The sequence below is a fragment of the Calothrix sp. NIES-3974 genome, assembly GCF_002368395.1.
GTDB lineage: Bacteria > Cyanobacteriota > Cyanobacteriia > Cyanobacteriales > Nostocaceae > NIES-3974.
This window is the reverse complement of sequence record NZ_AP018254.1, coordinates 4,959,746-5,017,416: the sequence shown is the minus strand read 5'-3', so window position 1 is coordinate 5,017,416 and position 57,671 is coordinate 4,959,746. Positions and strand designations below refer to the sequence as shown.

Sequence of the window (57,671 nt, the reverse complement as noted above, 5' to 3'; positions counted from 1 at the left end):
AATGCAGATGATAACTCAACGGTTCAGATCAGATATTTTCCCACCCATTTAAACCCATCTATGAAACCGAAGGCATGTCTGATATTTAATCCTGTAGCTGGACAAGGTGATTCTGAACAGGATTTAGAAACGATAAAATCAATATTATCTCCAGAATTTGACTTACAAATCAAACTTACAACCCCAGAAACAGATGCCGATCAATTGGCAAAAGAAGCGATCGCATCAGGAATTGACTACTTGATTGCTTCTGGAGGTGATGGGACTTTATCTGCTGCTGCAACGGCTGTAATTGGCACTGACATTCCTTTGGGGATTATCTCCAGGGGAACCGCTAATGCTTTTGCCGCAGCCTTGGGTATACCGGATACAATTACCGCAGCTTGTAAAACCATTGTCCAAGGTTATGCCAAAAAAGTCGATGTGGCAACCTGTAATGGTAGACCGATGGTGTTATTAGCAGGAATTGGTTTTGAAGCGGAAACTGTGGAAAAAGCCAGTCGAGAGGCAAAAAACCGCTTTGGTGTGTTGGCCTATGTATTTGCAGGAATTAGTCAATTAAGGGAATTTCAAACCTTTGAGGTGGAAATCGAAACCGAAGACAAAATTATCAAAACTTCAGCCAGTGCGGTGACAGTTGCCAATGCAGCACCGAGAACTTCAGTTTTAGCCCAAGGACCTGCTGGTATCATACCTGATGATGGGTTACTTGATTTAACAATAGTTGCACCCCAAAATGTTGCTGGAGCGGTAGCAGCTAGTTATCATTTATTTCAAACGGCTTCATCTTCCGTACCAGTTGAACGGGATGATATTGGTTATTTAAGGGCGAAAAAGTTTAAAGTCACCACCGAACCGCCACAAAAAGTCGTAGTTGATGGGGAAATTATCGGTACAACTCCAATTGAGGTGGAGTGTATTCCGGGGGGGTTAAATATATTGACACAAATAGTTGAGGAGGAAATTCCCACAGAAAAATTGGATGGTTTACCGAATTTAGTGGTGGAAATGAAGGAAGATTAGAGATTTTGGGTTTATGTTGTATATTTAAATAAGAATAAGAATCCTATTTAAATAGGACTTACGCGCTCATTGTGAGAAATCAGGTGTTTGGGATTGCTACTTTGCAATCGACCCGCTACGCGTCTACGTAATGACGGTGTTTAAGTTGTTATTGCGTAAGTTCTGTTAAATTAAGTATACTTTGCACGCTGATACATTTCCCTTTTGGTTTGGTGACAGGTGACAGTTAACAGGTGACCTTTAAGCATTAATCATCTAAAGGAAAAGTTCTCTTCCCATATGCCAGAACAACCACAACAGTGGATTCTCCCATCTCCAGTCGAAGTTCCCCAGGAATTTATTAAGCAGGTTAGCAAACACCTAACTCATTCTCCAGGAATATTTGCAGCTCAATTATTGTGGCAAAGGGGGATTCGCACTGCTGAGGAATTAGAAAAATTTGTCGATCCTCAAGTTTATCCAGTTACGAGTGCAGAGGAATTTGGGGAGGAGATGGATTTGGCGGTACGTCGTTTGCAAATCGCCAGGGATAACCGGGAAAAGGTGATGATTTGGGGTGATTTTGACGCGGATGGGGTGACATCCACGGCAGTATTGTGGGATGGGTTAGGGCAGTTTTTCACCAAGAATATTGATTTAGATTACTACATTCCCAATCGCTTTACCGAATCCCACGGTTTAAATTGTGCAGGGATTGAAAAAATCAGCCAAGGGGGTTATAGCCTCATCGTTACCTGTGATACTGGTAGCACCAACATTGAGGAAATTATTTACGCTAAATCCTTGGGTATAGATGTGATTGTCACAGACCATCATACCTTACTGAGCGATAAGCAGAGCTTAATGCCGAAGGCATATCGCCCACCTGTGACAGCTATTATCAATCCCCGTTATTTACCCTTGGAGCATCCTTTGTACCATTTATCGGGGGTTGCAGTAGCCTATAAGTTGGTGGAGGCTTTATACGCAAGTTTACCAGAGGTTCCTCGCCAACCCTTATCAGATTTACTGGATTTAGTTGCCGTTGGTTTGATTGCCGATTTAGTCCAACTGAGCGGAGATTGTCGCTATTTAGCCCAAATGGGAATCCGACGCTTGCAAACGGACTTTCAACAACCAGCAGCGCAACGACGTAGACCGGGAATTGGCAAGTTACTAGAATTATGCCAGAGAAGTGGCGATCGCCCTACCGATGTATCTTTTGGGTTAGGACCACGGATTAATGCGGTGAGTCGGATTCATGGGGATGCCAGATTCTGCGTAGAACTACTGACCACGCGGGATATGAATCGGGTCAATGAGTTGGCAGAAGCGGCTGAATTAGCCAATAGTCGGCGTAAATCCTTGCAAAAGGAAATCGTCCATCAGGTGGGACAGAAACTGACCCAGGTGGATCTATCGACAACTAGTGTGATTGTCCTAGAAGACCCCCAATGGAATCCGGGTGTCTTGGGTTTGGTGGCAGGGCAGGTAGCCCAGGAGACCGGAAGACCGACCATACTACTGAGTAGTGATATCCCAGAGGAAACGACGCAAGCATCCCAATTGGTTTTAGCTAGGGGTTCGGCGCGGTCAATTAATGGTGTGGATTTATACCAATTAGTAAAAGACCAGTCCCATTTATTGCATCGATTTGGTGGCCATCCCTTCGCTGCGGGATTGAGTTTGCCAGTGGAAAATTTGCCCCTATTTCGGGAAGCGATTAATCAAAGATTACGGCAAACGGTGGATGTAAATACATTAGTACCGACGGTTACAGCTGATATCGTCGTTACGGTTGGCGATTTAGGGAAGGAATTATTCGCAGAATTAAAATTATTAGAACCCTGTGGGATGGGAAATCCGGTGCCGAAATTAATGATTAAAAACTGTTGGTTTACCAAAACTCGGCATCGGAATCAGGAAGATAGTAAAGGCAAGAAAATTCAATATATAAAAACCGAATTTGAAATTTGTGATCAATCTAGTTCTAATTCCTTTCCCGGGGTTTGGTGGGGACATTATAAAGATGAATTGCCGACGGGAAAGGCAGACTGTATTGTTGAGTTGGATTTTAATCCCTCTAAAAATCGTTATGAAATCCGTTTAATTGCAGTTCGTCCGGCACAGGAACATCGAGACTATTTTCATCAGCAATTAGACTTCATTATTGACCAGCGTCAGGGGATGGGTGGGACAGAAAAAAGAGGAATTACTAGTAGTAATAATACCCTGATTATCGAAAAATGTCCCACCAGTTGGGATGACTTACAAGCTTGGTTACGACGTGCCCAATATCAGCGACAGCAACTAATCTTAGCGTGGTCAAAACCCCCATCTCGACCCTACTCAGAAACCTGGAAAATATTAGTAGGAATCGCCAAATATCTGAGTCGTACCCAACAACCAGTCACCCGTAACCAGTTATTAGAAAAACTGCAAATTAGTGACCAAACCCTATTTATTGGACTGAGGGCATTAAAACATCTTGGCTTTAAATTAACTCGCCATGACACCACCAGTAGCGGAAAAACCCGAATCCTCTTTTCTTTAACAGAAAAACCCAACCTTTCCCAAGCCAAAATAGCTGTTCAAGCCTTTTTTGCCGCTTTGCAAGAAGAACAATTTCAACAGCATTATTTTAGCCAAGTTCCCCTCGCTACCATTCAATCAATGGCAAGGCGAATTCAGTAGGGGATGGGGTAATCTCATCACCTGCGCACTGTATTTAGCTTGCAAAGAGCGCCATGTACGCAACTACGAGCAGACTCATGGGCTAAATCTCACAGGTGATTGTGCGATAATCTTCGGGGAAACTAATTAAATCTAGCTGTTCAGGATGGTTGAGTAATTCGTAGGCTAGTAGGAATCCAGCAATTGTCCAGGTTTGGTATCTGCGAGCTTCCTTGCCGATTAAACGTCCCCGTCTGCCATCATAATATTCGGGATATTCATCATGTTGCAAACGTCCGTAGGCGATCGCTAGTGCGCGTTTCCCTAAATCGATGTGTTGGGTTTTGATACAAGCTGCAACTAAAGCCCAGAGTAAAACTGGCCAACTACCACCGTTATGGTAGGACCAGGGGATATTTTTGGGGTCGAATCCGGTAATAATTTCCCAATCGCGGTTTTCTAAAGCGGGAAAGCAGATTTTCATGGGCATTTTGCCGATTAAATCGTCCCAGCGTGCAGCAATCAGGTTCATAATGCTCTCCGCTTGGTCATTCATCGCTAAGGAGGAAATAATGGCAACTAAATTTCCCAGGGAAAAGAAGCGAAAATCCATCAAACCTGGGCCAATATTCCCAGCGAAATATCCACCGACATCGGGAAGCCAATTAATAAACCAGGAAGGAATAGATGTTGCATAGATATTAAACTTGTTTTCGGCGGTAATACCAAATTCTTCGCCCTTGTAGCGATAAATTTCGTTTAAACGAGCCATATCTAGCCAGTAATAGGAGCGGATATGATAATTTAAATGGCCAATCCGTTCCTCAACCGCTTGACGCATGGGGTCAGAAGGCAGGGGTAATAATAATTCTTCCGCACAACGGAGGGCTGTGTAAAATAAAGCTTGAATTTCCAAGGGATAACCATACACACCCATGCGTCGATCAATCATAAATGCCCCATCGGGAACCAATAGGGTGGGAAACATATCAAATCGACTTTCCAAACATAGGTGTAAAATTAGACGCATACCCTGTTGGAATTCGGGTTGATGGGCAAAATCCATATCTCCCGTAGCCTTCACATAGGCACGTAGGAGGATAATCCACCAGAGGGAAGAATCGATGGGAGCAACTCGCGCGATCGCATGTTCACCAAAGTCAGCGATTATTTTTTCTTCTGTGTCCGTAGTCACGACTTTAAAACTGGCTGGCATCAATCCACAACCGGGTTTAAAGCAGTCCATTTTCGGTTCTTGACTTTGTAGAGTCAAGGTGACTTCTAGAAAATTACGGACAATATCCGTTTTGCCAGTAATTAAAAACACTAAACCTGAAGACACAAAATCCCGGATAAAACACTGGTCGTAATTCAGGGCCTCAGATTTGCGATCGCAAGCTGCCACATTTCCGACTGGTCGTCCTTGATAATAAATTAAGGAATCTGCTAACGTCTGATATGCTTTATCAATCGAGGCTTGATAATCTAGCATAGGGATAAGTATAGGTTAATCTCTGTAAGTAGGGAAAATGATTTTTGTCCATCCAGACGACGAAACACCCCGACCTATGCCACCATAAACCGGGGTACTACTGCCCAATATCTGTGGAAGTAAAAGTATTTTTTGCAACTACCCTGACCCCAATCCTACTTTATCCTGATTACGGGTTTTCGTTTGTATCAAGCCTACGATTTACTGAGATTTCACAATTGTTTTGATGTCGAGGAATCAAATTTGGTTTATGCAAGCCATTAACCTTTCACCTCAGTCTCCCTGACCGGAGGATACTGATAATTAACCACATTCCCAGGAGACTGGCAAAGGCAAATAAAATATTACTTAATAACGATAGTTGAACGGTTTGGGCTTTGGTGGAAATAATCGCTGCTCCCATAATCATGGAACCAACTAGGATGCTGAAAGACAAACGATTGGCGGAGTCATCGACGGTGCGTCTGAGGGAATCGAGTCCCCGCAGGGAAAAGTTGAATTGGAGGGTTTCTGAGGTAATGCGGTCGAGGAGTAATTCGATTTGCCGAGGAGATTGCAGGGATAGACTTTTTAAATCCAGAGCGGTTCGCAGTAGGGAGCGTAGGGGTGCATCCCCCAACAATTGACGACGAAATAGGTCTGTGAGCAAAGGTTGGATTTCATCGACAAAATTCATCTCTGGATTAAAACCCCGTGCTACTCCTTCCAGGTTGGCAATGGTTTTAGCATAGAGTCCCATGTTACTGGGTAAACGCAGATTATTGTTACGCGCAACCTGAAGTAATTCGTAGATAATTTGGGCAAAATTCAGTTGCTCAATACTCAGATTGTGGTATTTACGGAGAAGTCTGTCGTAATCGCTTTCTAATTCGGCAATTTTCACGGGTTTTTTCGCTGATGCCAATTGAAGGGTTAATTGGGCACATCTTTGAGCATCCACATCCACAATGGCTAGCAATAATTCACTTAATACCTGTTGAGTGCGGGGATCAAGTCTACCAACCATCCCGCAATCGAGGAGGGCAACCCGTCCATCCTTGAGGTAAAACAAATTACCTGGGTGGGGGTCAGCATGGAAAAAGCCATCAATATATAACTGTTGGGAAAAAGCCCGGAAAAGTAGACTGGTGATGGCGTTACGTTTTGCGATCGCCTCTTCACTATTATTCTTGACGATATCAGCTTCCAGCAGGGGAACCCCATCCAACCATTCCATCACCAGTAACTTCGATGTGGTCAACTGCCAATCGATTTGAGCGATCGCAATTTGGGTGGGATCAAACCAACGACTACTAGCTAAGTTGTGTCGTAACTGGTCGGTAAAACTAGCTTCGCGGGTGAAATCCAATTCTGCCTCTAGGGCGTTACAAAATTCATCCGCAATTGATTTTATTTCATAGGTTTGTCCAAATTCCGTCCGGTCAATTAAATCGGCAATTCCCTGAATAATCGCAATATCGGCAGCGATTTTACTATCGATCCCCGGACGTTGAATTTTCAGCGCCACTTCCCGACCATCTATAAGGGTAGCACGGTGAACTTGGGCAATTGAACCAGCCGCAACCGCTACCGGATCTATCTTGCTAAATACCTGATCCAGGGGAAGTTTCAACTCCTGACGGATTTTCACCTCAATTTCCGACCAAGGAATAGCCGGAACCTCATCCTGAAGGGTGGATAATTCATCAATATAGGCAGGAGCAAGGATATCTGGACGGGTAGATAATAATTGACCCAGTTTGACATAAACTGGACCTAAATCCACCAGAATCTTTTTTAAGACTGCGGGAGTCGGTAACTGGGGATTATCAGCTTGTCCACCAGTCAGGATATTCCGCATGTAATCCCAGCCATTGCGGAGAAGAACTTCAATAATTTCCCTTTGTCGGGGAGCTGTTTGGGTGAGAAACATTTGTTTAGCGAATACAGGATACAGAATTAATCAAATTGGCGGTGAATTTAAAACAATACCCGGATTTGGAGCCAAGAGACGCGATATATCGCGTCTGTATGGGAATAGGGAGTAGAAGGAAAATCAATCACTCCCCTACTCAAAACGCAGGATACAGATTGCCAATACCACGTAAATTTTAAGAGTAATTAATCACCATAAATATGACCGTTTACGTATTTACTGATTAGGTGCAAGTTAGAAGTGATGCTGGCAGAAGCACCCCCTGTATCAACGACTCGTAGACACCCGTAGCACGGCTTCTTTGTGAGTCGAATCTTCTCTACCCCCTACTCTCCATTTTTCAGCTTTCCATAGAGTTTGGACACAGCCCCAGGAAAATATCCTCCTGTCTCCTGTTCCCGATTTTTAAGCTACACTAGAGAAGGTGAGACAGCTTTTCGTCAGCCTGGAGGGTCTTGAGAACTTGCTTAATTTCTTGAGTACGTTCCTTTTTCACAATCAAAGTCACATTGCGATCGCGCACAATCACCACATCCTCTAACCCAATTGTCACAATCACATCTTCTTCGTCACTAGCATAAATAATCGCACCTTGGGTATCCAATCCAACATGGGTCGCCAATTCCACATTGACATCCTTCTCAGTTTTTAATAACCGTTCGATGGCATTCCAATCACCTAAATCATCCCAACCAAAATCAGCTGGTAAAACATATGCTAACTTGGTTTTTTCCATGAGTGCATAATCAATGCTCTTTTTCGGTATGTCTGGATAAATATCTGCTCCGTATTTACTCAACGGCTCAATAATTTCCGGTGCATGGGTATATAATTCATCCAAAACCACACCCGCTCGGAAAATAAACATGCCACTATTCCAACTGTAACGCCCTGTGGCCAAAAAACTTGTTGCAGTTTCTAAATTAGGCTTTTCAGTAAAGCGGGAGACATGGTAAGCTGGCAAATCGTTAAAAATACCAATTTTTTCGCCTTGTTCAATGTAGCCGTAGCCAGTGGAAGCAAAAGTCGGTTTGATCCCCAGTGTCACAATCGCTGCATTCGTTGCAGCTAGTTGGGATGCTGCTCCAATTGTCCGTTGGAAGCCATCTAAATCCGCAATCCAATGGTCAGCCGGAAAAAAACCAATCAACGCATCTTCACCGTAACGTTGTTTGACTTCTAAGCAAGTCCAAGCAACAGCAGCAGCTGTATCCCGACCCTGTGACTCTACGAGTAAATTTGATGATGGTAGTTCTGGAAGTTGTTCGCGAACCCCGTCCGCAATTTGGCTAGAAGTAATTATCCATAAATTTTCCTGACCACCAAAGGGAATTAATCTATCTGCTGTTGCTTGCAACAGACTGCGAGAACTTCCATCTAAACACAAAAACTGCTTCGGTCGATGCAACCGGCTTAAAGGCCAAAACCGCTCACCCTTCCCACCAGCAAGGATTACCGAAACAAATTTCTCAGTCATGTTGTTATACCTAATCAAAATCAGAACACTATCAGTTTACTGTGTACGTCGAAACTCGCAAGTTGAAAAGCTTGGATTAACATAGCTTGTAGAGGGATTTACGTTTATGTGTTGAAGTATCTCTGACAAACAGTGTCCATATGTCACCTGTTAATCGTGAAATATACGCAAAAGCCTTGATCCAGATTTGCTCTAACACCTGTAATCTGGACAGAACAATTAAATATAATTGGATATTTTTAAACCGTATTGCCCTGGATTGATTTTGAGATTAATTATATTTACTGGTTGAGTGAGTGGGGGAAATAGCCGTGGTCAAACAAGTTGAGTGGAAAGACGAGCAAGGTGCATCAGCAGCAAACCCAGTCCCATCGGGTACGGACTTAGTAAATTCCCAGGAACCAAACCCAAAGACAAGTTCGATTCCCACCCAGATTTATAATCGTCTGGGTTTAACCATGCCTCGTTGGTTATTTTGGATACTAACTGTAGTGGTAGGGACAACAATGTCGGGTTTATTGGTCGCTGCATTGGCTTTGTGGACACCGTTGTGGAGTACGGTAGACCGGACGGAGGAAGAATTGCAGTGGTCGGGTAAAGATGAGCAAAACGCTCCCCTTCCTGGTGATTTGTGGAGTAATCTTTCCCAGTATAAACTAAAACGACCCATGAACATTTTAGTCATGGGGATCGAACCAGTTCCAGGTGCAACGGATGGTTCACTGGAAAGTTTTTCTGGTAGTAGCGACACAATTTTACTGGTGCGCTTAAATCCAGAAACGGAGACGATTAACGTTCTGTCGATCCCCCGTGATACGATGATTGCTATCCCCGAAAAGGGTTTAACTAAAGTCTCCCAAGCCAATCTGAAGGGGGGAGGGGTATTAGCGGTACGGACAATTAGTCGCACCTTGGGAAATGTGGCGATTGACCGTTATGTGAGAATTTCCAATAGTGGTTTGCGTCAATTAGTAGATCAATTGGGGGGGGTAGAAGTGTATGTTCCCTATCCCATGCAATATCAGGATACAACTCAACGATTGGGAATTAACCTGGTGCAAGGTTGGCAAAACTTGAATGGGGAGCAAGCAGAGCAATTTGTTCGCTACCGTCAAAGCGATTTAGGTGATTTACCACGGGTTCAAAATCAACAAAGTTTACTGATGGCATTACGCGATCGCTTGGCTAGTCCCACAGTGGTTCCCCGTTTACCCCAGTTAATTCGGGTCATGCGCAAAAATGTCGATACAAATTTAAAACTAGAGGAAATGATGGCAATCGTCAATTTCTCGGCGAACACCAAGCGAGATGGTGTGCGGATGACGATTTTACCGGGGATATTTAGTCGGTTGAGTGCAGACCCCAATAGTTATTGGTTGGATTTAACTGGACAAACTCAAATTCTTCGGGAATATGCTGGTGTGAATATTGGGGGAGTTAGTTCTGCAAGTAGACCGATTACGAGTTTAAGAATTGCGGTACAAAATGCTTCCCAAAAAACAGGAAAAACGGAGCAAGTTATTAGTTACTTCAAACAAAAAGGTTTTGCGAATGCTTTTGCTAGTCGGGATTGGGAAGACACCCAACGGGAAACTCAAATTATTGTCCAAAGAGGTAATCGTCAACTAGGTGAACAGTTACGGGAAATTTTAGGTTTTGGTAATGTTGAGGTTTTATCTACGGGTGATATTCAATCTGATATCACGATTCGGGTCGGTAAGGATTGGCAATGATGTTTGTAATTAATAATTCGTAATTCGTAATAGCCTACGGCAACGCTTCGCGTCTACGTAATTCGTAATGAAATATAATTATGTAGGTGCAGGCTTTGCCGTCGGCTACTATAGCAGTCCTCGATAATACAGCAGTCCTATTTAAGTCGTGAAAGATAGCGTACTGTTGACTGATGGCTGGTGACTGTTAACCGTCAACTGTCACCCCATCAACTTTACATGTAAGATATCACAAATCCCGCTCGGACTGCTGTATGTAGGAAATATATGGGAGTTAATTACAGCTAGAATTCCTGTAAATTAAGGATTTTCAGCTCAGTGTTTTCTTATAATTTTTTAGGATTGTTATATAAATCAGGACTTGCGCAAATAGAATCAACAGGGATGTCTATCTGAATTATGTCTAACCCCATCAGCCAATTAATCGCTCCCCATGAACAAGATTTAGGGGGTTTCGTTGCTCGACGAATTTTACCCCAAGAAGAACGCATGATGGTTGGACCATTTATATTTTTTGACCACCTGGGACCTGCGGTTTTCCCTCCAGGAAAAGGGGTGGATGTGAGACCTCATCCCCATATTAATTTAGCAACGGTGACTTATTTGTTTACTGGAGGTTTGCTACACCGGGATAGTTTAGGAACTATTCAAGAAATTCGTCCCGGTGCTGTGAATTGGATGACCGCAGGTCGAGGAATCTCCCATTCGGAACGTTCTCCAGAAAGCGATCGCCAAATCGAATCCACTATCCACGGTATCCAAACTTGGGTCGCACTCCCCGATGAAGATGAAGAAACCGAACCTTGGTTCCGTCACCACCCCCCGGAGGATATACCAACTTGGGAAGCTAATAATACCCAAATTAAATTAATTGCTGGAAAATCAAATGGTTATACCTCCCCAGTAAAAGTATTTTCACCGATGCTCTACTTAGATGTGGTTTTTAATGGTGATGGCAAATATACCTTAGCAGCCGATTATTCGGAACGAGCTGTCTACACTGTCACCCCAGGAATTCACATTAATGGAAAAGCGATCGCTCAACATCGTTTAGCAATAATTAATCTGGGAGAAGTTGTAGAAATTACTGCTAGTACTTCTGCTCGCTGTATCATTATCGGTGGTGAACCTGTTGGTCCACGTCAAAAATGGTGGAATTTTGTTTCTAGCCGTCCTGAAAGAATTGCACAAGCCAAAATAGACTGGAAAAATCATCGTTTTGGTCAAGTTCCTCAAGAAACGGAGTTTATCCCTTTACCGGAATAATTCTCAAAGTTAGCTAACTGTCTAGTAGCATTTACAGCGAATAAAACCCTTTTGACTTCGAGAAATCTGTCTTAATTTATTGCCTTTCCCCATTCCCTACTCCCTTCATATCAAATTCAAATTCATTTCGGAATATCGCTCCAAGCCTTTGTATTTAAATTTGCACGCAAATAACTCGATTTTTAGATCGAAGCGGGCATTGCGTAATGCAGAAAGCGTTTTTTATACAGCGTTTTCTGCTTCTTTCCCAATTGTTTTTTTAATGATTAATAACTAGATTAATATCTTTCACAAAAATTCTTGATTTTGTCCCGATATTTATCTTTAATTTTATAATTGTTCCTCTGTATTCTATCTCTTGTTTCCTATATTATTTCTCCTGTATTCTACATTATGTATCCTCAAATATGCGATTAGAAAATATTACTTCCCCCTTAACGGAAGCACAAGTCAAGGCTGATAGGGAATTAGTCACCCAAATACAAGCTAACTTACGGGGATTAGGATTATATCCCGGTGGTAAGTTTATCGATGGTGATTTTGGTTCTCGTAGTCGCAGTGCAGTTAAACAATTTTGTGATTTTTTGGGATTACCTTTTCCTGTATATGATAGAATTTTTGCGCAAAATCTTTTGAATTGTAAATGCTTACCAGAGGTACTTAGTAATAGCAATAATGAGCAAGTTTATCAAAAATTACTAGCTATTGGAAGGGCGACTCGCTTAAGTAGTAATGAAGATGCAGCATTTTTACATCGGGGAATTCAAAACTCTAAATACCTAGCGGAAATCAATCAATATCCTCAGTGTTTAGCTGTTAAACACGAGATAAGTTTCCTTCCTAGTAACTATGTCGCCTATCCTAATGTTGGCGTGATTCCCCATATTGATACCCAAAGTCTGGGTTTTTTAGATAATCAAATTACTGAGGCTTGTGTCTGTTTAGGTAAATTAGTTAATGGACAAATGCAAACCCGTTGGTTAGGGAAAAATGCCAGGAGTAAACGTCAATTTTGGAGTGTGACAAAAATTATTCCCCTGGTGAATACGGTTTGTGAGGCGAATCGGAAATTTCCTGATATTGATATTGAAACCTGTTATATCACTAATTCTAATTACCTATTTATTGATTTAGCTTTAGATGTAGTCACCTATCGCCACAAAATTGCTTCCTCTAACGGAGTTGCGGCGATGTTGAAAATGTTTCAAACACCTTACAATCTGGAAAATTGGTTGAAAAAAATTACTGGGAATCAAAACTTGGAATTTCGCAGTGGCTATGGTGAATCTCCCTTTTTAACTCAACCTAAATTAATCGATCGCAACACGGGAAGGGTTCTCCTCACAGCAGCAGGAACTAGTTTAGAAGTGGACAAAAATTATGTTTCCGCTTACGATTTAACCCGATTGATGTCCATGTTAGCTTGGCATTTACATCTTCATCAAAATGCTCGTCTTCCTGGTGGACAATGGCATAGTTTGAGTAACCTAGTCCAGGTTTTAGGTCATGACCGAGCTAGATATATAGAAGTCGCAATCGAAACCCTCGGTTTAGAAAAAGCAGTGACTTCACCTGTAATTATTTCCAAACTTGGCAATGGTTACAGTCAAACCCGTAATCAAAACGAAATCACCTACGTTGGATACGTCCAATTTTTGGACACGCGATCGCCAACTCACAATCCAGGTGATCAATGGCGTTCCCTTGCGATAACATTACGGGGAGTTACTAATCCCGGTAGTTGGGTAGAATTGGATGCACGTATGGCTGCAAGTGTCACCGAAATTATCCGTCGCGTCGTTACGGAAAATATTGTCTGAAAATAGATATCTGTTGAATTTTGACTGGTAATCTAAAATCCAAAATCCAAAATCACCGTCGGTGAAACTCAACCACCTTCTCCAAAATTTTCACATCGTAATCACCAAAAAAATCATGACCTAGTAAACCGATTTCCGCTTGAGGAGCGATCGCAACTTCTATATTTCTCGCAACTGCACCCCCCACTGCAACTGAACGAACAATCCCGGTTTTCAGTTCAATTTGGCTACCGTCGGCTATCCGTGCTTGAATTGTACTGGTTGGTTTTAATGATAGAGCATTTGCCATTCTCTGATTAATTAGTGTTGCGCTTGCACCTGTATCCACTATCATTTCAAATACCTGATTACCGTTAAATGTCACCTCGACCACCGGAGTACGATGGATTCGACGTTTGATCGGAATCCGAAAAACTCTCGTATTTTGCGCTGGTGTCGAAATGCCACACAAACTTCCCAGACTAATGATTCTTCCTGAAGAGTCCACCATAAAGCAACCACCAGGGTCTAGAGCTGCTACCTTTCCTGTCCCAGTTAAGATTGCAATTGTTGGTAATATCAGTAAGATTATTCGCCCAATTACGTTCATTGTAGCATTCCTCCTAAATAACCACGGGTTGCCTATTTACCTAAGTTACCCATTTAGGAGAGAAAAATTTCTGGAGACAGAATATAGGAGACAGGAAGAATTCATTTCTATAACCTGCTATTTGCAAACCTATTGAAACAGCGATCGCAAATATTACCTGGATGGAAAAAATTATAGGGAATCAATATGTGGTTCAACCATCACCTGTCAACTGTCAACAAACTAAAAGGGAAATATATCAGCGTGCGAAGTATAATTCTGATTTTTCAGGTCTATTCTCCCGATTATAGAGGGCGATATATTAGATGTTGAAACTAATCAATGTTTTTATGTGTCTTAATTATCGACGATACCATTTATTGGTCATCCAGTTGAGTAAGATGCAAAAATGTTGAGAACTTTACCCCTGTAAGCTTTCTGCTGGCTTTACAGTTGCATTTGTCACACCTGTTGTCAATTCATCCAGATGACTTTCTTCATAAAAGTTAATATTTAGACAAAGCGGGAAGAATATGGACTTTTCTGTAGGGAGAGCAAAGATGGAATTGGGGAAAGGACGAAAAATTTTTGTCCTAGCTGAGTTAAAGACTGCATAAGTGGTGTTAGTCAAGACGTATTAAACCTGTGTGGATGTCGAAAGTGACAGGAAATCGGGTCGGGTGCAATTGCCAATGTAAACAACAATAGTGGAAAAACAGGGGGTTGTAATGCAAGCTTTAACACAGGGTTTCCAGGAGCGCAATCTCGTAATGGTATCGGAAGGAAAAAGAATTGTCGAATATTGGCGATCGCGACTTGCGAGCGAGTGTCCGCAGTACAGTGTTGTCAATCGTGAAAGTATTGTCAGTTGGTTGGTGGGTGATGATTGGAAGCGGTTTGAAGAATTAGCTCCCCGGGATTTGCAAATTGCCAAGCAAGCGATGGAATATCGGTTTCGGATTTTGCAACAGCGATATTTAGGTAAAGGTCGAGAAGTTGCTTACAATAACTTAACCCAACGTTTAGGTAGTTTAGTCACCCTGCGGAATAAAATTAAAACGTGGGTAGCCCTCAGTCGCGATCGCCAACGGACAGTATTGGATGTTTTGCAAGAAGTGATTCAAGAATTGCTGCACAGTGATAAATACATGCAGCAGCAAATGATATACATTGCCAAGTTGACCACCGAACCACGCTTACAAAACGCCCTATTGTTCGCAAGTGTAGAAGAATACTGTTTGCGTCCGATTCGTAACCAACCCCTATTGGTGTACAGATTTGTCAACTATTTGCGACGCACCCAACGCGGTGGTTTGACCCAAGTACCCAGTAACGACCTGATTAAGCTGGTATCCGAAGAAATTGGAGGAGATGACGGGGAAAACAGCATTAGTTTGATCGATAATCAAGCGATTGATGACTATCAAGAGCAACAGGAACTCGAAGAACAGCAAAATCTGCGCAGACAAGTGCAAAGCGAATTCGAGGAATACCTCCAGGAAAACCTGGGAGCAGAAGCTGTCGAATGGTTACGTATGTACCTCCAAGGTAAAACCCAAGAGGCGATCGCCAAAAAATTAGGTAAACCAATTCGGGACATCTATCGTCTTCGGGAAAAAATTAGTTACCATGCAGTACGCGTTTTTGCACTCAAAGGTCAAACCGAACTCGTAAATGCTTGGTTAGGTACTTCCCTGGAAGAACACAATTTAGGTTTAACCCCCAACCAGTGGGAAAAACTGCGTCAACAGCTTACCCCCACCCAAGCGCAAATTCTGGAAATGCGCAAACAGGGGATTGAATTTGAAGCGATCGCCCCACAACTCAAATTAAAACACCACCAAGTCATGGGTGAATGGACAAAAATCTACCTCGCTGCTCAATCTATCCGTACCCAATCATAAAACTTATAGGGATTAGGGAGTAGGGAGTAGAGGAAAAACCAATCTGTCACCCAAGGTCTATAAATTACTCGCTCAAAATCCAGGAACGAGCGATCGCATGATTCATTTCCCCAAACACTAATACCAATTTCAATGATGATGAGGTATAGATGGAAATATAAAAAGCTTACACAGCAGATGTTTTAACATCCATAGCTACCCATAGTAACCCGGATTTCTCACAAACCTCTAAAACTTTCAGGTAATAGGGAGTAGTAGGAAAAACAACCCATGACTCAACGCTTATCACTTGTGAGAAATGCAGGGTAAAGCTCCTTAAGGAGAAATCCAAAATCTCAAAACCACAATCTAAAATTCAAAATAGTGTACTTTGAAGTCAATGAAACTACAATAACTAATAGTTATAGCCCCCCATCTGTAGCAACAATTGGCGTAAACAATGTAACTCAGTATACTGAAAAATTGATAAAAATTTCACCAATAAACAAAAAAGCTTGGCAAATGTTTAATATCCAGTCACAGGTGGGCACAATAGGATAGAAAGATACATCCGAGCGAAAAAATGGCTATGCTGTCTTCTCAGGACAATTCAGCGTATATACAAAACCAGGGACAGAACTCATCTCCGTTGAATTCCGAATTTGATTGGAACTCGCAAGAAAGGCGAGCGGAGATATTTCGCTTGATTGAAGTATACTTGTGTTTTGAAGCTTGTCTATACCATCAGATTTTACCTTTAACCGTTGAAGATGAAACCCTAATATTAGGAATGGTAAATCCCCAAGATGGAGCAGCTTTGGAGTATGCTAGCCGTATTCTCGCTTATGTTAATCGCACGGTGTCTATCTACGTTATCACTGCTGAACAACATCGAGAACTGCTTTCTGCCTACTTAAATTTTAAGAATTCGGTTCAAGTTCCACCGACATCCACGGAAGTATCCCCCCAAAACGAGTTAGAACCAGAACAGTCACCACCAACCACTCCTAGTACACTAATAGCAGAATACGAATTTCCCCAGCAACTTCCCGAACCATCACCCACAGCTGTAAATACCAATCCTTCCCTCAACACCCATATACCCCTGCAAACACTGACTAATTTAGAAGCAGCAATTAACCCCAAAAAAATCGAAGATTTGCCGATTTTATGTATTCCCCATCCAGATGACCTCAATCCCCTAGGTCTGTTACCCACCCTTCCCCCCAAACAATTCTTAGCAGAATTAATCGCTCGTGTCATTAATCGGGGAATTGGTCGTCTTTATTTTGAACGTTTACCCTACAAGGGTCGAATCCTCTGGAGTGAAAATGGTGTTCTACAATCAGTGTTAGAAAAATTACCCCTATCCGTGTTCCAGGGTGGATTGAATGAATTGAAACGGTTTGCCAAATTACCGCTACAAACGATTGCAGAGCCGAAGCAAGTTGAACGAGAATACCTGTATCAACAACAACGTTTAATGGTAAGAATTAGAGTTATGCCAGGAATGTATGGAGAAGAGGCAACCCTACAGGTATTACGTGGTGCGGCTTTGAAGTTTTATCAGCAACAACAACTGGCGAAATTAAGTAATAATGCTTTAGGTATTTCTCAACAATTAAGTCATAAATTACACGAACTCCAAGCCCGCATGTTAAAGAATCCGAATGTTAGTCCAGACCAGATTGAAGCTTTGAGTGTGTTAAATCGCTTGTTGTATAACCTGGATAATCAAATCGAAAATTTTACTGACGAAGCGAAAAAATAGCACGAAAACCAGAGGAATATATGTGTATCCAGGAGAAATTTCATTTACCCTCGAATGTACTCAAAATATCTTCCGGTAAAGGTGCATCAAAATCATCAGGGATAGTAAACTCACCAGCACACAAGCCAAATGGTCGTAGTTCAGCGATTGGTTTATCTACTTCAACAATCACAACTGTTTCACCTGCTTCTGCTTGACGTAAATACTTTACAATTATTGGAGCAGAAAGCCCACCAGCAACAGACTAAAAATCCAAAAAATTTTTAGTCTGTTGAGTCATGCGCGGGGTGGGACGGACAGTTTGCTCAAGCCGGGAAACCCGTCCATGCAACTGCCCTCATGAATGGGAAGCACCTTTAGGTGCAGTCCCATTGTTAGCGAGTTTTTTGATTAGCAATATACTTTTTAATTATCTCACTTGAAGCATCACCCGCAGTTCCACAAAAATAACTTCTTGTCCACATTGAAGGCATTCTCAATAAATGTGGAAATTCTTGTCTTAATACCCTAGAAGTATATCCTTTTAACCTAAACATAATTTGGTCTGGGGCTAATGTTGGAGAACTGCTCACAAAAAGATGTACATGGTCTTCCATGATTTCAAGAGCTAGAATCTCGCACCCTAGTTATGAATGTTTTTTCATAAAGCAATTCCTCAAGCCTGATAGCAACATTTCCAACTAACACCTTTTTTCGTCTTTTCGATATCCAGACGAAGTGGTAATTAATCATAGTGACTGATGTTGTCTTGTGCCTGTAATTTTCTAGCATATGTAAAGTTTTTGTCAAACTGCGGTCAATAGCTTGTATCTATCAACCATAATATACTATATTATTTTTGTCATCTCAGGGTCGAGCGATGTTAGTCTTAGAAGCGAAATTGAAGGGCAAAGAAAGTCAGTACGGCTTATTAGATGAAGCTATTAGAACGGCTTTGTTTATCCGCAACAAAGCTCTAAGACATTGGATAGATAACAAGGATGTTAGCAAGAATGACCTTCAAAAACTTTGCGCTGTTTTAGCCAAAGAATTTGATTTTGCTGGCAAACTCAACTCTATGGCTCGTCAGGCTTCTGCCGATAGAGCTTGGTGCGCTATTAAGCGTTTCTATGACAACTGTAAAGCTAAAAAGCCAGGTAAAAAGGGTTATCCGCGATTTAAAAAGCGTGGACATTCCGTAGAATATAAAACTTCAGGATGGGCTATTTCTGCCGACAAGAAGTACATCACTTTTACTGATGGTTTTAAAGCAGGGAAATTTCAGCTAGTTGGAACTCGTGATTTCAGCTTTTATTCTACTAAGCAAATTCAGCGAGTTAGAGTAGTTAAACGAGCAGATGGTTATTACTGCCAATTTTGTGTTGATGCGGAACGCAAAGAACAGCATCAGCACAATGGTAAACAAGTAGGAATTGATGTCGGACTTGAGTTTTTCTACACTGATTCTGATGGCAAGACAGTCGAAAATCCCAGATTTTTGCGTAAGTCTGAGAAGTCTTTGAAACGCAAACAACGCAAAGTTTCTAGATGTAAAAAAGGCTCTTCTAATCGCCGCAAAGCTGTGAAAAAGTTGGCGAAAAAGCATCTCAAGGTAAGTAGACAGAGGAAAGATTTTGCTGTGAAGACAGCAAGAACTCTAGTCCAGTCAAACGACTTGGTAGTTTATGAGGACTTGCAGGTGCGAAATATGGTTAAGAACCATCATTTAGCTAAATCTATCAGTGACGCTTCGTGGTCACTGTTTACTGATTGGGTAGACTACTATGGCAAAGTTTTTGGCATTTGGGTGATAGCAGTTGCACCTCACTACACATCGCAAGATTGTTCTGTTTGTGGGACACGAGTTCAGAAATCTTTGTCCACTCGTACCCACAAATGTCATTGTTGTGGGACAGTGATGCACCGTGACCATAACGCGGCGACTATGATTTTGAACAAAGGATTAAAAAGTACTGTGGGGCGCACAGAATCTAAAGCTTGTGGACAGAACGACCTCTGCTTAAGTGGGGAAACTCCTTTAAGTAAGTCGGCTGAATGAAACAAGAATCCCACGGCTTTAAGTCGTGGGAACGTCAATTTGAAGGGTTATGCTGCATTTCATCAACTGTCACACTAAACATAAAAAGTCTCAGTATAAAGGTTAAAGTCAAAGAATTATAGGTTTATCGCAGTAAACACCACAATTACATACATCTAAAATCTGTCGTATGTCCGAACTAAAGCTTAAATTAACCTTTGCAACACTTGGGTTTTGTATGCAATTTTTTGAGTGAGGACTGAAGTCCCCACTGCAAACCCAGGTAAATCACCTATAATTTAGTGCCGCATTCTGGACAGAAGTTATTGTGAGGAGAATTTTTGGCACCACAATTACTGCAATAAATCGGCTCGTTGATGGTTTTCGGTGCTTGCTTGGGTAAACCCAACATATTGGCGTTGCTCTTACCTGGTGCAACCATTGGATAACAGTTTTCATCCTTAGTGACACGCACATCAACCACAACTGGTCCATTAAAAGCGAGAACTTGAGCGATCGCATCTTTTAATTCTTCCCGCTTACTGACCACCATACCCTTAATTCCATAGGCTTGACAAAGCAATTCCACGTCTGGCATTCCCACTTCCATATTAGAATTAGAATAGCGCTCTCCGTAAAATGCTTGCTGCCATTGTCGCACCATCCCTTGCCAACCATTATTTAAAATAAATGTCTTGACATTAATTCCATATTGTGCAAGTGTGCCCAATTCCTGTAAACACATTTGGAAACTGGCATCACCGCTAATACAGATAACCTCTTCGTCGGGGAAAGCGACCTTTGCACCCATTGCTGCGGGGACACCAAAACCCATCGTTCCTAATCCCGCACTGGAAATCCAGCGTCGCGGGCCATTTTTCAAGAATTGGGCTGCCCACATTTGGTGTTGACCGACATCAGTGGTGTAATAGGCATGGGGAGCTTGGTTTGCTAACTCCACAATTACTTCTTGGGGGGAAATACTATCGGGGTATCGGGGAACAATTAGGGGGTACTCTTCCTTCCAGCGTCCGATGAGGCGCAACCATTCTTCCGTTTGGTGGGGTATGGGTTTAAGTTCCATATCCTGGATACGCCGTAACATATCCTGTAAAACCGTGCGGACATCCCCAACAATGGGCACATCTGGAATGCGGTTTTTACCGACTTCTGCGGGGTCGATATCAATATGGATCACCTTCGCGCGGGAGGCAAACTCATCCAATTTACCAGTTACCCGGTCATCAAATCTGGCACCCACACAAATAAGTAAATCACAATCAGTGACAGCAAAGTTAGCATAGGCAGTACCATGCATCCCCAGCATACCCACAGACAGGGGATGGTGTTCATCGAAAGCGCCAATTCCCATCAAAGTCGTAGTGACGGGGATATTAAACATCTCTGCCAACTGACGCACTTCTGAATGGGCATTAGATGCGATCGCGCCACCACCAACATATAGTAAAGGACGACGGCTATCACGAATTAATTGAATTGCGGCGTTAATTTGTCGAGGATTACCTTTGACGGTGGGTCGATAACCAGGAAGTTTCACCGAACCCGGTTCTACAGGGACATAATCAAACTCTTCTAGAGCTACATCCTTGGGAACATCAATCAAAACAGGTCCAGGTCTACCTGTACTAGCAATATAAAAAGCCTCCGCAACAATTCGGGCAATATCTTTCGGGTCACGCACCACATAGGAATGTTTAACAATTGGTAAGGTGATACCATAGATATCAGTTTCCTGAAATGCATCCGTACCAATTGCCGGACGGGGAACCTGTCCCGTGACAACTATCATTGGCACTGAATCCATATAAGCAGTGGCAATCCCCGTCACCAAATTCGTTGCACCTGGACCAGAAGTTCCAAAGCAAACACCGACCTTCCCTGTAGCCCTTGCATAACCATCAGCCGCATGGGATGCACCTTGTTCATGTCGGACTAAAATATGCTTAATTCCAGCACCAGTCGCATCGACCTTGTAGAGATCATCGTAAATCGGTAGAATTGCTCCACCGGGATAGCCGAAAATATACTCTACACCATGTCGCTGCAAACTATCAAGCAGAGCAAATCCACCCGAAACACGCTGAGGCTTGGAATTTGTACCAATCGGCACAACATTCGACGCGGAAGAGTTTTGAGTTTGGGGGGAAGGAACTTGAGAAGGCGAATGCACTAGCAAACCTCGGTTGATAGCTAAAGTAATGATTAAATTCTGTAGTTAATATTTCATTTTAGTAGAAAAGTTTAATTCAACCTAGATTTTTTGACAGAAATTTGAGGATATATTGACATTTGGATAGCAATGGGGTGTCGGGAAAAAATAAATTTGACAAATTCCGTAGAGACGACCCGTCGGGTCGTCTCTACACATCCCGTCGGGTCGTCTCCACACATCTCTACACATTCCCCTCCCAAACCTCTACAAACCGCCGATATAACCACATATTTTGGTGTTGAGGAAACTGATTTTCCTGGAATAACCTCTGCACTTGACGTTGTTGGAGGGATTTGAGGTAGGATAGGTCCTCAAATAGGGTGAGACAAGCAGCAAAGTGGAGGATAATTTGCAAAAAAGGTCGGAACCATTGTAAATCGCTATAGATGTCAATGAAAAAGTAATGTTCTTCTTCCGTTAGGGGAAGAACGTTAAACATGACGGTGATGCGTTTGCGGTTGTAAACGGGGATGCTTAATTCAACTGTGTAGGGATTGTGTAGGGTTAAATCAACTTCCACAAGTGGTTGTCTCCAGATCCGCAGGGGATTCCAGGGAGAATTCAAGGCTGTGGTGAACTTGATTTTGCCACCCTGTCGGGTGGGTTGGGTATGGGTGACACTGACGATTTGCAGATGGTTTAAGCTGAATCGATGGATTGTTTCTAGATGTTTGAGGTTGAGTAAGTGGTAAATTTGGCAAAGATAGGAAAAGGGTAATATGTATTCTTGGCTGATTAAATGGTATTTTTTCAGTTTGAGGGGAAAGGGTGAATCATCCGAGCTAAGTTGCTGACTTTCATTGGTATGAATCAGGGGGAAATAAGTAGGAATTGGGGTTGGAGTTACTTCCGGTTTGAGGAATAGCCAAGTTAATAAAAATAATATTGGTGGGAATAATTGGGTAAGACTAGCAAGATGTAAATAGGAAGTAGAAAAAATTGCGATCGCTCGTTCTAAACTAGCAAATATCCAAGCCGCAACCCCTAAGCACCATACTCCTCGCTTCATTTGATTAGTAAATATCTCTATTTCTAATGCTCGGTTAGCGGCGATTTGGCTGTTATCTATAGATTTGTACATAGTTATTTGTTTGCAATGTTGTTTGGCAAACGGAAGTTATCCCAAGATTGACTCACCCTCGTAGAAAAAAATAATTATTTGCATTCCTCCAGACATTTCTCGATGATGAATAAATGCAAATGTCAAGAAAATATGTTCAAATTTTCAACATAGGTTGCTAGACAATCAAGCCTCAAGATATACAATTAGATAATTTATGATTTTCGCCTGCTAACAACATGTCCATCCTCAGTCAGTTATTCCGAAAACCATTGCGCCATCAGATATTCTCGGTTTCCATTACAGGCATATTTTTGCTCACAGCTTGCTCACCCCCCCAACCGGGTGCATCGAATAATCCACAACCTGCAAATACGACTGCAAATAATACCCTTTTAAAGCTATTGTATTGGCAAGCACCAACTATCCTAAATCCCCATTTGTCTCCCGGTAGTAAGGATTTTGAAGGTAGTCGGATTACCTATGAACCATTAGCTAGTTTTGACGAGAATGCTCAATTAATTCCATTTTTAGCCGCAGAAATTCCTAGCATTGAAAACGGAGGATTAGCTAAAGATGGTAGATCTGTCACCTGGAAGTTAAAACAAGATGTGAAATGGTCGGATGGAACTCCTTTTACAGCTGATGATGTGGTGTTTACCTATCAATATCTTTCTAATCCAGCCGTTGCTGCAACCACCACTGGTAATTATGAAGCCGTCAAAAGTGTCGAAGCAGTCGATAAATATACAGTTAAAATCAATTTTCACGATAAAAATCCCGCTTGGTCCCTACCTTTTGTCGGTTTAAATGGGATGATTTTACCCCGTCATATTTTTGCTAAATATAATGGAGCCAATGCAAGGGAAGCACCAGCAAATCTCCAACCCATCGGAACAGGTCCCTATCGTGTTGTGCAATTTAAGCCCGGTGATATTATTATTTATGAGCCAAATCCCTTCTTTCGTGAAGCTGGTAAACCCTTCTTTAAACGGGTAGAACTCAAGGGTGGTGGAGATGCAACCTCCGCAGCAAGAGCAGTTTTGCAAACTCAAGATGCAGACTTTGCTTGGAATTTGTTGGTGGAAGCACCAATTCTCAAACAGTTAGAATCGGCTGGAAAAGGACAAGTCAGGATAAGTAAGGGAAGTTTTGTCGAGCGAATTTTACTGAATCAAACTGACCCGAATCAACAAACAAGTGATGGTGAACGTTCAAGTTTAAAATTTCCCCACCCGTTTTTCCGGGATAAAAAAGTACGTCAAGCCTTTAATTATGCCATTGACCGCGAAACCATTGTCAAACAATTATATGGGGTGACAGCCACTCCCACAGCAAATATTTTAGTTGCACCAGAAAGTTACGCTTCACCGAATAATAAATTGGAATTTAATTTAGAAAAGGCTGCTGCTTTATTGCAGGAAGCTGGATGGAAAGATAGTAATGGCAATGGTATTCTTGATAAAGATGGTGTGGAATTAAGTGTTTTGTTTCAGACTTCGGTGAATCCATTGAGACAAAAAATCCAGGAAATTGTCAAACAAAATTTAACTTCTTTAGGGGTGAAGGTGGAATTAAAAAGTATTGACCCCAGTATCTTATTTTCCGGCGACCCAGCTAATCCAGATACAATTAACCGCTTTCAAGCTGATATGCAAATGTTTTCTAGCGGTAATAGTAATCCCGACCCCGGTGCATACATGAAAAATTGGACTTGTGACGAAATTCCCACCAAGCAAAATAATTGGTCGAAACAGAACTATGCCCGTTATTGTAATCCGGAATACGATAAACTCTGGAAACAGTCAACCACAGAATTAGATACCCAGAAACGACAGCAGTTGTTTATCAAAATGAATGATTTATTAATTCAAGATGCGGTTGTAATTCCTTTGGTTGCTCGTGCAGAAGTAGATGGCATTAGTAATCGTTTAGCTGGAGTGGAATTGACCCCCTGGGATACAAAAACTTGGAATATTAAAGAGTGGAAACGGAAATAGGAAATGGGTGATATTGCTGATTATATTTTGTGTTAATACCAAAATTATCGTCGATATATGTAGAGACGTAGCAATTCTACGTCTCTACATAATGTAAAATTTTCAATTCAAACCCGAATTTGAGGATATCCATCCCCCCATTTCTCACAAAACCCTAAAACTTAAAGGGAGTAGGGAGTAGAAGAAAAGTTAATCCGTCACCCAAGACTCATAACTTACTCGTGAGAAATCCAGGAATCGAATTCAGGTTGAATCATGATAATCTTGGGTCTAGGGCATCCCTCAAAGCATCACCAATATAATTAATACTTAAGACTGTGAGAAATATGGCAGTACCGGGAAAAATTACCATGTGGGGAGCAATTTCTAAAAAATTTTGTGCGTCATAGAGCATTCTTCCCCAAGTGGGGATATCTGGAGGAAAACCTAAACCGAGGAAACTCAAAGTCGATTCGGTGATAATTGCAGCACTCACAGAAAGGGTTGCAGAGACCAAAACCGGACTGATGACATTCGGGAGAATATGAATCCAGATTAAACGACTCGGTGAAGCTCCAATTGCACGAGCTGCAATTACAAACTCCATTTCCCGTACCGTTAAAAAACCCGCTCGAACCAACCTCGCAACAGACATCCAGTTTAGTCCCCCAATTAGAAGAACAATTAAGATAAATATACCTAACTCCGCTCCTGCGATCGCTTTGAGGGAATCACGAAACAAAAATATAATTAATAATAGCAGGGGTAGTCGGGGAAGGGCTAAACACAAATCGGTAAACCGCATTAATATCATATCTATCCAACCACCATAAAATCCCGACATCGCACCAATTAATATCCCTAAAGATATGGCCACCAACATGGAAAAAATCCCCACAGCAATGGAGATTCTGCCACCATATAATATCCTTGCTAAAATATCTTGACCCAAATCATTAGTTCCAAAGGGATGTTGCCAAGTGGGAGGAAGGGTTGATTTGGCAAAGTCAATTTGATTGACAGAATTACCATAAACCAGTGGCCCAAAAATTACACCCAAGACAATAATCACTAGGATAACTGTACCGAATATGGCTTGGGGATTGCGTCGAAATTTCCTCCATCCATCTTTACCTCTGTTTCCTAAATTATCAGATTTATTGGCGGTAGTTAATCCAGATACGGGTTGGGAGTTGGCGATTTTTTTCAGTATTGTTTTGACCATATTACGTTTAAGTTTAATAATTGAAAATTTCTAGTTCAGAAATCACATACTGTTACCAATTCCCGTAGAGACGTAACATTTTATTCCTGTAGAGACCTAACATGTTATTCCTGTAGAGACCTAACATGTTACGTCTTGGTATAATTAACACGAGGGTCGAGAAAACTGTAAAGAACATCCGCCACCAAATTAAATAAAACAATGAGAATCGCATAGATAAAGGTAATGGACATAATTACAGGCGTATCATTATGGTAAATTGAATCAATTAATAAGGCCCCAATTCCCGGAACTCGAAACACCTTTTCTGTCACTAAAGCTCCAGTAAATACACTGGGAACATCTAAAGCAACTAAAGTGACAACTGGAATCAAGGCATTGCGTAAAATATGATAAATAATTACTCGAAAATTAGATAAACCCTTAGCATAGGCGGTACGCACATAGTCTTGGTGAATATTTTCTAATACCTCCGACCGCACAAAACGCATTAACATCGCAATTTGCCACAGGGCTAATACAGAGATTGGCATAATTGATTGTTTGATTTGTTCTACCAAACTGCTCCAATCTTTTATCTCTAAAGTACTGTTATAAATAAAAGGAAACCACTTTAATTGCACGCTAAAAATAATGATAAATAGTAAGCCTGTAAAAAAAGTCGGCAAAGAAAAACCAATAAATACTAACGTCGTCAAAATCGTATCAAAGATAGAATTGCGTTTGAGAGCAGAAATTACCCCCAAGGGAACAGCTAATAATGCACCAAAAAAGTAGGCAGAACCAACAACCCACAGCGTTGTTGGTAGACGCTGAAGAATTAACTCACTCACTGGACTACGACTAGTAAATGAATAGCCCATATCGCCAGTAACAAAGGCTACAATCCATTTGAAATAGCGAATATATATTGGTTGATCTAAACCAAAAGACTTTCTAATATTTTCTCTGACTTCTGCTGTAATCGATGGATTAAGGGCAAACTCACCCATTGGGTCTCCGGGAGCTAATGCCAAAATTGTAAAAATCACCAGACTGATGGCGATTAATATGGGAATGGAGGTTAATAGACGCTGAAGCAGATATTTATTCATGGGTAGATGACATTATGATGGTTGGGAATGGTTAGGAAACTTAAGTGATGAAATATACTGATTTTTGTTGAGTATTTGACTTGTGAGTGTTAAGTGTTGACGGTTGACCGCTAATTGGATTTAAGTAATAAAATATACTATTTTTTCTGGGGTTTGGAGAGGGGGGGGAGGTATTATACCGTTTGACTTTGGAGTTGATAGCTAAGGGGGAGCAGGGAAGAAAATGTATGTGTCAAAATTTTAGTGAAATGGTACTACAAAAAAAGCCAGCGATCGCATCCACCAACAGGAAAATACAGGGAGACACAAATAGGTCAAGAATCATGGTTTATTAAAGCCTCAATCTGCATTTTGAGCCAGGTAGTGAGAAAACCTTGAGTAATGCTTGATTTTCCCACCACTCCCTACTCCCTGTACAGACGACCCCACGGGTCAGACGACCCCACGGGTCGTCTCTACTCCCTACTCCCCACTCCCTCTAAAGTTTTCCCCTGTTTCCTCAAATCATCAATAAATTTTAACTAAATCGATACATTACCACCGTTTCCTCACCTATACTGATTGCAAAATGTTAAGAATTAAGTAGTCGCGTTCGGAGAAGATTATTTGTGGTTATCTATGCACCTCGTCCGCAGTCAACGCTTGCATCGACTACAGATAAAGGAGTTGAGGATAGGTTAGGGGGTTTTGTCAACCGCCATATTGGTCCATCCCCAGACCAAGTGGAAAAAATGCTGGAGGTTTTGGGGATTTCCAGTTTGGATGAATTAATTGCACTCACGGTTCCAGCTAATATCCGTCGGGAACAGGCTTTAAATCTACCGGAGGCTCTCAGTGAAACTGCTGCATTAGCGACCCTGAAGCAAATTGCCGCCCAAAATCAGGTTTACCGTTCCTATATTGGTATGGGATATTATAACTGCATTACACCCCCTGTAATTTTACGGAACATTTTGGAAAATCCGGGTTGGTATACAGCCTATACTCCCTATCAACCGGAAATTGCCCAGGGTCGTTTGCAGGCTTTACTGAACTTCCAAACGATGGTAATTGATTTAACAGGGTTGGAAATTGCCAATGCATCCCTGTTAGACGAAGCAACCGCCGCCGCAGAGGCGATGAGTATGAGTTTTGCGGTTTCCAAAACGAAAGCTAATAGTTTTTTTGTGGCTCAAGATTGCCATCCCCAAACAATCGACGTGTTACGGACACGGGCTGAAGCGTTAGGGATTGAGGTAATTGTTGGCGACCATCAAGGGTTTGATTTTCAAGCACCGATTTTTGGGGCGATTCTCCAATATCCAGCGACGGACGGGACGGTGTATGATTACCGGGAATTTATCGCCAGAGCGCATGGGGTCGGGGCGCTGGTGACGGTTGCAGCTGACCCGTTGAGTTTGTGTTTATTAACACCACCGGGAGAGTTGGGTGCGGATATTGCCGTTGGTAGTACCCAGCGTTTCGGTATTCCCCTAGGTTACGGTGGTCCCCATGCGGCATATTTCGCGACCAGGGAGGAATATAAGCGTTTGGTTCCGGGGCGGATTGTTGGTGTATCGAAGGATGTACATGGTAAAACTGCCCTGAGATTGGCTTTACAAACCCGCGAACAGCATATCCGTCGGGAAAAGGCGACGAGTAATATTTGCACTGCCCAGGTGTTGTTGGCGGTGATGGCGAGTATGTATGCGGTATATCATGGTCCCCAGGGTTTACGGAAAATTGCGGAACGGGTACACAGATATACAAATCTATTGGCAGCAGGTTTAAAACGTCTGGGTTATGGTTTGGGGTCTGCAAGGTTCTTTGATACTTTGCGGGTGGAATTAGGCGATCGCAAGTTGGCTGATGTTCTCGATCGATGCGAAGCCAAGAAAATTAATTTGAGGGTGTTCCCATCGGATGGGGTGGGAATTTCTCTGGATGAAACCACGACGGAGGCGGATATAATTGACCTGTTGACTATTTTTGCTGGTACGGATCAATTACCCTTTAATTTGGATGAGTTACAGGATGAAATTTCCCCAGCCATAGTCACTCGTCAAAGTCCCTATCTCACCCACCCAGTATTTAATAGTTACCATTCGGAAACGGAATTATTAAGGTATTTATCACGGTTGGAACGGCAGGATTTATCCCTAACTACTTCCATGATACCCCTGGGTTCCTGCACGATGAAACTGAACGCTACTGCCGAAATGATTCCGGTAACTTGGGCAGAATTTGGTCAGATTCACCCCTTCGCACCCCCCAGCCAAACCAAAGGGTATCAAATACTATTTCAGCAGTTGGAAACCTGGTTAGCAGAAATCACCGGATTTGCAGGTATATCCCTACAGCCTAACGCTGGTTCCCAGGGAGAATACACGGGATTACTGGTAATTAGAGAATACCATCGCAGTCGGGGAGAAGGGAATCGCCATATTTGTTTAATTCCCACCTCCGCTCACGGAACTAACCCCGCAAGTGCGGTCATGTGTGGCATGAAAGTAGTGGCTGTAAATTGCGATCGCGATGGTAATATCGATGTGGCAGACTTGAAGGCGAAGGCAGCTAAATATGCCGATCAGTTAGCCGCGTTGATGGTTACCTATCCTTCCACCCACGGTGTGTTTGAAGCGGCAATCCAAGAAATTTGTGCCATTGTCCATGAGTACGGTGGTCAGGTATACATGGATGGGGCAAACATGAATGCTCAGGTTGGTTTGTGTCGTCCCGGTGACATCGGTGCAGATGTCTGCCATTTGAACCTGCATAAAACCTTCTGTATCCCCCACGGTGGCGGTGGTCCAGGAATGGGACCCATTGGAGTAGCGGCTCACTTAGTGCCGTTTTTACCTGGTCATCCGGTTGTGGCCACGGGAGGAAGTCAGGGAATTGGGGCAGTTTCCGCCGCACCCTGGGGAAGTGCTAGTATTTTAGTGATTTCCTGGATGTATATTGCGATGATGGGTGCAGCCGGGTTAACAGAGGCAACAAAAATTGCCATCCTCAATGCCAACTACATCGCCAAACGTTTAGAAAATTATTACCCAGTTCTGTATAAGGGTAGTAATGGCTACGTAGCCCACGAATGTATTTTGGATTTACGTAATCTGAAAAAAACCGCCAATATCGAAATTGATGATGTTGCCAAACGTTTGATGGACTACGGCTTCCATGCCCCCACTGTATCATGGCCCGTGGCGGGAACAATTATGGTGGAACCCACAGAAAGTGAGTCGCAACCAGAACTCGACCGTTTTTGTGATGCCTTAATCGCCATTCGCGCGGAAATTGCTGCCATAGAAACCGGAGAAATGGACATCACCGACAATCCCCTCAAAAATGCTCCCCATACAGCCGCAAGCTTGATTACTGGGGAATGGAACCATCCCTACAGTCGCGAACAAGCAGCTTACCCTGCACCCTGGACACGGGATAGTAAGTTTTGGGTCAGCGTCGGTCGGATTGATGCTGCATTCGGCGATCGCAATTTTGTCTGTTCCTGTACACCGATGGAGGATTATACGGATTAAATAGGGAGAAGTCTAGACCCGTAGCGGCTTGTAATAAAAAGTACGTAGTTGCACTTTAGCGCTTTCCTAATAATATCATTTCACTGAACTTATGTGCTGGACTATTAGATAGACTAAGACGTACAAGCAAGCAGTTTCTCATCTCCAAGAGAAACTGTGCTACCTGCATCTACGAGATGGCTACTCCCTATTCCCTGTAGAGACGACCCGACGAGTCGTCTCTTCCTATTCCCTATTCACATTTAATAAAATATTTTCATCAAAATTGACAAGTTAAAAATTCATATTGGCTGTGTATTAATTAGATGAAGATACTGTTTGGTAAAGTTATCTGCACTTTGAGCAGAGAATTTCCGGATATAATCAAGATATGGGTGCATGAGTGAATATTCAGTTTATTTATTTATGTTTAAGATTCGGTGTGATAGGAGCCGGGTGTAATAATTCGTTAATGAGGAGCAAGGCTAATGCGGGAAAGACTTTTACAAGCTATAATTATAACTTTTTTGCTCCATTTGGTGTTTGTAATTAGTGCGAAAACAGGTGCATCTGGTAGCAGATATCCGGTGGCGGTAAATGAGGTAAATCCAATTGCATGGTTATTTGATTCTTCCGCATTACCAAAATAATTGTTTGGCAATACAGAATCAAGTATTTCGGAACGGCTGAAACAGATAAATTAGTAGATAGGAAAAATTATCATTTATTCCTGTTCCTTGAGGAGTAGCCTACATAAGCGAAAACTTGTATAAATCACATAACTAGGGTCTGCGGAAAAAGTTTTTTCGTGAGGTTAGTTAGGGAACAGGGAGAGACGCGACATGTCGCGTCTCTACAGGGAATAGTTTGGCTCTAAAAAATTACAAATTACAAATGCAAGCTTTTTGAACTCCATAGGTCTATTTGGAAAGAGCTTTTTGCGACTAAAATCCCCTCTAATTCTTGTAATATATAGAGACACGTTAGCGTTCAGCTCCTCTGAAAGAGGCTATATCGCGTCTTTACTATTGTCTTTACTTGCTTAAATGCATAACCGATTATACTGCCTACACCAGAACTGTAGATGCGCGTAGCACAGCTTCTCTTGGGATTTCTCCACTCCCTACTCCCTAATCCCTACCCTTTCAAGCTAGTGTAGACATATAGCAGCCATAATTCGTTAAACTGAGCGGTAAAGGACGTAGCTATGGCTAATGGGGAATCATGACAAACCGTCTTGCTCAGGCTGAAAGTTTATATTTGCGCAAACATGCGGAAAATCCGATTGATTGGTGGATGTGGTGCGATGAAGCCTTAACCACTGCAAAGGTTGAAGATAAACCGATTTTTTTATCGATTGGATATTCTAGCTGTCATTGGTGTACAGTGATGGAGGGAGAAGCTTTTTCAGATCCTGCGATCGCGGAGTATCTGAATGCAAATTTTTTGCCGATCAAAGTGGATCGAGAAGAACGCCCAGATATTGATAGTATCTATATGCAGGCGTTACAAATGATGAGCGGTCAGGGGGGTTGGCCGTTAAATGTGTTTTTATCACCGGATGATTTAGTACCTTTCTATGCGGGAACCTATTTTCCTTTAGAACCTCGCTACGGTAGACCAGGTTTTTTACAGGTTTTACAAGCTCTGCGGAATTATTATGACCAGGAAAAGGCTGACTTGGCAAAGCGTAAGGGGATAATTCTGGAATCCCTGTTAAGTGCAGCAATGTTGGAAGTCGATGGTGTCAGCGAAACGGAAGACCGGGATTTGTTATCACGGGGTTGGTTGACTAGTGTGGGAATTATTACACCGAATCAGTATGGTAACAGTTTTCCCATGATGCCCTATGGGGAATTGGCTCTGTCAGGATTACGCTTTGGTTGGGAAAGCCAGTACGATGCTGAAGAAGTTTGTAGACAACGGGGTTTAGATTTGGCATTAGGTGGTATTTTTGACCATGTAGCGGGGGGATTCCACCGTTATACGGTTGATCCAACTTGGACTGTACCCCATTTTGAAAAGATGCTCTACGACAATGGACAAATTGTGGAGTATTTGGCAAATTTGTGGAGTGCGGGATTTTCCGAACCTGCTTTTGTTCGAGCTATTAGCAAAACAGTAACCTGGTTAGCAAGGGAAATGACTGCACCCCAGGGCTATTTCTATGCAGCTCAGGATGCGGATAGCTTTGTGAGCAAGGAGGAACGGGAACCAGAGGAAGGAGCTTTTTATGTGTGGAGTTGGGAGGAACTGCGATCGCTGCTTTCTCCGGACGAATTAACGGAATTACAACAGCATTTTCATGTTAGCGTTAATGGTAATTTTGAAGGTAAAAACGTTTTGCAACGCCGACAAGCGGGGGAGTTGAGTCCGAGTTTGGAAGTCACCCTGGAAAAATTATTTGCTGGACGCTACGGTGATACTGCTGATAATTTACCCACATTTTCCCCAGCACGAAATAATCAGGAGGCAAAAACCGTCAATTGGTCAGGACGAATCCCCCCCGTCACCGACACCAAAATGATTGTGGCTTGGAATAGTTTGATGATTTCCGGTTTAGCACGAGCTTTTGCTGTGTTTGGAGAGAGGAAATATCTCGAATTGGCCACAAAGGCAGCTAACTTTATTCTAGAATACCAATTTGTCGATGGTAGATTTTATCGCCTCAACTACGACGGTAAACCCCATGTATTAGCCCAATCCGAGGATTACGCACTTTTCATCAAAGCCCTACTCGACTTACACCAAGCCGCATTAGCTGAGGAAAATAGCAGTAGCGACGAATGGTTACAAAACGCGATCGCACTACAAGCCGAATTCGATCAATACCTCTGGAGCCAGGAGTTATCTGGATATTTTAACGCAGCCAGCGACAACAGCCAAGACCTAATTATCCGCGAACGCAACTACCAAGATAATGCCACACCATCAGCCAATGGAATTGCGATCGCTAATTTAGTCCGTTTAGCTTTGTTAACGGATGATTTACAGTATTTAGACCGAGCTGCTGCGGGTTTAAAAGCCTTTCGCAGTGTCATGCAACAAACACCCCAAGCATGTCCCAGCTTATTTACAGCCCTAGATTGGTATCGCAATTGTACCTTAGTTCGCGTTGACACACCTCAAATTTCCCCTCTCCTCAGTAAATATTTACCCTGCACAGTTATAGCCAAAGTATCTCCACCCCCCGTGGATAGCATCGGTTTAGTTTGTCAGGGGTTAAAATGTTTACCCGCAGCCACTAATTTACAAGAATTAATCCAACAAGTTGAAACCAGTTATCTTCGCATTGAGAATACAGGACACAACATTAAAAGGTAAAAATAAATGATGAATACCTTTTAAATTTTGCTTTTAACTTGTTGGGTGAAAGCATGTTATCATAAATCTTGATCTCACAAGCTTTGAAAATTTCAACAACGTACCTCCGAAAAACTGCAATCTGCTGTATATCGGAATACTGTGATTTTTGTTGGTATAACGCAATAGAGATGACCGACAGGTCGTCTCTAGATCGGATTCCAAAAATCCGCAATACAGTCATAGTCTAGTCAAGACTGTACCAAAATCATTGCAAACTAAGTATATGCACCTCCGTTTCCTACCTACTCAAGTTACTTCAGTATTCAAATAGGATTCCTAAAATAAATAATTTTATTTTATCTATAATCTTGAGGATAGACTATAAAGAATCATGAAGTTTATTGATATCGTTATTTATCTAACAAATAGCTATAGGTAGATGGGAATATGATAATTAACATACTACATGAACAAATTATAGTAGTTCCCGGTCTAGTGAGATACGATTTTAAATCTGCTTGTATTTTTGATAATCCCTAAAGCAATTTAGGTATACTTCGGGTGCTTGGGAAAGGCTGTATATGCCTAATGATTTTGAGAAAAATTTTCTCATCTGTGGAATTTTGTGATTAACAGGCAATGATTACCTTCAAGAAACACAGAGGGTTGGAAATTTAGTGTGTGTTTCTTTTAACTCTTGGGTTGTTCTGTTCTATTGAAAGAGGTTTTTAAAAACTTATTAATTATATTCTCCGTGCATAGCACGGAAAAATCTGAGCAAAGAGAAATATTGGTAATGGTAATTAATTTGTTCATAGATATTATTCATCTGTTCACAGCAAGACTAAGATTACTATCGAAATCTCACAGCAAAAATCAACTAGAACTATTAATACAATTACTACAATTTACAGCTGATAATCAAGGCCGTTCGGAGCAATTTTACTCATTACTACAAGCTCATCAATATTTATTTGACCATAATTTTCCTAGCTTATTAAGGAATTGGGTCAAAAGTAGATTACTGGAACTAGGGTCAGAAAAAGCCAAAAATCTTGCCATCAATATTGTTAGGTTTAGTAATTTAATTCAGAGGTGTCCCCTGGGTCTTCAAAAAAGCCATCTAGAAGTTGCTATTACTGGATATAACTTGGCTTTAGAAGTTTTAACTCGTGATGTATTTCCTCGATATCATGCAGATATACTGTATCATTTAGGTTTGATATATAAACAACAACATCTTCTAGATTTTGGATATAAATCTTTTAAGGAAGCAATTGATATTATCGAATTCATGGTGGTTGAAACTGTTGAAAAAGATGATATCCAATGGCAAAGGCTTTATCAAGAAATGGTAGATACTTGTCTGGAACTAAAGCTGTATAACCAGGCTGTAGAATATATTGAACGTAGTAAAACCCGCAGTTTATTAGAATTACTTGTGCTTCAGGATTTATCCTTGAAGATGAATTCGGAAGTGGATAATCAAGAAAAATTGCGACAAATCAGGGAAGAAATAGAACAGGAAAATCAAAGATTATTACTAGAAAGGAAAAAACTGGATCCAAACATTTATCATCAATCAGCATCTCAATTATCCATAACTGATAATACTCGGAATTTATTCTCTCAAAACCTTGACTACGCTAGAATTAATCAACTCCGTCAAAGTTATCGAGACAATCATGCTGAACAGCCAATTAAGTACAAGGATATTCAACATCTGTTAAACGATAATACTGCAATCATTGAACTATATATCCTCCAAGATTATTTTTGTTTATTTATTATCACTCATCAGCAAGGAGAACCAATCAAGTGGAAGTCAAGCAAGCAAGATTTAAGACAATTACAAAATTGGTATACCAGACATATTCAACTTTATAATCAAGATAAACAAAGATGGAAAAATAATTTAGCAGAAAGTCTCCAAGGATTAGCAGAAATTATACACATCGATGAAATTATCTCCCTGATACCACATCATATCCAACAACTTATTTTTATTCCCCATCTTTTGTTACACTTATTACCCCTTCATGTTTTACCATTAAAAAATGGGGATTACATAATTGATAGATTTAGCCAAGGGGTAGGTTATGTACCAAATTGCCAACTCTTAAAAATTGCTCAACAAAAATTTCAGCAACAGCAAAAAACGAATAATACTAACTCAGATAATAATTTGTTTGCAATTCAAAATCCCACTGAAGACCTAGCTTATACAGATGTAGAAGTCGAAGCGATCGCATCCACATTTACAGGTAATTATTCTGTTTTAGCCAAGAAAAAAGCCACAAAAATTGCTCTAACTAAATCACCTTACAAAAAGAAAATATATAATGTTAAGTGGTTGCATTTTTCCTGTCATGGCTACTTTGATTTTCAATGTCCATTGCAATCAGGTTTACTGTTAGCGAATTCTTTCCTAAAGGTAATTCCTTCCCATGCAGATCCATCACGATATATATCCGTAAAATCAGGAAAAATTGATTTAGAGCAATGTCTCACCATGTCAGATATCTTGACATGGAAATTACCCAATTGCCGTCTTGTCACCCTTTCTGCTTGTGAAACTGGTTTAACTGATTTTGATGATATCAACAAGGAATATATCGGCTTTCCTAGTGGATTTATCTACGCTGGTAGTCCAAATGTTGTTGGTAGTTTGTGGTCTGTGGATGATTTTTCTACTGCTTTATTGATGATACGATTTTATGAGAATTTGCAATTAAATCATCATCAATCCTCTGGTGTTTGTGGTGTATACTTAGCCCTTAATGAAGCTCAAAAATGGCTACGTACTCAAACCAAAGCAGAATTATTGAAATTCATCTTGATTAAGTTTCCTGATGTCCATCACCGTATTCAAGTCAGGGTGTTTTTAAAAACCTATCCCAATGATAGTCAACCCTTTGCTTCACCCTATTTTTGGGCTGGTTTTTGTCCGTTTGGCAGTTATCAATAATGTCCGATTATACATTTCTGTAATTTTATCATAGAAAATACATCAACACGTCAATGTCATTTGATTACGACCAAAATATCGCTATTTTTATTTCTTTCTTGGAGCATCAACCATCTTTATTTTCTCCTGCTGATTATGGAGAATTAGAGAAATTAATTGATTCCCTACCGGATGACAACGAGGTGATTTCGCGGGAAATCTCAACTTGGTATGAAAATAAACCTGAGATTCTGGATGTTCAAATAAAACTTATGTCTATAGAGAGTTATGAAAGAACTCCTGGAAGTAAAAAAGGTAATGTCCCTCCATCTAATCCGAACATCAATAAAAAAGCTTTAGAGAACGCAATTAAAAGAAGTAATCTGAAACATTACAATCAGAATCCATCTGTAGAAACTTAGGAATGCACGACAAAATTTATCAAAGATGAACCAACCATATGAAATTAATCAATCCCAAACTGACCCTATATGCTTTTCATCTACGAAATGATTTGTCTGAAGGTTCCAAAAAAATGGTCGAGAATGCTGACCATCTCTGGAATCAATGTAAAAAACTGGGTGAGAAGCTGCAAGTTCCTGAGCTACAAGACTTAAAAGCAAAACTTTTCAAAACGAAAAATAAACGAAATGAAGATAACCTAGAAGTCGGTGTACCAGCAAGTCCCGATTACCCAGAAAAAGATTATCTGGAACTATTAGGAAATACCAATGGAACAGAGAAATTATTACATTTCTCTGTTCCTAAAACTAATTCTCAAACTAAACATCAAATCACTGGTGAGGTCTATCCTCTACAATTGAATGATTCCTTTGCGATTGATATTACCTTACGTTTCTGTCATGGAAATATAGATGACGGAGAAAATAATGAAAGTGATGATAGGGATACAATTGTTGACCTTCAAGATATAGCTAAATTAAATCCAGATGGATTCTTTTTTCCTGAGAATTTTCAAGCATCCCTAGGACAAACATTAGTCTTATTTACAAAGCTACATATAGAAGAAAATGACAAGGAAAAAACTGATACTGATTTAGCTTTAGAGTGTCTTGAGTGTTTACTAAGTCAACAAAAAAAATCTATATCAAAAAAACAAATCCAAAAATCTCTAAATTTCGGTACATTTCTTGGTAGTCCTATTTTTGAATACGATAATGGGATAGAAGAACCAGGAGAAAATGTACATATTATTATCTGGTTTAATGCACTTCCAAGGACAGAGACAGAAGAAGCAGAGGGTAAATATTATCAGCTTTTAATCAATCTTTTACATTGTCGTAGTCGCATCTATTTTGCTTTTTCTGAATCTATCTACTGTGCAGTGAGTGCAAGGGAACTCTATCGGAATTTAAAAGAAAAAGTGGAATTTTTTGAGAAGCATTCCCAAGATGAGACAGATAAAAAACTACAAGGATTAAAAGACTTACTGATTGAAACTAGTAAAAATAATTTTGACTATACCCGTCACCTGCGAGATTTAGAAATTCATCATGCAACGATTTTGACTAATATTCGTAACTATGAGTATTTTTTGCGAAAATTAAAGGAGACTTACTATCCAGAAAATCCTGACGACGATTTAGGTTTCCTCAGACAAGTTTTGATTCATAGTCGTCAGAACTTACTTACCCAAATCAAAGTTTACCAGGATTATTTCAACCCCAGCAAAAACTTGTATCGTGAAACCATAGATACGATTAAAGCATTAATTGCTATTATCCAAACAGAGAGCGATCGCGCACATCAAAAAGAACTATGGGAACACGACCACCATTTTCATGAAGAATTAAGGGAACGCGATCGCAAGTTTCATGAAGAAGCAAGGGAACGCGATCGCAATGAGGACATTTTACTTGGTTCCCTGGGTTTAGGTTTAGGTGTCAGTGGTGTCACCTCTGAAGTTATCCCCCAACCTATTTCCATAATTTTAAGTCCAGATTCGACCCCTAGTAACAATTCCCAAACCAAAATAACACCCTATCTACCCTTTGATATACTTGCTCACCTTATACTGGGAACTATCTTTTTCGCGATTGCATACTTCTTGTTTACATGCTTATTCTTTATTCGACGTAAAAGTAAAAATCAACAAAATCAAGAAGGAAAAAACAAAAATAATTCTTCCTCCCCCACCGACTCTAATCCCCCTAATTCTTCAGAAACAACAAAAACAACCACAAATTCCGATTAAAATCTTGTGATTCAGTAAATCAGTGTAAATAATTATCACTTTTTTGCTCGTAGTTGCGCAAAGAGCGCTGTATACGCAGCGTTTTCCTAAAGTAGCGCAAATATGAGCATATCATTCTTCGAGAAAATGCTGCACATCTATGGTTTTTCTCGCTGACTTACTTACCGACATCGATATAATTTGTATTCATAGCCATCAACATCGGGTAATCGACTTTGGTATAACTGACAGGTTTGGAGGTTATCTGGTAAATCTGCAAAAAAGTTGACGACCCATACATCTAGAGGACGAGATAGTTGTTCGAGTGCTGTTTGCAGAGCTATGGTGGAGGTCTGGGGATTGGTGTCTTGATGGGTTAATAAAAATTGGGTTTGGGGGGAATTGGGGTATTTCAGCTTGAATTCCCTTGCGATTCCCATCATTTCCCCAATGTGGACGTGGGTTTTTTGGGTGGTGGTAATTAGGACGGGAACTTGGGAGGTTTGGTTGATGATATCAGCAAATAAATCGGGACGGTAATATTTTTGATAGCCAAGATTGCCAATAACAGTAATTGCACTGAGGTTGGCAACTAGTAGGATGAGGACAACGGCCATTTTACCTGTGATTTTCCAGTTATAGATATTAACCTGGGGTTTCGACCAACATACAGCTAAACTTGCTCCCACTAGGACAATAACTGCGGGAAAGTAGACAAAGTTATATCTAGCACCACGGGTTAAATCAATGCCAAAAACATAGGTAAAGATGAAAAATTGAGCGATCGCAATGCCAACTATCCCTGATAATATCCATGTACTTAAATGGGTTTGACTGGATGTGAGGTTTTCTTGCCAACCTCGATATAAAATGGGTACAGCCCAGATGATATAAATAAACATGGCGATTCCGGCTAGGATTACGATTGTTAGTGCCGGAGATTCGATGGGAAGTAGAACAATCATGGTGATCCAAGCTGCTAAGGCTTGGAAAATGGGACTAATCCAAGCGATACCTGTACGCTCCCCTTGAATCCACTCGGTTAATTTGCCTCCATAACTATTCTGTAAAAATACGGGAATCCAGACTAGACCAGATATGGCCGTACCCATCCCCACAGCTAAAATGCGTCGCCAATAACTGGGGTTAAGGTAATGATTGCGCCAAGCTAAAAGGACTAATATCAGGACTTCTGGCAGTAAAATTAAGACAAAGAAATAATGGGAAGCAATCCCTAATCCGTTGACGATAATCCAACTGACAGCTATTGACCAGGGGATTTTTGTTTGTGATATTTGTGACTTAGCTGCCACTAACGTACAAGCAAGGGAAGCAATCACCCAGAGAATAGCCAAAGTATAATGGCGTGCCTCCTGTCCGAGAAAAATTGCGTAGGCGGAAGTTGCCATCATTGCTGCTCCCATCTCAGCGACAAGGGATGTATTAAAAGCCAAACGACCTAACCCATAAATAGCTGGGACTGATAACCCTCCGAGAATTGCAGCTAGCGATCGCGCTCCAAAAACTGAAACTAAACCGCTTTCTAGGGGAAATAATTTTACCCAGAGATGGGTTAACAAAAAGTACAACGGTGGGTGGTTACTTTCGGTAAAGAGATTTTTTAAAACATCGCCTAATTGAGCATCCGGACGGGGTTGTAAAGGTTTTAAGAGGGTATCAATATCGATGGGAATATCTAGGGGTACACGGAGGAAACTGTTACCTAAACTAAATACCAAGGTGGAAAATTCATCCGTCCAAGGAGGTTTAGAATCTAACCAGCTTAATCTCAAGATTAAGGCTATGAGAGTCCAAAATAAAATTAATAATAAACCACGATTAATCTTCAAAATCACCCTTTGACCAATTGCAAACTGCTGTAAGTAGGTAAGCTAAAACTTACACAAATCACATAAATACTTGATCAGGTGTTGACGGTTAACAGTTGACAGTCATTCATTCAAATTTGTGATTATACAACTTGATGGTGCAACAGCTGATCAATTAAGTACTTGGACAGAAATAATTACATAATAGTTTCTGGACTGAGTTAGATATAGATACGGATTTCAAATTTAAATCTGGTGTAATCAATTTTGTCTAACTAATGAAATATCAAATCCAGATATGGTTATACCAATTCAAAAAATATTTGCAACACATCCAGAATAACATACGCCATATATGTAGGTAGAAACGCGATATACGTAGAGACGCGATATATCGCGTCTCTACAAAACCATTATCCTATTCACAATTTTTTCCATTAATTAATAATAGATTCAACAGAAATATCTAAATCAGGAAATGCAACAGGTTGAATCACTCCCCCGGTCAAAGTAAATTTGGTTGCGTATTCCCCATCTACAGGGTCTCTAAACACAACTAAATGTCCCTTTTTGAGATTCACAACCCAATATTCAGCGATTCCCACCTCTCCATAGATTTTGCTTTTTACATCTAAATCCTTTTCCAAACTCGAATTTGCATACTCAATCAGCCAAAAAATATTTTCCGGATAGGGGTGATGTTGACGATATTCCTGTCCTAAGCGTTGGACAACTGCAATATCTGGTTCCGGTTCCGAATTATTAGGTAAGGTAATCGGTTTCCCTTGACGAATTTTCGCACGCATACCTAACAACTGTGCTAAATACTCACCCGCTTCATCATTCGCATAGGCATGAACTTCCCCTTCCGGTGACATTTCAACGATTTCCCCTTTTAACAATTCAACACGGCGATCGCATAATATCCCAGCATCTACCATCCGGTGATATTCATCAATCGTCCATTTGGCAGTCACCACAGTCATAATCGTCACCTTTCACTCATATCTGTTTCCTTCCCTATTCCTACTTTACATCGGTAACTCGCCAACTTAACTTGAGATTGATCCAGAAATTCCACAGCGTCACAACTGCGATCGCCAATAATTTTGCCAGATAGTCATTCAAACCCAATTTATCAAATCCAAATACCAACAAAGCTTGTAAAACCACTCCCCCTAAACAAACCAAATTAAACTTCAAAAATCGCCTTAAACGCTGTCTTTTCCCCCGTTGATAGCGAGATGCATCACCAAAAGTCCAGATATCATTCCACAAAAAATTATTAATAATTGCCACTTCTGCCGATAAAATCGTACTGCGGGTTAATCCTAACTCCAATTCTCGCCGTAGGAAGTGAAACACAGCTAAATCAACAAAGACACCGCTAAAACCCACCACCCCGAAGCGGAAAAACCTCTGCCAAGGAAAATTAAATTTATTCCACCACCCCAACTTTCCTTCTGTAGAATTACGTAAACGCCAAAGATGGCGCAGATAATCCAAATAATGCCTCCATGTTACCTTACTTTCACCCTCACACCGTTCGCAAAACACATAACCAACCTCCGATATTTCCCTGATTTTCCCCCTCCCCAAAACTTCCAGCAGAATTTTATAGCCAACTGGATGCATCGTAGTTCCAGCGATCGCACACCGGGAAACCACAAAATATCCGCTCATGGGGTCGGAAACTCGTCCTAACACCCCCGGTAACATCACCAAACCCAATAACTGCGCTCCTCGCGACAAAAAGCGACGAATAAAGCTCCAACGACTAACACCACCCCCATCAACATGACGACTAGCAACCGCTAAATCCGCCCCTTCTTCCACTGCCCGCAATAACTGTAGTAATATTTCTGGGGGATGCTGCAAATCTCCATCAATTACCCCTAAAAAATCACCACCCGCAACTTGCCAACCCCTAACAACAGCCGAAGATAAACCCCGTTCCTGCTGTCGTCGCATCACCCGTAATTGCGGATAATTGGGTATCAAAGCCGCAGCAACCTCCCAAGTCCCATCCGGACTATCATCATCAACCACAATTAATTCATAATCACCAGGTAAAGATTTATCTAAAATTCGTGTCAATACCTCCACGATTTTACCAATGTTGCGACGCTCATTATAGGTAGGAATCACTAGGGAAAAACGGCAAGGAGAAAAATGAGAAACATGGGATACAAATAAAGGACCAGTGGGTGGATTTACAAGAGGTTGTGGTTCAATGATACTCATGGGCAACTTTCTGAACTTTGGTCGTGGTTTGGTTAAGATGGGAGTCCATCAGGAAATTATAGTATTGATAAACCATGTCCCTGAATTGAGAACTGTAGTTTTCACTCGTAATTATTGAGATTACTACTTTACAATAAGCCTCTGCGCGTCTATCTTACGACCTTACGGTCGATCTGTTACGCGAAGAAGTGCAATGACGAAAACTCCAGTTTTGATTATGGACGAGGTTTTGTATTGCGGCTTTCAAAGCAAAAATCCACCTTTAGGGGTAGGATTACTACATCTGTTCAACAAAGTATTTATATCCTGTACTTTTCACCCAGGATTGAGGGATCAGCGTTGAGTAATGGGTTGATTTTCCTACTACTCCCTATTCCCTATTCCCTACTCCCTGAAAGTTTGAGAGGTTTGTGAGAAATCCAGAATATCTAGACTCCGCAACAGCACAAATACAAATGCCAATTTTAACGGTAATTCTTCTGTGAAAATAGTCATCACCCATAATTATTTCCAATCCAACCCGTCCATCCTTTAAACTAATTAAGCAGATATATTTTGCAAATCATGAAGTGTTGCCAAAATTGTAACGACATTCATGATATGATTTAGGGATAGAAGCGATATAATGGGAAATCTGTGACCAAAATAGCGACGATAGATGAAATATTAGCAGCAGCAAAAGCCGGTGAAGATATTACCACAGAAGACGCGATCGCATTACTAACCCAAACTGATGCTGACACAATTGCCGCAATTCGCAGCACCGCTAATTATCTACGTCAACAACAAGCCGGTGAAACTGTCACCTACGTCATCAATCGCAACATCAACTACACCAACATCTGCGAACAACACTGTAGTTTCTGTGCCTTCCGTCGCGACCAAAATCAACCAGGTGCATACTGGTTAGACTGGCAAACCATCAGCGCCAAAGTTGAAGATGCAGTGGCAAAAGGTGCAACGGAAATCTGTATGCAGGGAGGACTCAATCCCAACGCCAAAATCAACGGCAAATCCTTACCCTACTACCTCAAACTAATCCACACTATCAAATCCGCCTATCCCCACCTCCACCTCCACGCCTTTTCCCCCCAAGAAATCCAATTTATTGCCCGCTCAGATCAACTCAGCTACACCCAAGTCATGGTAGCATTACAAGAAGCCGGAGTCGATTCCCTCCCCGGAACCGCAGCCGAAATCCTCGACGATAACGTCCGCAAAATCCTCTGTCCCGAAAAAATCAATAGTCAAACCTGGTTAGAAATCATTAGCACAGCCCACCAACTCGGCATTCCCACCACCAGTACCATCCTTTCCGGACACATCGAAACCCCCAGTCAACAGGCATGGCATCTAGAACAATTACGCAGATTACAACAAACTGCGATCGCCAATAACTATCCAGCCCGCATCACTGAATTTATCATCCTTCCCTTCGTCGGACAAGAAGCCCCCAAACCCCTGCGTCACCGCGTCGGACGCGACCAACCCGTATTAGCAGACACCCTACTCCTGACTGCGGTTGCTCGTATTTACCTGGGAAACTATATCCCCAATCACCAACCCAGTTGGGTCAAACTCGGTTTAGCAGGTGCGACAACAGCACTCACCTGGGGATGTAACGACATTGGTGGAACCCTCATGGAAGAACATATTACCACAATGGCAGGAGCAATTGGCGGAACCAGCATGACCCCAACCCAGTTACAGCAAGCCATTATTTCCTTGAATCGACCCTACCGACAACGGGACACACTGTATCGAATTTTAGAAACGCAGTAAGTAGGGAGTGGGGAGTAGGGAGGTGAAGTGTATAATTTGCAAGACCACTTAACTTAGGACTTGCGGAAAAATAGTAAAGACGCGATATATCGCACCTCTATATCTTGTAAGCTTGAGAGGGTATTTTAGTTCCTGAAAGCGCAAATAAATAAGTGCATAGAAGCTCAAAAACCTGACATCTCACATCTTACACCAAGAAAAGCTGATGGAAATAAGATACTCAGTATAAAGCTAAAATTACTATTTTAGCGTTAAAAACAAACAAGAGTACTGTAGCCATATCGCGTATATTTTGAAATTCAACGTATGTATACGTAAAGGTGCAAGATATAAATCAAGCAAAAGTGGAATTCGCAGGGTTAAAACTACTCCCTGTACAGACGCTACATGTCGCGTCTCTACCTGTTCTCAACCCTCACAAAAGACTTTTACAGCTAGCGCTTCGCGAACAGCAGACCCTACTTATCTTTTCTTGATAAATCCGTGAGTAATTTCGTCGGACGGAAATCCCTAACCGCAGCATACCGATGGGGATAACGGGTCAAAATATACCGTTCATACTCAAACCAATGCATTTCACCCTTTTCTTGGTTACACATCCAGCAAATTACCCATAAATTGCGAAAATCCATCGATAACCAAGGATATTGCGCTCTTGGTAACTTGTGATCTATACTTCTGCCCTGCCTATCTTTATACATTTCCCCACAGATAGGACAATAATAATCAGAGTGATTTTTCACCCATTCTTGACTTTCTGGAGTCGTTCCACACTCGCTATTTCCATTGATATAACGCCATTGTTCAAACTTTTTATATTCATCCCAATCCTCACTAGTTAGTTTGTGATAACGCTTTTTCCCAATTTCATCTGCTAGCTGAAATAATTCCCCTAGTCCTTTATTATCTAAATTACCTAAATCCATAATCTTTTCCTTATAAGTAAATATTTCTTCTATAGTTATTTTTGCGGGATTTTTTTCTGGTTTGATAATAATTTGTCCTAGCTCCTTGCTGACTAAAATCAATCACTTCCATTTCCCTATCAGGATATAGACTATCTATTTTTTGATTGATTAAATCAGCCTCCTGGACTAACTGTTGATTAAATTCATTTATTTCGTCAGCACTTTGATATTTATTACCAATTCTTTCCGCCTCTAAAAATAGTTCTTCTAAGCTTAAATCTTCCAGTGTATTTCTCTCAAAAATATCTTCGAGCTTTCGATAAAGATTAATCACATTGTTCCAGCCAACATTGATATAGCCATCCTGCTTTAATTGCTGATTCTCTCTTGCAGAAAGTTGACTGCGCCTCTCTGAATTACAACGTTGAACTTGTCTATAAGTCATTCCCTGAAACGTTCGACGTTCTTGTCGTGTTTTGTTCATCTTTTCATCTCAATTTCATGCATAAATATATTTCAAGATAAGTAGTAGTGCAAAATTAGTTTTACGTTCCGAAACCCTGAAATCCTTGCTTTGGCGAAGCCTATTTGCAGTAATTATATACTTATACTTTATTCTACACTACGGTAATTAAACTACGCTGCGGACAATATATATTTAATTTTGTAGAAGCACTTAGTTTCCAAATAATATCACCAAGCCCTAACCTAAAGTCCAGCGCAAAATCCGAATCAAAGCCTTACGAATCTCGCTGTCTTCATACTCAAGTAATAATTTCGTATCCCTTGCCAATCTCAATCTGATTTGATCAACTATATTTTTCAAATTCTTATTATCTTTCTTTAATTCTTCATTTGCAATTGTCAGTTCATCGTTTTTAGAAGTTAAATCCTGAACCTTGAGCGCCAAACTATTATTCTGAGCAGAGATTTCTTCTAACTCAACTTCCAATCTCCGCCTTTCTGCTTCTAAAGTGTATTTTTTCTGCTCTAAAGCTTGCTTTGAACGCTCAATTTCGTGAATAGATTTTTCTAAATCATAATATTCCCTTTGGAGATTTTCTAGCTTTTTCTCAGCTTGACTGCGCATTCTCGAAAAATACGCGTTATTTTGTCCCAAACTAGAATTTTTTTGAGCAAAAGACTCCACCAGTCTTACCGTACTTGGTTCTCGACTGAGAATCTCTAATAACCGCTCACACTCTTCCTTGGTTAAAGGTTGACTAATATTTTTGTTGATGCCATACCGCTCTTTCAATACAGTCTGAAACTCATTTTTGGAACTCATTCTCTGTACACCAAATACCAATAACTGACTTGCAAAAAATGATGCAACTAAAAAATGGCTGGTAATCCTTCCATCCCCGATGTTTCATGAGTGCATCACCAACTCACCTTCAGGAGATAATCCCCATCCCGGTTTACTCTGTTGTCGATGATTACTCATGTTTGATACATAATCAGTATGCAAACCTGTCGGTATATACAGCCATCTAGCCGACCCTCTGAACTCCCCCAAGTTGTCAAATTTGAATTGAACAACAGCGAGAAAATCACTTGTATTTAGTATAAAATAGAATACGTAGAGTGTGTTACAGCTCCAAAAATTAACGTCAGGGAAATTGCGTATCGCCAAATCGGGAACACGAAAATACTGTCAACAGGTATAGGGAGTAGAATTAAATACATTTGCTACCTATTACTTACAGCTGACTCTTGAGATATTCAGGATAATTACCCATCAATATCTATGGGGGATTTTTTATACCCTCAATCGAAAAAACCTAACTATCAGCACTTGCAGTCGAATTCAGAACTTCTTGCAGACGACTTCTAAACTCACCCTTGGGATGTCCACCCTTAACTTCACCAATAATCACAAACTCCCCATCGGGTTGGTCGCAAATAATATAGGTAGGCCATCCCATTTGACTTTTATCAGGATACTGAGCTAATAAAACTTTACGATACTGACGGTACATCTGGGTATCTTGCATCTTCACGTCAATAAATTCTAGTCCCAATTCCTCGACCACCTTACGGTCATAATGGGACATTTTGTGGCAAATTCCACAATCTTCGCTAGAAAACTTAATTACAGACCGCGACATATGCCTGGTAAAAATTGTGATATTTTTGATTTCTTCATCAGCAATTTTATCATAATTAGGTTCTGCTGTTTTTCTGGGGCTAGGTTGTCAAAGCAGTGGGTGGGGAATAAGGGAGTGGGGAACCCTTATTTTTGCTGCTGTTATCTAGTGACTATGCTCTGCGTGGTCACTTAGTCAGCGAGGGCTACTGCCTTCATTCACGAGGTAGGAGCTTCCTAGATTCCGCATCTACGCGGAGCATGAGTACGAGGGAAAAGGTAGGCGTATTTACACCGCGTGGTACTAGGTTGTAAAAGGAGTGAGTGGGGAACCCTTATTTTTGCTGCTGTTGGAATTTCCACAGACATAAACACCAGGATTAAAGGGTGAGTACAACAGAAATAATATGCAGGTGATTTGGGATAATCTGAGGTAAGTATATTTACGTTTTTTCTCCCTCATCCCTAATACCTTAAATAGGCTTCTAAGTCTTGAATAACTGGATCGGGCATTTGATGTAATACTCGCCAAATTACTGTATAACTGCCGTCACGACGCTGTCTAACTGGTCTCAATGCCAGGATAGTGTCACTGGCTTGAGTGTTTTTGAGGATGGTGTCGATGTGTAATCGTTGTTGGGGGGTAAGGAAAATATTTTCAGTGATTTCTCGTGGTAGTTGATATTGAATTATTCTAGCTAGATAGGTACGTTCCAGGTTGGCAGGAAGACTGGGTTGAAAGATGGGATTAGGGTTTTTACGGGAAAGGATGCGTCGTCGTTCTGTTTGAATTTGGGAAAATAGTTGGGGGGGTTGGTAGGTTAAAAATGCTTCCCGGATGGGAGTGGGTATATTTTGTAGTTGGGGATCAAGTTTTTCAATGGGTATATTTCCCAGGTCTACCATAAAGCTGTAATCAAGACCTTGGGGAATGATTTGCAAATGGGTTTGCTCTGGGTTGATGGGGGGATTTACCAACTTGAGAGGGAGGGTAGGGGTGAAATTTGTGCGAGTTTGACCAATTACAGGAAAAGGATGGCGATCGCCTACTGATGGTTGTAAGCGATTTTGCAAAACATTTTGGGGGCGTTGGTAAGCTGTGACTGGTAAAACTCGGAATATACCTGTGTTGGGTTGTTGGAGAATTTTGGCGTAGGTTTGCTCTTCCTGGGGGTCTAAAGCAAAGGCAAATTGATCCAATATCCGATTGGTTTCCCTGGGGTCATGGAATCGCTCTGGATTGGGAAATAGGGCTTTAGCTTGATTGATGTGTTGTTGGGCGATCGCGAGAATTTTCATTCCATCATCCGGTGGAGCGATCGCTGGTTTTAAGGGAGGAGTGTAGTTCGCGATCGCTGTTTTTGTCCGGCGACCAATTACGTTAGAATGGGAAAGACGTAAATTGGGTTCATTAGTAATAAATGGTATTGCCCGTTGTCCTAATTGGGGACGCTGCATTGGTGCTAGGGATAATACCGGGTCAGAATGATGTTCACCGGAAACCAAAGGTAATCTGCGGACTATCGCACTTTCACCTCTTCGCGATAAAATTCTGTCAAGAATAGGTGCAAGATTTAGCATCTCTCGGCTAGCCGCATAGACGGAACAGTATATTTGTGATTGTGGATTCCCCGTTAATGAATTTTGGCTGTGACAAACACTGCCATACTCTGGATACTCCCGTCGTAACATCCTTTCGATGTTCGTCGCGTTAATCAGTACCTGTCCGCGCACCGCTCGGACTTGATTCGCGTCTACACCCGTTAAGGCGCGTTCAATTCGTGTTGCTAAATTGATTTGGTTTTGGACAATTGGCTTGACAGACGTATAAAAGCTTGCATCCAGTCTTGACGAATCATTCTCGATTGGCTTAGATTGCGATTTAGCTTTTTCTGGCAGCATCAAACTTGACAGGAAGCCCAGACAAACAGGGACAAATAAGTAACAGAGTATATTTCGCATCTTAAAAAACCCGGATTAAATAGGAGTAGGAAAAATCTAAAATAGATATTAAATTTGATATTAAATGCAAAAACTAGGAACAACCAGCCTATTCATACTGAACCAAACCTGCATTTGCAGCAAATACCGGAAATTTGCAGGGATAGTCCGTAGAGATAACCCGTCAGGTCGTCTCCAGGGGAGTAGTGGGAGAATTAACTTTCCCAAAATCACGCTATTTGCGACAAGTCAGGAAACCGTGATAGCGCAGTGGTTCAACTTTCCGCAAAATCCAGAGACGCGTAGCAACTAGTCTACGAATCCAAAATCCAAAATAATTTGACCTATCCAGTCAGATGATAATTTACTTAGAGTTGTCGGTTTGTTACTTTTGCGAAAACACGATTACATGTTAGCTTCCTCGGATCGGCCAGTTTATTCAGAGGCTCCTCTTCAACTTTTATTTTTTGTCGATGAACGTCCCCAGTCCCGACAACAGGTTCAACGTGTCAAGGCATATTTACGGGAACTGCAATCAGAGTATAAGTTTGAAATGCAAGTAATCGATGTTGGACAGCAACCCTACTTAGCTGAACACTTCAAATTGGTGGCAACTCCAGCTTTAATCAAAATTCATCCAGAACCAAGGCAGATTTTGGCTGGTAGCAATATTATCATCCAACTTAAAACATGGTGGCCACGTTGGCAAAGTGCGGTGGATTCCTATCTCAAACTCAAATCAGAATTACAATCTGAATTAATCGACGACAGAGGACGGAATAGTATTAACAACAATAATAATCAAACTGCAATCAGTTCAGTGGCCAATTCGGCGGAAATGATCCGTTTATCCGACGAAATTTTTCGCCTGCAACAGGAAAACCGGAAATTGCAAGAACAGTTACAATTTAAAGACAGGGTAATTTCCATGTTGGCCCATGATTTGCGTAATCCCTTAACTGCGGCTTCCATTGCCATTGAAACCCTGCAATCGAACTTTAACAGCGAGCAAGGCACATTTGAACGCCTCACCAGTGTATTGGTTAACCATTTATTTAAACAAGCTCGTTCCCAAACCCGCACCATTGATCGGATGATTACCGACTTACTCCAAGTTGGTCGAGGGAGCGATCGCGAATTTCCCATCCAACCCCAAAAACTTGACCTGGGAGAGATGTGTGAAGACGCGTTAGCCGAATTTAGCGATCGCTATCGCTCGAAAAATCTCAAAGTAGAGACGGATATCCCCCAAGACCTACCCTATGTCTATGCCGACCCGGATCGCATTCGTCAAGTTCTGAATAACCTACTCGACAATGCCATCAAATATACCCCGGAAAATGGCATCATCACTCTGTCCGGTCTCCATCGCACCACCCAAAAAGTCCAAATCAGCATCGGTGACAGTGGACCAGGTATACCGGAAGAAAACCGCGATCGCATTTTTGAAAATCGCTACCGTCTGGAACGGGATGAAAGTAAAGATGGATACGGTATTGGTTTATCCGTATGTCAACGTATCATCCGCGCCCATTACGGACAAATCTGGGTAGACACTTCCCCCCAAAATGGAGCTTGGTTCCATTTCACCCTACCGGTGTATCCTAATTAGGGGAGAGACGCGACATGTCCCGTCTGTACGGGAGTAGGCTATTGAAATTTTCCCCTGTTCCGTCTTGAATATTTGCAGGATAATCGAAAACGACAACACTCTCCCCAAGTCTAAATATCCTATATTTGAAAGTGTTCATAATCAAGATACACAAAACTATGTTTGGATTGGGATGGACAGAAGTAGCCGTAATCGGACTTGTAGCTTTACTAGTTTTTGGTCCCAAAAAAATCCCGGAACTGGGTACTGCCTTGGGAAAAACTTTACGGGGATTCAAGGAAGAATTAAACAAACCTGACGAGGATGAAAACGAGCAAAATCCCCAAAATGATGAACTTTAAGGATTTATAGTCAAAAAATATACCCAAAAGATGGAGAGTATTTATGAGTCAGCCACATTAGCAATTTTGATGGGTGGAGAAAGGCACATAGTAGCGCTTTAGCGCCTTAGATTACAGGACTTACGCAAAGAAGATTTGTCCGCAGCGACCGAAACGCAGTTTCAGGAAGTAATCGCAGGATTATTGTGTAGACGCGCGTAGTATGGCTTCTCGTAAGAGATTACTTCGCGATCGCACCCTGCGGGAAGCAAACTACGTCATGACGCAGTGGCGTTACTTTTGCATAAGTCCTAGTATTAAAACTTTTTCCGCAATTTTGTTGCCAGCCTTGATCGGTTGTTGTTCAGGTTAAAATCAGATTTAGATAATGCTCCAGTTGATTGCTGGTTCCACTACTGACATCCATCATCATTATTAATGGAGTTCCATTTCTCTACCAATTGCCATTTCTGCGCTAGGTTATATAAAGACTTCAATTTAATCAAGTATCTTGTCGTGTTTTACAGCAAACGTCCAGCGATTATTCTCTGTCTAGTCAGTTTCTTAAGTGCCTGTGCTAATAGCCCTAATGCCAAGAATCTGGAGCAGTTGTTGGCTGCTGACCCGCGTTTGCAAACTAACCCTCCAACTTTCGGTAGAAATACTACTACACCGTCACCCACTCCGACATCAGGGGTAGAAGAGGTAAATAAGCAATTGCCCAAAGACTTTCCCACTAATTTACCTATCTATCCCGGTGCAACGCTACAAGAGGTAATCACCGGGGATGGTTCCCCAAGCACGACCATCCGTTGGCAAACATCCGACCCCAGTAATGCCATTGTCAGTTTTTACCAACGGGAATTAAAAGCCAATAATTGGGAAATTACCACAGCACCTAACGATGATGGTGAAGGTGTATTTACAGTGAAGCGGGATAATCAACAGGCGAAAATCTCGATTCAACCTCAACCCGTAACCAATCCCACACCCAACCAACCCCAAACCACAACCGAAATAAAAATCGAGTATACACCAACTGGCACACCCCTGGCCAGTACCACACCTGAGAATAATAACCAAACCACGGGTACAGGAGACTTTATTAGTCCGCTTGTACCCCAACCTAGCCCCACTGCCACTGCAAATGTGGCAATAAATAATACACCTCAACAATTCACAGATATTAGTACCATACCCCAACCAACTCAAGGGTATATCCAGGATTTAGCCAGATTAGGTGTAATTCCGGTACGGGATAGTCAAAATAAAACCAATCAAAGTAGCACCTTTCAACCAAGTAAAATTATCACCCGGTCAGAATATGCCCATTGGTTAGTTTTAGCCAATAATGCCCTCCATGCCAATCGTCCCGATAAACAGATTCGCCTTGCAGATACCGGAAAACAACCTGTATTTAAAGACGTACCCCAAACCCACCCAGATTTTCCCTTTATTCAAGGATTAGCAGAAGCCGGATTAATCCCCAGTCCCCTCTCCGGAGATACAAGCGCCGTCCTATTCCGTCCGGACGCTCCCCTAGTCCGCGAAACTTTGCTACAGTGGAAAGTCCCCCTAGACCACCGTCAAGCCCTACCCAGTGCCAATTTAAACGCTATTCAGCAAACCTGGGGATTCCAAGATGCTACCAGAATTGATCCGAAAGTGCTGAGTGCAGTTCTAGCTGATTACCAAAGTGGCGAAAAATCGAATATCCGTAGGGTGTTTGGTTATACAACAATATTGCAACCGAAACAGTCAGTCACCCGTGCTGAAGCCGCGATCGCATTATGGTATTTTGGTACGCAAACCGAGGGTATTTCCGCCAGGGAGGCTAGCAAATTACGAGACTGATATGGGTATAATGTGTTATTAAATTAACATCATATAATTTTGTTGGTTTACCGTGGAATAATTTAAAGTGAACATTGAACCATGATGGAGCCTAACGAAAATAACTTCAGACGCAGTGCAGATCAAGAATTTATTGAGTCTCTGCACCAATTGGAAAATATTCTCCACGAAACTGATAATCAACCAGAACAAAAGCTAGAGACACAACCAACTCCAGACACCACTAAAGACCCAGAAAATCAAGGGGATAGTAGTGAAATTGATTTAGCCGCTTGGGAAGATGCAGTTGCAGACATTGAACAGTATCTCGAACAACAAGCTCAAGCAGAATCGTAGAATTAATTGCCGAAAATTCTGCAAATCAGACATAACAAAAATTTACAATTATTGGAGCAGAAAGCCCACCAGCAACAGACTAAAAATCCAAAAAATTTTTAGTCTGTTGAGTCATGCGCGGGGTGGGACGGGCAGTTTGCTCAAGCCGGGAAACCCGTCCATGCAACTGCCCTCATGAATGGGAAGCACCTTTAGGTGCAGTCCCATTGTTAGCGAGTTTTTTGATTAGCAATATACTTTTTAATTATCTCACTTGAAGCATCACCCGCAGTTCCACAAAAATAACTTCTTGTCCACATTGAAGGCATTCTCAATAAATGTGGAAATTCTTGTCTTAATACCCTAGAAGTATATCCTTTTAATCTAAACATAATTTGGTCTGGGGCTAATGTTGGAGGACTGCTAACAAAAAGATGTACATGGTCTTCCATGATTTCAAGAGCTAGAATCTCACACTCTAGTTCTTTTGTCTTTTCATAAAGCAATTCCTCAAGCCTGATAGCGACATTTCCAACTAACACCTTTTTTCGTCTTTTCGATATCCAGACGAAGTGGTAATTAATCATAGTGACTGATGTTGTCTTGTGCCTGTAATTTTCTAGCATATGTAAAGTTTTTGTCAAACTGCGGTCAATAGCTTGTATCTATCAACCATAATATACTATATTATTTTTGTCATCTCAGGGTCGAGCGATGTTAGTCTTAGAAGCGAAATTGAAGGGCAAAGAAAGTCAGTACGGCTTATTAGATGAAGCTATTAGAACGGCTTTGTTTCTCCGCAACAAAGCTCTAAGACATTGGATGGATAACAAGGATGTTAGCAAGAATGACCTTCAAAAACTTTGCGCTGTTTTAGCCAAAGAATTTGATTTTGCTGGCAAACTCAACTCTATGGCTCGTCAGGCTTCTGCCGATAGAGCTTGGTGTGCTATTAAGCGTTTCTATGACAACTGTAAAGCTAAAAAGCCAGGAAAAAAGGGTTATCCGCGATTTAAAAAGCGTGGACATTCCGTAGAATATAAAACTTCAGGATGGGCTATTTCTGCTGACAAGAAGTACATCACTTTTACTGATGGTTTTAAAGCAGGGAAATTTCAGCTAGTTGGAACTCGTGATTTCAGCTTTTATTCTACTAAGCAAATTCAGCGAGTTAGAGTAGTTAAACGAGCAGATGGTTATTACTGCCAATTTTGTGTCGATGCGGAACGCAAAGAACAGCATCAGCACAATGGTAAACAAGTAGGAATTGATGTCGGACTTGAGTTTTTCTACACTGATTCTGATGGCAAGACAGTCGAAAATCCCAGATTTTTGCGTAAGTCTGAGAAGTCTTTGAAACGCAAACAACGCAAAGTTTCTAGATGTAAAAAAGGCTCTTCTAATCGCCGCAAAGCTGTTAAAAAGTTGGCGAAAAAGCATCTCAAGGTAAGTAGACAGAGGAAAGATTTTGCTGTGAAGACAGCAAGAACTCTAGTCCAGTCAAACGACTTGGTAGTTTATGAGGACTTGCAGGTGCGAAATATGGTTAAAAACCATCATTTAGCTAAATCTATCAGTGACGCTTCGTGGTCACTGTTTACTGATTGGGTAGACTACTATGGCAAAGTTTTTGATACTTGGGTGATAGCAGTTGCACCTCACTACACATCGCAAGATTGTTCTGTTTGTGGGACACGAGTTCAGAAATCTTTATCTACTCGTACCCACAAATGTCATTGTTGTGGGACAGTGATGCACCGTGACCATAACGCGGCGACTATGATTTTGAACAAAGGATTAAAAAGTACTGTGGGGCGCACAGAATCTAAAGCTTGTGGACAGAACGACCTCTGCTTAAGTGGGGAAACTCCTTTGAGTAAGTCGGCTGAATGAAACAAGAATCCCACGGCTTTAAGTCGTGGGAGCGTCAACTGTGCTGTGGTTTTTAGATAGTAGGGTGTTGCATAATCAAGGGATGATTTTAATATATGCGAAGAAATTTTTCTTGATTTAACAACAAAAGATGAATCATATCGCTCTTATTTGATTCAGTGCGCCTCCAACGCCACTTACTTCAACGCGGGGAACCTGCGCAACGAAACCCATGACGTGGCTTAAAGTTGGTGGGTGACAATGAATTATTTATTAGTAATATCAGTTCGACAATTGGTTCACCGAATCCCTCTATTGGACAAATTAACCCTAATCAGGCTTTAGGAAGTTCTGGGAATGTTACCATTCGTACACCGATACTCCAAGTTAGCGATCGCGCTGGTGTGAGTGTGGGGAACTATGGTCGTGTTGGTGCTGCTGGTACACTCACAATTGATGCTGATGTAATCAAGTTAAATCGAAGTCAGATTACAGCTTCTGCAACCTCTGGAGAAGGAGGCAATATTAACTTAAATTTGCAAAAGTTTGTGATATTACGTAATCAAAGCAAAATTTCCACTGAAGCTGGAGGTGTTGGTAATGGTGGTGATATCACTATTGTTTCCCCGGTGATTGTTGGCTTAGAAAACAGCGACATTACAGCCAATGCAGTCCGAGGTAATGGTGGTAATATTCAGATTACGACCCAAGGTATATTTGGACCAAAATACCGCGACCAGATAACCAATGAAAGCGACATTACTGCTAGCTCTGAATTTGGTGTTAGCGGTACGGTTGATATTAATAATTTTGGTGTTGATCCTAGTTCCGGTTTAGTTGAGTTACCAGTAAATACCACAGACCCATCACAACAAATTGCTACAGGTTGTGTTGATACTAATGGTAATAGCTTTATCGCCACTGGACGGGGAGGAATACCCCAAAATCCCAGTCAAAGTATGATTAATTATCGTACCTGGTCTGATATTCGTGATATTTCTGCATATCGGCAAAATCAGCCAATTACAGCCCAAATTCCCCAGTCAACGGAAAAGCTTGTGCAAGCAACGGGTTGGCGACGAACTCCCCAAGGAACAATTGAGTTGGTTGCCGATAATTCTCCCACCCAGGTGCAACAACTGTTAGCTTGTGCCGAGATTTATAGATAACATAATACTGTATGCAATATAAATCTCCAAAACTGAGTGGGAGTTTTATGTCCTACAGCGAATTTACTTTAGCAAAAGCCAAACAAGATTTTGGTTTAACAACATTAGAAAAACGCGATATTTTTGCTTCCATTCCCGAATTAGCTGCTAGTAATCTACTGACGGAAACACTCAGTTATAACCTTGCGATCGCCTTTGGTAGTAATAGTGAAAAAGCCCGTTCTGAATTCATTATTGCGCCCATTCTCGTGGATTTACGTCGGCAATTGCATGAGCGAATTAGTTTATTTTCTGGAGTAGATTTTACAGTTGATGAAAGTAAAGGATTAAATGGTACTTGCGATTTTATTATTACCCAATCTCCAGAAATCTTGATTGTAACAGCACCAGTAATTACAGTGGTAGAGGCAAAAAAGGAGAATATTAATGCGGGTTTGGGTCAATGTGCAGCAGAAATGGTCGCTGCTCAAATTTATAATCAGCAAGCAGCTATCGAAATTCAGACAATTTATGGTGTTGTGACAACGGGTAGTATTTGGCAATTTCTCAAGCTGGAAGGTCAATTATTAACAATTGACTTGAGT

41 protein-coding genes and 1 pseudogene (1 of these 42 cut by a window edge) are annotated in these 57,671 nt (G+C 41.3%); 23 read left to right on the top strand and 19 right to left on the bottom strand.

The genetic code is table 11. From position 1 onward, the window contains the following. Positions 1–60: 60 nt before the first annotated feature. Together CDC37_RS20120 and recJ are read left to right on the top strand one after the other, a co-directional pair. Positions 61–1,023, top strand: coding sequence for a YegS/Rv2252/BmrU family lipid kinase (locus tag CDC37_RS20120; protein WP_096626457.1), 963 nt, complete (start codon positions 61–63; stop codon positions 1,021–1,023). 279 nt (positions 1,024–1,302) lie between these two features. Further along, on the top strand, positions 1,303–3,696 hold the full coding sequence (gene recJ / locus CDC37_RS20115; RefSeq protein WP_096624505.1) for a single-stranded-DNA-specific exonuclease RecJ: 2,394 nt from the start codon (positions 1,303–1,305) through the stop codon (positions 3,694–3,696). 82 nt (positions 3,697–3,778) lie between these two features. On the opposite strand, the gene CDC37_RS20110 is transcribed toward recJ, so the two are convergent. The 3 genes from CDC37_RS20110 to CDC37_RS20100 all read right to left on the bottom strand — a co-directional run bounded on the left by CDC37_RS20110 (position 3,779) and on the right by CDC37_RS20100 (position 8,559). Then, the gene (locus tag CDC37_RS20110) at positions 3,779–5,167 is read right to left on the bottom strand and encodes a glycoside hydrolase 100 family protein (RefSeq protein ID WP_096624503.1); all 1,389 of its coding nucleotides are present in this window, start codon (positions 5,165–5,167) and stop codon (positions 3,779–3,781) included. 268 nt (positions 5,168–5,435) lie between these two features. Then, positions 5,436–7,079 (bottom strand): ABC1 kinase family protein, encoded by a 1,644-nt coding sequence (locus tag CDC37_RS20105; protein ID WP_096624501.1) that lies wholly within the window; start codon positions 7,077–7,079, stop codon positions 5,436–5,438. A gap of 418 nt (positions 7,080–7,497) precedes the next feature. Continuing rightward, the gene (locus tag CDC37_RS20100; protein WP_096624499.1) at positions 7,498–8,559 is read right to left on the bottom strand and encodes a mannose-1-phosphate guanylyltransferase; all 1,062 of its coding nucleotides are present in this window, start codon (positions 8,557–8,559) and stop codon (positions 7,498–7,500) included. Between the two features lie 311 nt (positions 8,560–8,870). Between CDC37_RS20100 and CDC37_RS20095 the strand changes: the two genes are divergently transcribed. The 3 genes from CDC37_RS20095 (at position 8,871) to CDC37_RS20085 (ending at position 13,378) form a co-directional block, all read left to right on the top strand. After that, positions 8,871–10,292: an LCP family protein gene (locus CDC37_RS20095; protein ID WP_231943124.1), complete on the top strand. Its 1,422-nt coding sequence runs from the start codon at positions 8,871–8,873 to the stop codon at positions 10,290–10,292. Positions 10,293–10,691: 399 nt separating this feature from the next. Further along, positions 10,692–11,558, top strand: coding sequence for a pirin family protein (locus CDC37_RS20090; protein WP_096624497.1), 867 nt, complete (start codon positions 10,692–10,694; stop codon positions 11,556–11,558). A 407-nt stretch (positions 11,559–11,965) separates the two neighbouring features. Next, positions 11,966–13,378: a peptidoglycan-binding domain-containing protein gene (locus CDC37_RS20085; protein ID WP_096624495.1), complete on the top strand. Its 1,413-nt coding sequence runs from the start codon at positions 11,966–11,968 to the stop codon at positions 13,376–13,378. 52 nt (positions 13,379–13,430) lie between these two features. Here CDC37_RS20085 and CDC37_RS20080 read toward each other — a convergent pair whose 3' ends face one another. Then, positions 13,431–13,967 carry a retropepsin-like aspartic protease family protein gene (locus tag CDC37_RS20080; RefSeq protein ID WP_096624493.1) on the bottom strand — a complete coding sequence of 179 codons (537 nt, stop codon included), beginning with the start codon at positions 13,965–13,967 and terminating at the stop codon, positions 13,431–13,433. 707 nt (positions 13,968–14,674) lie between these two features. Here CDC37_RS20080 and CDC37_RS20075 point away from each other — a divergent pair. Next, the gene (locus tag CDC37_RS20075; protein ID WP_096624491.1) at positions 14,675–15,850 is read left to right on the top strand and encodes a HetZ-related protein 2; all 1,176 of its coding nucleotides are present in this window, start codon (positions 14,675–14,677) and stop codon (positions 15,848–15,850) included. A gap of 568 nt (positions 15,851–16,418) precedes the next feature. Next, entirely contained in the window at positions 16,419–17,600 is a 1,182-nt protein-coding gene (locus tag CDC37_RS20070) for a pilus assembly protein PilB (RefSeq protein ID WP_096624489.1), read from the top strand. Between the two features lie 40 nt (positions 17,601–17,640). Here CDC37_RS20070 and CDC37_RS20065 read toward each other — a convergent pair whose 3' ends face one another. Then, on the bottom strand, positions 17,641–17,817 hold the full coding sequence (locus tag CDC37_RS20065; protein ID WP_096624487.1) for a type II toxin-antitoxin system Phd/YefM family antitoxin: 177 nt from the start codon (positions 17,815–17,817) through the stop codon (positions 17,641–17,643). Between the two features lie 157 nt (positions 17,818–17,974). After that, a pseudogene (gene tnpA / locus CDC37_RS20060) lies at positions 17,975–18,371 on the bottom strand (IS200/IS605 family transposase). Between the two features lie 88 nt (positions 18,372–18,459). Between tnpA (CDC37_RS20060) and CDC37_RS20055 the strand changes: the two are divergent. Then, positions 18,460–19,638, top strand: a complete 1,179-nt coding sequence (locus CDC37_RS20055) for an RNA-guided endonuclease InsQ/TnpB family protein (protein WP_096623085.1) — start codon at positions 18,460–18,462, stop codon at positions 19,636–19,638. 271 nt (positions 19,639–19,909) lie between these two features. On the opposite strand, the gene ilvB is transcribed toward CDC37_RS20055, so the two are convergent. Beyond that, positions 19,910–21,808: a biosynthetic-type acetolactate synthase large subunit gene (gene ilvB, locus CDC37_RS20050; RefSeq protein WP_096624485.1), complete on the bottom strand. Its 1,899-nt coding sequence runs from the start codon at positions 21,806–21,808 to the stop codon at positions 19,910–19,912. 223 nt (positions 21,809–22,031) lie between these two features. Continuing rightward, positions 22,032–22,931, bottom strand: a complete 900-nt coding sequence (locus CDC37_RS20045; protein ID WP_096624483.1) for a hypothetical protein — start codon at positions 22,929–22,931, stop codon at positions 22,032–22,034. A gap of 218 nt (positions 22,932–23,149) precedes the next feature. Between CDC37_RS20045 and CDC37_RS20040 the strand changes: the two genes are divergently transcribed. Continuing rightward, the gene (locus CDC37_RS20040; RefSeq protein WP_096624481.1) at positions 23,150–24,910 is read left to right on the top strand and encodes a peptide ABC transporter substrate-binding protein; all 1,761 of its coding nucleotides are present in this window, start codon (positions 23,150–23,152) and stop codon (positions 24,908–24,910) included. Between the two features lie 253 nt (positions 24,911–25,163). On the opposite strand, the gene CDC37_RS20035 is transcribed toward CDC37_RS20040, so the two are convergent. Together CDC37_RS20035 and CDC37_RS20030 are read right to left on the bottom strand one after the other, a co-directional pair. Further along, positions 25,164–26,114 carry an ABC transporter permease gene (locus CDC37_RS20035; RefSeq protein ID WP_096624479.1) on the bottom strand — a complete coding sequence of 317 codons (951 nt, stop codon included), beginning with the start codon at positions 26,112–26,114 and terminating at the stop codon, positions 25,164–25,166. A gap of 128 nt (positions 26,115–26,242) precedes the next feature. Next, a complete protein-coding gene (locus CDC37_RS20030) occupies positions 26,243–27,208 on the bottom strand; it encodes an ABC transporter permease (protein WP_096624477.1) in 966 nt (321 codons plus the stop codon). Positions 27,209–27,816: 608 nt separating this feature from the next. Here CDC37_RS20030 and gcvP point away from each other — a divergent pair. From gcvP to CDC37_RS20000, 6 genes are all read left to right on the top strand, one after another. Then, positions 27,817–30,726: an aminomethyl-transferring glycine dehydrogenase gene (gcvP, locus tag CDC37_RS20025; RefSeq protein ID WP_172892806.1), complete on the top strand. Its 2,910-nt coding sequence runs from the start codon at positions 27,817–27,819 to the stop codon at positions 30,724–30,726. A gap of 467 nt (positions 30,727–31,193) precedes the next feature. Further along, positions 31,194–31,355, top strand: coding sequence for a hypothetical protein (locus tag CDC37_RS24535; protein ID WP_157780798.1), 162 nt, complete (start codon positions 31,194–31,196; stop codon positions 31,353–31,355). 574 nt (positions 31,356–31,929) lie between these two features. Beyond that, positions 31,930–34,029 carry a thioredoxin domain-containing protein gene (locus CDC37_RS20020; protein WP_096624475.1) on the top strand — a complete coding sequence of 700 codons (2,100 nt, stop codon included), beginning with the start codon at positions 31,930–31,932 and terminating at the stop codon, positions 34,027–34,029. Between the two features lie 778 nt (positions 34,030–34,807). Continuing rightward, the gene (locus CDC37_RS20010) at positions 34,808–36,979 is read left to right on the top strand and encodes a CHAT domain-containing protein (RefSeq protein ID WP_096624471.1); all 2,172 of its coding nucleotides are present in this window, start codon (positions 34,808–34,810) and stop codon (positions 36,977–36,979) included. Between the two features lie 53 nt (positions 36,980–37,032). After that, positions 37,033–37,380 (top strand): hypothetical protein, encoded by a 348-nt coding sequence (locus CDC37_RS20005; protein ID WP_096624469.1) that lies wholly within the window; start codon positions 37,033–37,035, stop codon positions 37,378–37,380. A 113-nt stretch (positions 37,381–37,493) separates the two neighbouring features. Further along, positions 37,494–39,173, top strand: coding sequence for a hypothetical protein (locus CDC37_RS20000; protein ID WP_157780797.1), 1,680 nt, complete (start codon positions 37,494–37,496; stop codon positions 39,171–39,173). A gap of 161 nt (positions 39,174–39,334) precedes the next feature. Here the strand turns inward: CDC37_RS20000 and CDC37_RS19995 are convergent, their stop codons facing one another. The 3 genes from CDC37_RS19995 to CDC37_RS19985 form a co-directional block, all read right to left on the bottom strand. Beyond that, a complete protein-coding gene (locus CDC37_RS19995) occupies positions 39,335–41,002 on the bottom strand; it encodes a glycosyltransferase family 39 protein (protein ID WP_231943123.1) in 1,668 nt (555 codons plus the stop codon). Between the two features lie 416 nt (positions 41,003–41,418). After that, positions 41,419–41,967 carry a Uma2 family endonuclease gene (locus CDC37_RS19990; protein WP_096624463.1) on the bottom strand — a complete coding sequence of 183 codons (549 nt, stop codon included), beginning with the start codon at positions 41,965–41,967 and terminating at the stop codon, positions 41,419–41,421. Between the two features lie 40 nt (positions 41,968–42,007). Continuing rightward, positions 42,008–43,225, bottom strand: coding sequence for a glycosyltransferase (locus CDC37_RS19985; protein WP_096624460.1), 1,218 nt, complete (start codon positions 43,223–43,225; stop codon positions 42,008–42,010). Between the two features lie 636 nt (positions 43,226–43,861). On the opposite strand from CDC37_RS19985, the gene cofH reads away from it, so the two are divergent. Further along, entirely contained in the window at positions 43,862–45,007 is a 1,146-nt protein-coding gene (cofH, locus tag CDC37_RS19980; protein ID WP_096624458.1) for a 7,8-didemethyl-8-hydroxy-5-deazariboflavin synthase subunit CofH, read from the top strand. Positions 45,008–45,465: 458 nt separating this feature from the next. Here cofH and CDC37_RS19975 read toward each other — a convergent pair whose 3' ends face one another. The 5 genes from CDC37_RS19975 to CDC37_RS19955 all read right to left on the bottom strand — a co-directional run bounded on the left by CDC37_RS19975 (position 45,466) and on the right by CDC37_RS19955 (position 49,906). Beyond that, positions 45,466–45,933 carry an HNH endonuclease signature motif containing protein gene (locus CDC37_RS19975; RefSeq protein WP_172892805.1) on the bottom strand — a complete coding sequence of 156 codons (468 nt, stop codon included), beginning with the start codon at positions 45,931–45,933 and terminating at the stop codon, positions 45,466–45,468. Between the two features lie 10 nt (positions 45,934–45,943). After that, positions 45,944–46,399 (bottom strand): hypothetical protein, encoded by a 456-nt coding sequence (locus CDC37_RS25020; RefSeq protein ID WP_197707024.1) that lies wholly within the window; start codon positions 46,397–46,399, stop codon positions 45,944–45,946. 219 nt (positions 46,400–46,618) lie between these two features. Continuing rightward, positions 46,619–47,203: a hypothetical protein gene (locus tag CDC37_RS19965; protein ID WP_096624456.1), complete on the bottom strand. Its 585-nt coding sequence runs from the start codon at positions 47,201–47,203 to the stop codon at positions 46,619–46,621. Positions 47,204–47,699: 496 nt separating this feature from the next. Next, a complete protein-coding gene (locus CDC37_RS19960; RefSeq protein WP_096624454.1) occupies positions 47,700–48,026 on the bottom strand; it encodes a thioredoxin family protein in 327 nt (108 codons plus the stop codon). Between the two features lie 443 nt (positions 48,027–48,469). Further along, positions 48,470–49,906, bottom strand: a complete 1,437-nt coding sequence (locus tag CDC37_RS19955) for a hypothetical protein (protein ID WP_096624452.1) — start codon at positions 49,904–49,906, stop codon at positions 48,470–48,472. Between the two features lie 430 nt (positions 49,907–50,336). Here CDC37_RS19955 and CDC37_RS19950 point away from each other — a divergent pair, with 430 nt between their 5' ends. The 4 genes from CDC37_RS19950 (at position 50,337) to CDC37_RS19935 (ending at position 54,067) form a co-directional block, all read left to right on the top strand. Continuing rightward, positions 50,337–51,557, top strand: a complete 1,221-nt coding sequence (locus CDC37_RS19950; RefSeq protein ID WP_172892804.1) for a histidine kinase — start codon at positions 50,337–50,339, stop codon at positions 51,555–51,557. A 158-nt stretch (positions 51,558–51,715) separates the two neighbouring features. Next, the gene (gene tatA / locus CDC37_RS19945) at positions 51,716–51,898 is read left to right on the top strand and encodes a twin-arginine translocase TatA/TatE family subunit (protein WP_096624448.1); all 183 of its coding nucleotides are present in this window, start codon (positions 51,716–51,718) and stop codon (positions 51,896–51,898) included. A gap of 495 nt (positions 51,899–52,393) precedes the next feature. Beyond that, positions 52,394–53,731, top strand: a complete 1,338-nt coding sequence (locus tag CDC37_RS19940; RefSeq protein ID WP_096624446.1) for an S-layer homology domain-containing protein — start codon at positions 52,394–52,396, stop codon at positions 53,729–53,731. Between the two features lie 81 nt (positions 53,732–53,812). Then, positions 53,813–54,067, top strand: a complete 255-nt coding sequence (locus CDC37_RS19935) for a hypothetical protein (protein ID WP_231943122.1) — start codon at positions 53,813–53,815, stop codon at positions 54,065–54,067. Between the two features lie 209 nt (positions 54,068–54,276). Here CDC37_RS19935 and tnpA (CDC37_RS19930) read toward each other — a convergent pair whose 3' ends face one another. Next, positions 54,277–54,672 (bottom strand): IS200/IS605 family transposase, encoded by a 396-nt coding sequence (gene tnpA, locus CDC37_RS19930; protein WP_096624444.1) that lies wholly within the window; start codon positions 54,670–54,672, stop codon positions 54,277–54,279. Between the two features lie 88 nt (positions 54,673–54,760). Between tnpA (CDC37_RS19930) and CDC37_RS19925 the strand changes: the two genes are divergently transcribed. The 3 genes from CDC37_RS19925 to CDC37_RS19915 form a co-directional block, all read left to right on the top strand. Beyond that, positions 54,761–55,939 carry an RNA-guided endonuclease InsQ/TnpB family protein gene (locus CDC37_RS19925; protein WP_096624442.1) on the top strand — a complete coding sequence of 393 codons (1,179 nt, stop codon included), beginning with the start codon at positions 54,761–54,763 and terminating at the stop codon, positions 55,937–55,939. A gap of 230 nt (positions 55,940–56,169) precedes the next feature. Further along, on the top strand, positions 56,170–57,087 hold the full coding sequence (locus CDC37_RS19920; protein WP_157780795.1) for an S-layer family protein: 918 nt from the start codon (positions 56,170–56,172) through the stop codon (positions 57,085–57,087). Positions 57,088–57,134: 47 nt separating this feature from the next. Further along, a protein-coding gene (locus CDC37_RS19915; protein WP_096624438.1) for a hypothetical protein crosses the window boundary here: on the top strand, positions 57,135–57,671 show its 5' portion. Its footprint extends 63 nt past the window's final position; only the first 537 of its 600 coding nucleotides appear in the window; its start codon is at positions 57,135–57,137; its stop codon lies off the right edge, out of view.

What these genes read in the sequence shown, in the direction of transcription:
- CDC37_RS20120 (WP_096626457.1), top strand. Translation starts at nt 61, where the DNA reads ATGAAACCGAAGGCATGTCTGATATTTAATCCTGTAGCTGGACAAGGT.
- recJ (WP_096624505.1), top strand. Translation starts at nt 1,303, where the DNA reads ATGCCAGAACAACCACAACAGTGGATTCTCCCATCTCCAGTCGAAGTT.
- CDC37_RS20110 (WP_096624503.1), bottom strand. Translation starts at nt 5,167, where the DNA reads ATGCTAGATTATCAAGCCTCGATTGATAAAGCATATCAGACGTTAGCA.
- CDC37_RS20105 (WP_096624501.1), bottom strand. Translation starts at nt 7,079, where the DNA reads ATGTTTCTCACCCAAACAGCTCCCCGACAAAGGGAAATTATTGAAGTT.
- CDC37_RS20100 (WP_096624499.1), bottom strand. Translation starts at nt 8,559, where the DNA reads ATGACTGAGAAATTTGTTTCGGTAATCCTTGCTGGTGGGAAGGGTGAG.
- CDC37_RS20090 (WP_096624497.1), top strand. Translation starts at nt 10,692, where the DNA reads ATGTCTAACCCCATCAGCCAATTAATCGCTCCCCATGAACAAGATTTA.
- CDC37_RS20085 (WP_096624495.1), top strand. Translation starts at nt 11,966, where the DNA reads ATGCGATTAGAAAATATTACTTCCCCCTTAACGGAAGCACAAGTCAAG.
- CDC37_RS20080 (WP_096624493.1), bottom strand. Translation starts at nt 13,967, where the DNA reads ATGAACGTAATTGGGCGAATAATCTTACTGATATTACCAACAATTGCA.
- CDC37_RS20075 (WP_096624491.1), top strand. Translation starts at nt 14,675, where the DNA reads ATGCAAGCTTTAACACAGGGTTTCCAGGAGCGCAATCTCGTAATGGTA.
- CDC37_RS20070 (WP_096624489.1), top strand. Translation starts at nt 16,419, where the DNA reads ATGCTGTCTTCTCAGGACAATTCAGCGTATATACAAAACCAGGGACAG.
- CDC37_RS20055 (WP_096623085.1), top strand. Translation starts at nt 18,460, where the DNA reads ATGTTAGTCTTAGAAGCGAAATTGAAGGGCAAAGAAAGTCAGTACGGC.
- CDC37_RS20045 (WP_096624483.1), bottom strand. Translation starts at nt 22,931, where the DNA reads ATGTACAAATCTATAGATAACAGCCAAATCGCCGCTAACCGAGCATTA.
- CDC37_RS20040 (WP_096624481.1), top strand. Translation starts at nt 23,150, where the DNA reads ATGTCCATCCTCAGTCAGTTATTCCGAAAACCATTGCGCCATCAGATA.
- CDC37_RS20035 (WP_096624479.1), bottom strand. Translation starts at nt 26,114, where the DNA reads ATGGTCAAAACAATACTGAAAAAAATCGCCAACTCCCAACCCGTATCT.
- CDC37_RS20030 (WP_096624477.1), bottom strand. Translation starts at nt 27,208, where the DNA reads ATGAATAAATATCTGCTTCAGCGTCTATTAACCTCCATTCCCATATTA.
- CDC37_RS24535 (WP_157780798.1), top strand. Translation starts at nt 31,194, where the DNA reads ATGCGGGAAAGACTTTTACAAGCTATAATTATAACTTTTTTGCTCCAT.
- CDC37_RS20020 (WP_096624475.1), top strand. Translation starts at nt 31,930, where the DNA reads ATGACAAACCGTCTTGCTCAGGCTGAAAGTTTATATTTGCGCAAACAT.
- CDC37_RS20010 (WP_096624471.1), top strand. Translation starts at nt 34,808, where the DNA reads ATGGTAATTAATTTGTTCATAGATATTATTCATCTGTTCACAGCAAGA.
- CDC37_RS20005 (WP_096624469.1), top strand. Translation starts at nt 37,033, where the DNA reads ATGTCATTTGATTACGACCAAAATATCGCTATTTTTATTTCTTTCTTG.
- CDC37_RS20000 (WP_157780797.1), top strand. Translation starts at nt 37,494, where the DNA reads ATGGTCGAGAATGCTGACCATCTCTGGAATCAATGTAAAAAACTGGGT.
- CDC37_RS19990 (WP_096624463.1), bottom strand. Translation starts at nt 41,967, where the DNA reads ATGACTGTGGTGACTGCCAAATGGACGATTGATGAATATCACCGGATG.
- CDC37_RS19985 (WP_096624460.1), bottom strand. Translation starts at nt 43,225, where the DNA reads ATGAGTATCATTGAACCACAACCTCTTGTAAATCCACCCACTGGTCCT.
- CDC37_RS19975 (WP_172892805.1), bottom strand. Translation starts at nt 45,933, where the DNA reads ATGGATTTAGGTAATTTAGATAATAAAGGACTAGGGGAATTATTTCAG.
- CDC37_RS25020 (WP_197707024.1), bottom strand. Translation starts at nt 46,399, where the DNA reads ATGAACAAAACACGACAAGAACGTCGAACGTTTCAGGGAATGACTTAT.
- CDC37_RS19965 (WP_096624456.1), bottom strand. Translation starts at nt 47,203, where the DNA reads ATGAGTTCCAAAAATGAGTTTCAGACTGTATTGAAAGAGCGGTATGGC.
- CDC37_RS19960 (WP_096624454.1), bottom strand. Translation starts at nt 48,026, where the DNA reads ATGTCGCGGTCTGTAATTAAGTTTTCTAGCGAAGATTGTGGAATTTGC.
- CDC37_RS19955 (WP_096624452.1), bottom strand. Translation starts at nt 49,906, where the DNA reads ATGCTGCCAGAAAAAGCTAAATCGCAATCTAAGCCAATCGAGAATGAT.
- tatA (WP_096624448.1), top strand. Translation starts at nt 51,716, where the DNA reads ATGTTTGGATTGGGATGGACAGAAGTAGCCGTAATCGGACTTGTAGCT.
- CDC37_RS19935 (WP_231943122.1), top strand. Translation starts at nt 53,813, where the DNA reads ATGATGGAGCCTAACGAAAATAACTTCAGACGCAGTGCAGATCAAGAA.
- tnpA (WP_096624444.1), bottom strand. Translation starts at nt 54,672, where the DNA reads ATGCTAGAAAATTACAGGCACAAGACAACATCAGTCACTATGATTAAT.
- CDC37_RS19925 (WP_096624442.1), top strand. Translation starts at nt 54,761, where the DNA reads ATGTTAGTCTTAGAAGCGAAATTGAAGGGCAAAGAAAGTCAGTACGGC.